At 72.9% G+C, this 46,917-nt stretch carries 51 protein-coding genes and 1 pseudogene; 21 read left to right on the forward strand and 31 right to left on the reverse strand.

Annotation, left to right across the window (positions count from 1 at the left end; translation table 11 throughout):
- Positions 1-56: 56 nt before the first annotated feature.
- The 15 genes from ABT403_RS36180 to ABT403_RS36250 all read right to left on the reverse strand — a co-directional run bounded on the left by ABT403_RS36180 (position 57) and on the right by ABT403_RS36250 (position 10,503).
- Positions 57-935 (reverse strand): NAD(P)-dependent oxidoreductase, encoded by an 879-nt coding sequence (locus ABT403_RS36180; RefSeq protein ID WP_344161057.1) that lies wholly within the window; start codon positions 933-935, stop codon positions 57-59.
- 13 nt (positions 936-948) lie between these two features.
- On the reverse strand, positions 949-1,329 hold the full coding sequence (locus ABT403_RS36185; RefSeq protein WP_344161054.1) for a SchA/CurD-like domain-containing protein: 381 nt from the start codon (positions 1,327-1,329) through the stop codon (positions 949-951).
- 56 nt (positions 1,330-1,385) lie between these two features.
- Entirely contained in the window at positions 1,386-2,123 is a 738-nt protein-coding gene (locus tag ABT403_RS36190; RefSeq protein WP_344161051.1) for an SDR family NAD(P)-dependent oxidoreductase, read from the reverse strand.
- Between the two features lie 96 nt (positions 2,124-2,219).
- The gene (locus ABT403_RS36195) at positions 2,220-2,687 is read right to left on the reverse strand and encodes an anthrone oxygenase family protein (RefSeq protein WP_344161048.1); all 468 of its coding nucleotides are present in this window, start codon (positions 2,685-2,687) and stop codon (positions 2,220-2,222) included.
- 37 nt (positions 2,688-2,724) lie between these two features.
- A complete protein-coding gene (locus ABT403_RS36200; RefSeq protein WP_344161045.1) occupies positions 2,725-3,042 on the reverse strand; it encodes an antibiotic biosynthesis monooxygenase family protein in 318 nt (105 codons plus the stop codon).
- Positions 3,039-3,365: an antibiotic biosynthesis monooxygenase family protein gene (locus ABT403_RS36205; RefSeq protein ID WP_344161042.1), complete on the reverse strand. Its 327-nt coding sequence runs from the start codon at positions 3,363-3,365 to the stop codon at positions 3,039-3,041. Before ABT403_RS36205 ends, ABT403_RS36200 begins: the two co-directional genes overlap by 4 nt.
- A 58-nt stretch (positions 3,366-3,423) precedes the next feature.
- Entirely contained in the window at positions 3,424-4,158 is a 735-nt protein-coding gene (locus tag ABT403_RS36210; RefSeq protein ID WP_344161039.1) for an SDR family NAD(P)-dependent oxidoreductase, read from the reverse strand.
- Positions 4,159-4,207: 49 nt separating this feature from the next.
- On the reverse strand, positions 4,208-4,669 hold the full coding sequence (locus tag ABT403_RS36215) for an anthrone oxygenase family protein (protein WP_344161036.1): 462 nt from the start codon (positions 4,667-4,669) through the stop codon (positions 4,208-4,210).
- Positions 4,669-5,142, reverse strand: a complete 474-nt coding sequence (locus ABT403_RS36220) for an SRPBCC family protein (protein ID WP_344161033.1) — start codon at positions 5,140-5,142, stop codon at positions 4,669-4,671. The genes ABT403_RS36215 and ABT403_RS36220 overlap by 1 nt, the downstream gene beginning before the upstream one ends.
- 2 nt (positions 5,143-5,144) lie before the next feature.
- A complete protein-coding gene (locus ABT403_RS36225) occupies positions 5,145-5,390 on the reverse strand; it encodes an actinorhodin polyketide synthase (protein WP_344161030.1) in 246 nt (81 codons plus the stop codon).
- Positions 5,391-5,422: 32 nt separating this feature from the next.
- The gene (locus ABT403_RS36230) at positions 5,423-6,700 is read right to left on the reverse strand and encodes a beta-ketoacyl synthase N-terminal-like domain-containing protein (protein ID WP_344161027.1); all 1,278 of its coding nucleotides are present in this window, start codon (positions 6,698-6,700) and stop codon (positions 5,423-5,425) included.
- On the reverse strand, positions 6,697-7,968 hold the full coding sequence (locus ABT403_RS36235; protein ID WP_344161024.1) for a beta-ketoacyl-[acyl-carrier-protein] synthase family protein: 1,272 nt from the start codon (positions 7,966-7,968) through the stop codon (positions 6,697-6,699). Before ABT403_RS36235 ends, ABT403_RS36230 begins: the two co-directional genes overlap by 4 nt.
- Entirely contained in the window at positions 7,965-8,390 is a 426-nt protein-coding gene (locus ABT403_RS36240; protein ID WP_344161021.1) for a cupin domain-containing protein, read from the reverse strand. Before ABT403_RS36240 ends, ABT403_RS36235 begins: the two co-directional genes overlap by 4 nt.
- A gap of 47 nt (positions 8,391-8,437) precedes the next feature.
- Positions 8,438-8,761 carry a TcmI family type II polyketide cyclase gene (locus ABT403_RS36245; protein WP_344161018.1) on the reverse strand — a complete coding sequence of 108 codons (324 nt, stop codon included), beginning with the start codon at positions 8,759-8,761 and terminating at the stop codon, positions 8,438-8,440.
- Between the two features lie 212 nt (positions 8,762-8,973).
- The gene (locus tag ABT403_RS36250) at positions 8,974-10,503 is read right to left on the reverse strand and encodes a peptide MFS transporter (RefSeq protein WP_344161015.1); all 1,530 of its coding nucleotides are present in this window, start codon (positions 10,501-10,503) and stop codon (positions 8,974-8,976) included.
- A gap of 196 nt (positions 10,504-10,699) precedes the next feature.
- Between ABT403_RS36250 and ABT403_RS36255 the strand changes: the two genes are divergently transcribed.
- A complete protein-coding gene (locus ABT403_RS36255; RefSeq protein WP_344161012.1) occupies positions 10,700-11,755 on the forward strand; it encodes a methyltransferase in 1,056 nt (351 codons plus the stop codon).
- Positions 11,752-13,380, forward strand: coding sequence for an FAD-dependent monooxygenase (locus tag ABT403_RS36260; RefSeq protein ID WP_344161009.1), 1,629 nt, complete (start codon positions 11,752-11,754; stop codon positions 13,378-13,380). The genes ABT403_RS36255 and ABT403_RS36260 overlap by 4 nt, the downstream gene beginning before the upstream one ends.
- A 75-nt stretch (positions 13,381-13,455) precedes the next feature.
- On the opposite strand, the gene ABT403_RS36265 is transcribed toward ABT403_RS36260, so the two are convergent.
- Both ABT403_RS36265 and ABT403_RS36270 read right to left on the reverse strand, forming a co-directional pair.
- Entirely contained in the window at positions 13,456-15,102 is a 1,647-nt protein-coding gene (locus tag ABT403_RS36265; protein WP_344161006.1) for an FAD-dependent monooxygenase, read from the reverse strand.
- Positions 15,103-15,112: 10 nt separating this feature from the next.
- The gene (locus ABT403_RS36270) at positions 15,113-16,156 is read right to left on the reverse strand and encodes a tyrosine-protein phosphatase (RefSeq protein WP_344161003.1); all 1,044 of its coding nucleotides are present in this window, start codon (positions 16,154-16,156) and stop codon (positions 15,113-15,115) included.
- 245 nt (positions 16,157-16,401) lie between these two features.
- Between ABT403_RS36270 and ABT403_RS36275 the strand changes: the two genes are divergently transcribed.
- From ABT403_RS36275 to ABT403_RS36290, 4 genes are all read left to right on the forward strand, one after another.
- Positions 16,402-17,277 carry an LLM class flavin-dependent oxidoreductase gene (locus ABT403_RS36275; protein WP_344161000.1) on the forward strand — a complete coding sequence of 292 codons (876 nt, stop codon included), beginning with the start codon at positions 16,402-16,404 and terminating at the stop codon, positions 17,275-17,277.
- Entirely contained in the window at positions 17,274-17,954 is a 681-nt protein-coding gene (locus ABT403_RS36280; protein WP_344160997.1) for an SDR family NAD(P)-dependent oxidoreductase, read from the forward strand. The genes ABT403_RS36275 and ABT403_RS36280 overlap by 4 nt, the downstream gene beginning before the upstream one ends.
- Before the next feature lie 117 nt (positions 17,955-18,071).
- On the forward strand, positions 18,072-19,292 hold the full coding sequence (locus ABT403_RS36285) for a cytochrome P450 (RefSeq protein ID WP_344160994.1): 1,221 nt from the start codon (positions 18,072-18,074) through the stop codon (positions 19,290-19,292).
- Entirely contained in the window at positions 19,289-20,266 is a 978-nt protein-coding gene (locus ABT403_RS36290) for a Gfo/Idh/MocA family protein (protein ID WP_344160991.1), read from the forward strand. The genes ABT403_RS36285 and ABT403_RS36290 overlap by 4 nt, the downstream gene beginning before the upstream one ends.
- Positions 20,267-20,329: 63 nt before the next feature.
- Here ABT403_RS36290 and ABT403_RS36295 read toward each other — a convergent pair whose 3' ends face one another.
- Complete coding sequence (locus tag ABT403_RS36295; RefSeq protein WP_344160988.1) at positions 20,330-21,067, reverse strand: class I SAM-dependent methyltransferase; 738 nt, start codon at positions 21,065-21,067, stop codon at positions 20,330-20,332.
- Positions 21,068-21,273: 206 nt separating this feature from the next.
- Positions 21,274-21,720 carry an enediyne antibiotic chromoprotein gene (locus ABT403_RS36300; protein WP_344160985.1) on the reverse strand — a complete coding sequence of 149 codons (447 nt, stop codon included), beginning with the start codon at positions 21,718-21,720 and terminating at the stop codon, positions 21,274-21,276.
- Positions 21,721-21,990: 270 nt separating this feature from the next.
- Between ABT403_RS36300 and ABT403_RS36305 the strand changes: the two genes are divergently transcribed.
- On the forward strand, positions 21,991-25,224 hold the full coding sequence (locus tag ABT403_RS36305) for an AMP-binding protein (RefSeq protein ID WP_344160982.1): 3,234 nt from the start codon (positions 21,991-21,993) through the stop codon (positions 25,222-25,224).
- A complete protein-coding gene (locus ABT403_RS36310; RefSeq protein ID WP_344160979.1) occupies positions 25,221-26,375 on the forward strand; it encodes a class I SAM-dependent methyltransferase in 1,155 nt (384 codons plus the stop codon). The genes ABT403_RS36305 and ABT403_RS36310 overlap by 4 nt, the downstream gene beginning before the upstream one ends.
- Positions 26,376-26,427: 52 nt before the next feature.
- Here ABT403_RS36310 and ABT403_RS36315 read toward each other — a convergent pair whose 3' ends face one another.
- Positions 26,428-27,189 (reverse strand): NAD-dependent epimerase/dehydratase family protein, encoded by a 762-nt coding sequence (locus ABT403_RS36315; protein ID WP_344160976.1) that lies wholly within the window; start codon positions 27,187-27,189, stop codon positions 26,428-26,430.
- A gap of 239 nt (positions 27,190-27,428) precedes the next feature.
- Between ABT403_RS36315 and ABT403_RS36320 the strand changes: the two genes are divergently transcribed.
- From ABT403_RS36320 to ABT403_RS36340, 5 genes are all read left to right on the forward strand, one after another.
- Positions 27,429-28,244, forward strand: a complete 816-nt coding sequence (locus ABT403_RS36320) for an ABC transporter ATP-binding protein (protein WP_344160973.1) — start codon at positions 27,429-27,431, stop codon at positions 28,242-28,244.
- Complete coding sequence (locus ABT403_RS36325) at positions 28,241-29,080, forward strand: ABC transporter permease (RefSeq protein WP_344160970.1); 840 nt, start codon at positions 28,241-28,243, stop codon at positions 29,078-29,080. Before ABT403_RS36320 ends, ABT403_RS36325 begins: the two co-directional genes overlap by 4 nt.
- Entirely contained in the window at positions 29,038-30,282 is a 1,245-nt protein-coding gene (locus ABT403_RS36330; RefSeq protein ID WP_344160967.1) for a sensor histidine kinase, read from the forward strand. The genes ABT403_RS36325 and ABT403_RS36330 overlap by 43 nt, the downstream gene beginning before the upstream one ends.
- Before the next feature lie 40 nt (positions 30,283-30,322).
- Entirely contained in the window at positions 30,323-30,961 is a 639-nt protein-coding gene (locus tag ABT403_RS36335; RefSeq protein WP_344160964.1) for a response regulator, read from the forward strand.
- A gap of 129 nt (positions 30,962-31,090) precedes the next feature.
- Positions 31,091-32,482 (forward strand): NDP-hexose 2,3-dehydratase family protein, encoded by a 1,392-nt coding sequence (locus ABT403_RS36340; RefSeq protein WP_344160961.1) that lies wholly within the window; start codon positions 31,091-31,093, stop codon positions 32,480-32,482.
- Between the two features lie 46 nt (positions 32,483-32,528).
- Here ABT403_RS36340 and rfbB read toward each other — a convergent pair whose 3' ends face one another.
- From rfbB to ABT403_RS36370, 6 genes are all read right to left on the reverse strand, one after another.
- Complete coding sequence (gene rfbB / locus ABT403_RS36345; protein ID WP_344160958.1) at positions 32,529-33,506, reverse strand: dTDP-glucose 4,6-dehydratase; 978 nt, start codon at positions 33,504-33,506, stop codon at positions 32,529-32,531.
- Entirely contained in the window at positions 33,503-34,570 is a 1,068-nt protein-coding gene (locus ABT403_RS36350) for a glucose-1-phosphate thymidylyltransferase (protein ID WP_344160955.1), read from the reverse strand. Before ABT403_RS36350 ends, rfbB begins: the two co-directional genes overlap by 4 nt.
- A gap of 106 nt (positions 34,571-34,676) precedes the next feature.
- On the reverse strand, positions 34,677-35,927 hold the full coding sequence (locus tag ABT403_RS36355; RefSeq protein WP_344161578.1) for an MFS transporter: 1,251 nt from the start codon (positions 35,925-35,927) through the stop codon (positions 34,677-34,679).
- 17 nt (positions 35,928-35,944) lie between these two features.
- Positions 35,945-36,484 carry an ArsR/SmtB family transcription factor gene (locus ABT403_RS36360; RefSeq protein WP_344160952.1) on the reverse strand — a complete coding sequence of 180 codons (540 nt, stop codon included), beginning with the start codon at positions 36,482-36,484 and terminating at the stop codon, positions 35,945-35,947.
- Positions 36,485-36,575: 91 nt separating this feature from the next.
- Positions 36,576-36,989: a PLL family lectin gene (locus ABT403_RS36365; RefSeq protein WP_344160949.1), complete on the reverse strand. Its 414-nt coding sequence runs from the start codon at positions 36,987-36,989 to the stop codon at positions 36,576-36,578.
- A 280-nt stretch (positions 36,990-37,269) separates the two neighbouring features.
- Positions 37,270-37,512: a hypothetical protein gene (locus ABT403_RS36370; RefSeq protein WP_344160946.1), complete on the reverse strand. Its 243-nt coding sequence runs from the start codon at positions 37,510-37,512 to the stop codon at positions 37,270-37,272.
- Between ABT403_RS36370 and ABT403_RS36375 the strand changes: the two genes are divergently transcribed.
- A complete protein-coding gene (locus ABT403_RS36375; protein WP_344160943.1) occupies positions 37,511-38,035 on the forward strand; it encodes a peptidylprolyl isomerase in 525 nt (174 codons plus the stop codon). The genes ABT403_RS36370 and ABT403_RS36375 overlap by 2 nt on opposite strands.
- A 279-nt stretch (positions 38,036-38,314) precedes the next feature.
- On the opposite strand, the gene ABT403_RS36380 is transcribed toward ABT403_RS36375, so the two are convergent.
- Positions 38,315-39,016 carry an NAD(P)-dependent oxidoreductase gene (locus ABT403_RS36380; RefSeq protein ID WP_344160940.1) on the reverse strand — a complete coding sequence of 234 codons (702 nt, stop codon included), beginning with the start codon at positions 39,014-39,016 and terminating at the stop codon, positions 38,315-38,317.
- Positions 39,017-39,130: 114 nt separating this feature from the next.
- On the opposite strand from ABT403_RS36380, the gene ABT403_RS36385 reads away from it, so the two are divergent.
- Together ABT403_RS36385 and ABT403_RS36390 are read left to right on the forward strand one after the other, a co-directional pair.
- A complete protein-coding gene (locus tag ABT403_RS36385; RefSeq protein ID WP_344160937.1) occupies positions 39,131-39,877 on the forward strand; it encodes a TetR/AcrR family transcriptional regulator in 747 nt (248 codons plus the stop codon).
- A 202-nt stretch (positions 39,878-40,079) separates the two neighbouring features.
- Entirely contained in the window at positions 40,080-40,439 is a 360-nt protein-coding gene (locus ABT403_RS36390) for a hypothetical protein (RefSeq protein ID WP_344160934.1), read from the forward strand.
- 98 nt (positions 40,440-40,537) lie between these two features.
- On the opposite strand, the gene ABT403_RS36395 is transcribed toward ABT403_RS36390, so the two are convergent.
- Positions 40,538-41,326: a hypothetical protein gene (locus tag ABT403_RS36395; protein WP_344160931.1), complete on the reverse strand. Its 789-nt coding sequence runs from the start codon at positions 41,324-41,326 to the stop codon at positions 40,538-40,540.
- Positions 41,327-41,594: 268 nt separating this feature from the next.
- Between ABT403_RS36395 and ABT403_RS36400 the strand changes: the two genes are divergently transcribed.
- Positions 41,595-41,765, forward strand: a complete 171-nt coding sequence (locus ABT403_RS36400; RefSeq protein WP_344160928.1) for a hypothetical protein — start codon at positions 41,595-41,597, stop codon at positions 41,763-41,765.
- Between the two features lie 84 nt (positions 41,766-41,849).
- Here ABT403_RS36400 and ABT403_RS36405 read toward each other — a convergent pair whose 3' ends face one another.
- Positions 41,850-42,257 (reverse strand): cupin domain-containing protein, encoded by a 408-nt coding sequence (locus ABT403_RS36405; RefSeq protein ID WP_344160925.1) that lies wholly within the window; start codon positions 42,255-42,257, stop codon positions 41,850-41,852.
- 259 nt (positions 42,258-42,516) lie between these two features.
- Positions 42,517-43,022: pseudogene (locus ABT403_RS36410) on the reverse strand (transposase); the annotation flags it as partial.
- Here ABT403_RS36410 and ABT403_RS36415 point away from each other — a divergent pair.
- From ABT403_RS36415 to ABT403_RS36430, 4 genes are all read left to right on the forward strand, one after another.
- Positions 42,994-43,653 (forward strand): hypothetical protein, encoded by a 660-nt coding sequence (locus ABT403_RS36415; RefSeq protein ID WP_344161604.1) that lies wholly within the window; start codon positions 42,994-42,996, stop codon positions 43,651-43,653. The pseudogene ABT403_RS36410 and the gene ABT403_RS36415 sit on opposite strands and share 29 nt — an antisense overlap.
- Before the next feature lie 114 nt (positions 43,654-43,767).
- Positions 43,768-44,292, forward strand: a complete 525-nt coding sequence (locus tag ABT403_RS36420; protein WP_344160922.1) for a hypothetical protein — start codon at positions 43,768-43,770, stop codon at positions 44,290-44,292.
- Between the two features lie 141 nt (positions 44,293-44,433).
- A complete protein-coding gene (locus ABT403_RS36425; protein ID WP_344160919.1) occupies positions 44,434-44,592 on the forward strand; it encodes a hypothetical protein in 159 nt (52 codons plus the stop codon).
- Between the two features lie 555 nt (positions 44,593-45,147).
- Positions 45,148-45,956, forward strand: a protein-coding gene (locus ABT403_RS36430; RefSeq protein WP_425580220.1) for an IS5 family transposase whose coding sequence is annotated in 2 segments (ribosomal slippage) — positions 45,148-45,487 and positions 45,487-45,956 — 810 coding nt in all. Because the reading frame shifts where the segments join, the coding sequence is not laid out codon by codon here.
- A gap of 163 nt (positions 45,957-46,119) precedes the next feature.
- On the opposite strand, the gene ABT403_RS36435 is transcribed toward ABT403_RS36430, so the two are convergent.
- Positions 46,120-46,524: a hypothetical protein gene (locus tag ABT403_RS36435; RefSeq protein WP_344160912.1), complete on the reverse strand. Its 405-nt coding sequence runs from the start codon at positions 46,522-46,524 to the stop codon at positions 46,120-46,122.
- Positions 46,525-46,917 lie beyond the last annotated feature (393 nt).

Here is a 46,917-nt window from a genome sequence, read left to right on the forward strand (position 1 = left end):
GGGGGGGGGGGGGGGGGGGCGGGCCCGGGGGGCCCGGCCGCCGCACACGGTGGGGGTCAGGCCCGGGCCGGCGCGGGCCCGAGGACATCGAGGACGATGGCCGCGTCCGCGTCGCCGGCGCCTGCGGCGACCACGGCGGCGAAGCTGTGCTCCGCGGCCGACAGCACCGGCGTCGCCACGCCCGAGGCCTGCGCGGCGCCCGTGCCCAGCCCCAGGTCCTTGGCCATCAGGGCCGCCTTGAAGGCCGCCGGGTGGTAGTCGCGCTCGCGCATGCGCTCGGCGCGGAAGGACAGCACCTTGGAGCTGAACCCGCTGGCGCCGATGGCGCTCAGCAGCCGGTCGCGGTCCAGGCCCGCGGCCACGCCGAAGTTCACCGCCTCGGCCAGCGCGGCGAGCTGGCCGCCGAGCAGCAGGTTGAAGACCAGCTTCGTGGTGGCCGCGTTGCCGGTCGGCCCCAGGTAGGCCACGTCGCGGCCGAGGACGCCGAGCAGGTCCGCGACGGCGTCCACGGCGGGCTTGGCACCCGCCGTGACCACGCGGAGCTCGCCCGCGCCGGCTTGCTGCGGATTGCCCAGCAGACAGGTCTCCACCCGGTGCACGCCCAGGGCGGCGAGCTCCGCCGTGACCCGGCGGGAGTGGTCGGCGGAGACGGTGGAGGTGTCCAGCAGGTACGCGTCCCGGCGCCAGGCGCCGGCGGCCTCGGCGAGGACGGCGTCGGCCGCCGCCTCGTCGCTCAGGCTCAGCAGCACCCGCCCGGCCCCGCTCACGGCCTCGGCCACCGAGGCGGCGACGGTGGCGCCGGCGTCGGCCAGGGCCCGGGCCCGGCTCGCGGTGCGGTTGTACACGGTGACCTCGTACCCGGCGGCGAGCAGCCGCGAGGCCATGCCCGCGCCCATCGCCCCGAGCCCGATCACCGTGATCTTCTTGTCGGTCATGCCGGCTCTCCCGTCAGCTCGCCGCGCCGGGCGCGGGGGCGGACAGCTGGCTGATGCAGTGCATGAGGCTGCCCGCGAAGTGCCGCTGGAAGGCCTCGGGCGTACCGGTGTCGCGGGGCGAGGCGAGGTAGGGCTTCAGCTTCTCCTCCAGGATGTGCACGCCGCGCTGCTCTGACATGTGCCGGCCCACGTCCTTGATGTCGCCCTCGTAGTGGATGACGCGCACGAGCAGCCCGTCCTTGATGAAGACGGCGGTGCCCAGGAGCCGGCCCACCTCCGCGCCCGCCTCGTCGCGCAGCACGGGGGTGTCGGCCCGCTTGAAGTGGGAGAAGATCTCGGTGATCTCGGCCTCGTGGCCGGGCTTCACGTCATAGGTGATGGCCGCGTACGGCATGGGGGTCCTTCCTTCGGTGGATGGGGAGGCGAACAGGGGGAGCGGCGGGGGAGCGCTCACATGCCGCCGTCGACGGTGAGGGTGGCGCCGCTGACGTAGCGGGCGAGGTCGCTCGCCAGGTAGAGCACGGCCCCGGCGACGTCCTCGGGGCGGCCGAGCCGGCCGAGTGCGGTCATGCCCCGGACCTGCTGAGCCAGCCGCGGCGGCACGTCGTCCCCGTCGGCGCTGATCAGGCCGGGTGCCACGGTGTTGAAGCGCAGGCCCCGCCCGGGCCCGAACTCCTTGCACAGGGAGCGGGTCAGGCCGACGACCGCGGCCTTGGCCGCGGTGTAGTGGGCGGCGCCCGCGCGGCCGCGCAGGGCGAGGGAGGCGCCGACGCTGACGACGGACGCGCCGTCGGAGAGCAGCGGCAGGCACGCCCGCGTGACCAGGAACACCGACGTCAGGTTGGTGTCCACGAGGCGCCGCCACTCGGCCTCGTCCAGCGAGGGCAGCGGCGCGTGACCGTGCGCGCCGACGTTGTTGACGAGGGCGTCGAGCCCGCCGAAGGTCTCCTCGCAGGCGCGGGCGAGATCCGCGACGGCGGCCGGGTCGGTGACGTCGGCCCGCACGAGGCGGTGGGCGGTGCCCGTCTCGCCGAGGCGGCGGGCGAGGTCGGCGGCGGCTTCGTCGTCGGCGCGGTGGGCGACGACCACGCGGGCCCCCGCCCCGGCGAGTGCCAGGGCCACCGCGCGGCCGATGCCGCGGGTGCCGCCGGTCACCAGGACGCGCTTGTCCTTGAGGCCCAGGGTCATCTGTTCTTCGTCCTTGATCGTCGGTCGTTGACGGGAGAGGGGGCAGGGGGAGAGGGGGCAGGGACAGGGGGGACGGGACAGGGGGAGGGCGACGGCTCAGTGCGCGAGGACGGCCGCGGCCGCGTTGGCCGCGAGGGCGGCGACGGCGAGGCCGGTGCGCAGCAGGTTCCAGGCGCGCCAGCGCCTGCGCGGGTCGTGCCAGTCGGCGGGCACGGGCCCCTCGGGCAGGGCCTTGACCGCCCGGTTCAGGGGCACGTTCGCCAGGTGCGAGACGCAGGAGACGCCGAGCAGCAGGGCCCCGGCGGCGCCCCACAGCACCTGCGCCGCCGCCCGTTGCCCGAGGGCGGCGAGGACGATGTCGGTCACGGCGCCGGAGAGCACCGTGAGTGGCATCGTCGGGTCGTAGTTGCGGCCGATGAGCCGGTGCACCTCGACGTAGCGGTCGGCGGGCAGCCGCAGGAAGGTGGGCACGACGCTCAGCGCGACGCAGAACAGCACCCCGGCCGTGATGCCGCCGGCCAGCAGCGCGAGGACGGTCAGGACGGCGGTCAGGACGGCGGTCATGGCGGGTCTCCGGCACGGTTCACGGGCAACGGCCGGTTCAGTAGCGGGCGCTGACGGTCAGGACGTCGAAGGGACGTCCGCGCGAGGCGTCCTGGTAGGGGCGCAGCGGGGCCGTCGTCGACCGGTGGCCGGGCCCCTGCTCCCACGCCTGGAAGGCCTCCGGGGACTCCCACTCGCTCATCACGACGAAGTTCCGCCCGTCGACGCGGGAGTGCAGGAGCTCGTTGCCGAGCAGTCCCGGGGTGCCGCGCAGGGCCTCGCTGATGCGGTGGTAGGCCGCGGACACGGCCTGCGCGCCCTCCTCCCCCTCGGGTGCGCGCGCGTGGACCAGCACCCGGACGCGGGGCGGGGTCACGCCCGCGCCGCCGCACCGGTGAAGTGGTGCACGACCCGCATCGTGGTCATGGTGCCGGCGCTGCGGAAGGGGTGCAGCCGGCCGCGGTGCTCCAGGTGTTCGGGGCTCAGCTCGTACTCCCGGAAGCGCTCCTCGTCGGTCCAGTCGCTGACGATGTGGTAGACGTCTTCCTCGTCCAGGCTCTTGGACAGCCACTGACCCAGGTTGGCGCTCTGGCCGGTGATGGTGTCCGCGCTGTCGTGCCAGACGCGCTCGAAGTCGGCGCCCTTGCCGGGGTGCACCTGCATGCGCAGCGTCACGCGGAAGACCTGCTGGTCGGACATGGTTCTTTCTCCTCGGTTCACGGGGACCCGGCCGGGATCCCTCGGGTGGGGGGGTGGGTCAGATGCCGCCGTCGACGTGGAGGGTCTCGCCGGTCATGTACGCGGAGAGGCTGCTGGCCAGGAACAGCACCGGGCCGGCGACCTCCTCGCCCTGGCCGAGGCGGCCGAGCGCGGTGAGCCGCTCGTAGCGGGCCCGGATCTCCTCGTTCAGCGGCTTGTCGGCGGTCTCGATCACGCCGGGCGCCACGACGTTGACGCGGATGCCCTGCGGGCCCAGCTCCTTGGCCAGCGAGCGCGACAGGCCGACCAGACCCGCCTTCGACGCCGTGTAGTGGGCGCGCAGCGGGATGCCGGCCTGCGCGGAGCGGGAGCCGACCAGGACGATCGAGCCACCCTCGGACAGCAGCGGCAGGGCGCGGGACACCAGCAGGTAGGCGGCGGTCAGATTGGTGTCGATCACCCGGCGCCACTCGTCGAGCGTCAGCTCGGAGAAGGGCACGTGGCTGATCGCGCCGGCGTTGCTCACCAGCACGTCGAGGCCGCCAAGACGGGTGCGGCACTCGTCGAGGAGCGTGTCGACCTGCTCCGGGGAGGAGACGTCGGCGTGCAGCACGTGGTGGTTGCCGCCGCGTCCCTCGAGCTCCTCGGCCAGGCTCCGCGCCGCCTCCCGGTCGGAGCGGCCGCAGGCCACCAGGTCGGCCCCCGCGTCGGCGAACGCCAGCGACAGGCTCCGGCCGATACCGCGGGTGCCGCCGGTGACCAGGACGCGCTTTCCGTCGAGTCGGATGCTCATTTCACTCTCTTCTCACAGCTCGAAAAAGGGGGGAGGGGATGGGGAGGGGCTACAGCAGGCTCGCCACGGCCCCGGCGTCCAGCGCCAGGGCCCCGGTCATGGCGGCGGTGCGCACCAGGTGCCAGCACCGCCACGCCGCGCGGGGATCGACCGCCGGCCAGTCGGCGGGCTCGGCCTGCGGATCCAGACCGAGCACGAACCGGTTGATCGGCACCGCCTTGGCGACCGATACGGCGATCACGCTCACGACGAGCACGGCCGCGCCCGCCAGCAGCCCCCGCGCGAGGGCGGACGGGGCCCAGACGCAGGCCACCGCACCGGCCAGCAGGGCCGTCGAGTTGATGACGGGCATGGCCGGGTCGTAGCGCGGCTGGAGGAACCGCACGGTGCTCACGTACTCGCGGTAGCTCTGCACCCGCATCAGCGGGGCGAGACCGACGGCGGTGCAGAACATGTCGCCGGCGGCCACGCCCGTGCACACCAGCAGGACGGTGATGAGCGCCGGGAACATCACACGCCCGCGAAGGCCTGCGCCCCGAGGGCGGCCTCCTCCAGCAGCCGCTTGATGCGCGCCTGCTGGTGCCGGGTGTTGCGGTTGATGCGCTCGGCCATCGCCGCGTCGCCCAGCGGGGCGGACGGCTTCATCTCGAAGTCCTGCACCCAGCGCATGCGCACGCCGTCGCCGTCCGGCAGGTACTCCCAGAACAGGTGCATGTACTTGAACGGGCCGGTCTCCACGCGGTGCGAGCGCGTGGTGCGCGTGGCCTCGTCGACCGTGCGCCGCGAGACCCAGCTCCACACCCGGCCGTCGGCGTCCGGGTGCAGGGCGAGCCGGAAGGTGACCGTGTCGCCGTCCCGCTCCAGCACGGTGGCCTCGGCGTACTCGTCGAACAGCTCGGTCCAGGAGGCGATGTCGTTGGTGCGCTCCCACACCAGCTCCAGGGGAGCCTCGATGTAGACGCTGTTGTCGGTGTGCGTGGCCATGGTCAGACCGCCGCCGGGGTGAGCGTGCCGAGGCGCTCCAGCAGCAGCCGGGGCGTGGTCAGCAGCGCCACCTCCTCCTCCAGGAGGGGCGTCCGCGCCGCGTGCTGCACGGCCGTGGTGATCTCCAGGACCGCCAGGGAGTCGTAGCCGAGCTCCTGCCATTCGAGGTCGAGGATGTCGCCGTCGAGGTCGACGCCGTCCTCCACGCCGCACTGGCGCATGATCGTCCGCAGTTCGTCGAGGTTCATGACGAGGAAGTGCCTTTCCGGTGATGGGGTGATCAGGAGGCGGCGTGCGCGCGTGTCAGCACGACCGCCGAGTTGAATCCGCCGGCCCCGCGGGCCAGGACCAGCGCGCTGCGGACGTCCGCGGCACGCGGCCCGCCCACGACGACGTCGAGCGGATGGCCGGGGGAGAGGGCGGCGGGCAGCGCGGCCGGCGGGATCACGCCGTCGCGCATCGCCAGCAGCGCGAGGGCCGTGTCCAGCGGTCCGCCGCCGGCGTTGAGCCGCCCGGTGAGCGTCTTGGGCACGGTCACCGGTACGCCCCGGGGCCCGAAGAGCGCGGTGAGCGCCGAGGCCTCGGCCGAGTCCTGGGCGGGCACGCCCGCCGCGTCCGCGAACACGACCGACACGTCGCCGGGTTCGAGCCCCGCGTCCTCCAGCGCCCCGCGCGCCGCCGCCAGCAGCCCGCCGCCGGCGGGGCCCGTCGGAGCGTCGAAGGTGGCCGCGTGGCCGGCCAGCCGGCCGTACACGCGGGCCGCGCCCCGGGCGCGGGCGGCCGCCGCGTCCTCGACGACCAGGATCGCGCCGCCCTCACCGGGTACGTAACCGCAGGCGTCGTCGTGGAAGGGCAGATAGGCGCGGGCCGGGTCGGTGGCGTGGCTGACCGTGCCCTCCGAGTCCAGGCAGGTGAGGGCGTACGGCGACAGCGGGGCCTCCATACCGCCGGTGACGACGAGGCCGGTGCCCGAGCGCAGCACGCGGCGCGCCTGGGCCAGGGCGTCCAGGCCGCCCGCCTGGTCGGCGACCAGGACCCCGCACGGGCCCTGCATACCGTGCCGGATCGAGAGCTGGCCGGTGGTCGCGGCGTAGAACCAGGCGATGGACTGGTAGACCGAGACGCGGCCCGGTCCCTCCGTCCACAGCCGGCTCAGCTCCCGCTGCCCGAACTCGTTGCCGCCGGAGGAACTCGCCGTGACGACGGCCATGTCGTACGGGTCGTACGGGCGGCGTTCGGGGTCCTCCAGCCCGGCGTCGCGCAGGGCCGCGTCGGCGGCGGCCACCGCCATCTGCGTCCAGCGGTCGGTCTGCGCCCGCAGCCGGCTGGGTACGGCGCCGCTGAAGGCCGCGTCCGGGACCTCGCCGGCGAGGCGCACCGGCCCGGTGGGCTCGAAGCGGCCGATCGGCCGGATGCCGGAGCGGGCGGCCAGGACGCTCGCCCACACCTCCTCGGTGTCCGCGCCGTTCGGGGCGAGCAGCCCGATCCCGGTGATCACGGCGTCGGTGGCGCATGCCGTCCGGGACGCGGTCGTGACGGTGGACGTCTGCGTGGTCATGCGGCGGCACTCCCCGGCTTGGACAGCACCATGGCGCTCTGGAACCCCCCGAACCCGCTGCCGACCGTCAGCACCCGCTCCAGCCGCGCCTCGCGGGCGTGCACCGGTACGTAGTCCAGGTCGCATTCGGGGTCGGCGGTGCGCAGGTTGGCGGTCGGCGGCACCACCTGGTGCTCCAGCGCGAGCAGGCAGGCGGCGATCTCCAGTGAGCCGATGGCCCCGAGCGAGTGCCCGATCATCGACTTGATGGAGCTGACGGGCACGTCGTAGGCGTGCGCGCCCAGGGCCAGCTTCAGCGCGGCGGTCTCGTGCCGGTCGTTCTGCCGGGTCCCCGAACCGTGCGCGTTGACGTAGCCGATGCCGGTGGCGTCCGCGCGGGCGCGTCCGAGCGCCACCCTGGCGGCCTCGGCCAGCTCCCGGCCGTCCGGGCGCAGACCGGTCATGTGGTAGGCGTTGCAGCGGGTGGCGAAGCCGGAGACCTCGCCGTAGACGTGCGCGCCGCGCCGCACCGCGCTGTGGTACTCCTCCAGCACGAACATGGCCGCGCCCTCGCCCAGGACGAACCCCTTGCGGTCGCGGTCGAACGGCCGGGACGCGTGCCCGGGGTCGTCGTTCTCGGGGGTGGTGGCCTTGATGCTGTCGAAGCAGGCGACGGTGATGGGGGTGATGGGCGCGTCGGTGGCCCCCGCCAGCATCACGTCGGCGGTGCCCTCCTCGATCAGCGCGGCCGCGTGCCCGACCGCGTCCAGGCCCGAGGTGCAGCCGGTGGAGACGGTCGTCACCGGGCCCTGCGCGCCGCTGCGGCGGGCCACCTGCGCGGCGAAGCCGCTGGGCACCAGGTGCGAGCGCAGCCCGGGCGTGCCGGGCGCGGAGTCCACGACCCAGTCGCGGCCCTGCCGGGAGACGCCGGTGTACGCCTCCTCCAGCGCGGTGGTCGCGCCCACGGCGCTGCCGACGCTCACCCCGAAGCGGTGCGGGCGCACGGCCCCGACGTCCAGGCCGCTGTCGGCGAGCGCCTGGGCGGCGCAGACCGCGGCGAACTGCTCCGCACGGTCCATGGTGCGCGCCTCGTCGGCCGTCAGCCCCTCGGCCCCGGCGTCGAAGTCGCACTCGGCGGCGATACGGGACCGGAAGCCGGAGGCGTCGAACAGGGAGATCGGCCGGGTGGCCGTGCGCCCCTCGGAAAGCAGCGACCAGAACGCCCCGGCCCCGATCCCGCCGGGCGCCACGACGCCCAGGCCGGTGATCACGGCCCGGCGGGCGCTCACGCCGCGCCTCCCACCTGCGGCTGCGGTGCGGCCGGGGCCGGCAGCGGCTCCGTGTCCACGTGCCCGAGCTCCGGGCTGGGGGCCAGCGGCCCGAGGTGGAAGACGGCCTCGGCCGGCTCCTCGCCGTGGTTCTCCACGCGGTGGCGCATCCCGAGGGGCACCAGCACGCCCTCACCCGCGCGCACCTCGACCGCCCGGCCGTCCAGGCGCGCGGTCACCGCGCCCCGCGTGACGTACAGGAACTCCTCGGAGTAGGGGTGGTAGTGCTCGCTGACGGACTCGCCGGGCGCGAGGGTGAGGACGCCCATGAAGCCGCTCGTCGCCCCTGCCGTCTTCGGGCCGAGGACGACGCGCACCTCGCCGCCGCGGCGGCGGTTGGGCTCCGCGTCGGCCAGGGCGACCACACGGGGGGTTGCGGACATGTCGGGTTCCTTCCTCATGAATTCGGGCGCCGACAGGACGGCGGCGCTCACTGGGCCCGCCAGCTGTAGAAACGGGTGGCCATGGCATCGGCCGGGCCCTGCCAGGACTGCGGGTCGTACGCGGTGACGAACGGTTCGAGCCGGCGGCTCACGTCCTGGAAAAGGGGGTCGGTCACCGCCTCGCCGATGCGTTCGCGCACCGGCCGGTCCGACTCGATGAGGTGGAAGTACAGCCCTTGGAAGTGGAAGAGCGAGCGCGCGGTGACACCGATTCGTCCGGGCAGTTCACCCGCGTCCGATTCGGCGAACACCTCGGAAACGGAATGCGCGTCTCGCGGATCCATCCGGGCCACGATGAGCCTGCGTTCCACCGTGATTTCCCTCCGTTGTTCAATTTCGGTCGTCCAGCGTCGATTTCATCGTCCGCGCGGGTCTTCGAGGACGGATCTAGAAACACTCCACCGGCTTTCGCTATCGGGTCCGCGCCGGTGTTCCGGCGTTAATCGAGGCCCGCCGGACATTTCCGTAGGCGGTGTTCCGCCGTATTTCCCGGGTATTCACGCGCACCGGCGGTGCGGGCCGACTACGCCGCCGACGCCGCCTGCGGCACCTGGGCCGGTGCCTGACCGGTCCGCCGCGTCCCGCCCGCGAGGCGCTCCGCCAGCCCGCGGCGGGCCAGCAGCAGGGCGACGGCCGCGGCGGCGCCGGCCAGCGCGAGGAGCAGGAAGTAGAGGGGCTGCGGCAGCACGTCCACCAGGTGCACGATCTGGCTGCCGATGCCCGCGCCGAACGCCGAGCACATCCAGTACAGGCCCATCGTGCGGCCCGCGAACGAGCTGGGCGCGATGTCCACGGAGGCGCTCAGCCCCACCGGGGCCAGGACCACCTCACCGCACGCCAGCAGGAAGAACACCGCGATCAGCCATAGCGGCGACACCAGCGCGCCGCCGCCGGCGAAGGCCGACGCCCCGCTCATCACCGCCATGGCGGCCGCCGCCAGGGCCAGCCCCAGCGCCAGCTTCCCCGGCAGCGGCACCCGGCCGCCCGACCGCGCCCACAGCCACGCGGCCACGGGGGCGACCAGCAGGATGAACAGCGGCGTCGCCGACTGGAACCAGCTCGCCGGCAGCTCGAAACCGCCCAGGTCGCGGTCGGTGGACCGCTTCGCGAACAGGCTGAGCAGCGAGCTCGCCTGGATCACGTACATCCAGAACAGGGCCGTCGCCGCCAGCACCCAGCCGAACGACGTCACCCGGGCGCGTTCCTCCGCCCCCAGGCCGGGGTCGCGGCGCAGCCCCAGGAAGCACAGGACGGGCGCGACCAGCGTCAGCAGGCCCATCGCCGCCACCACGTGCATGAGGCTGAACGCCCCGCTCGCCACGTCGGCGGCCACCAGCGCCGCGACGACCGCGACCGCCGTCGCCGCCCTGCGGCCCGCCCGGCGCGCCTCGTCCCGCGTCGCCGGCTGCCCCGGCTCACGCCCCGCGTCGCCGAAGGAGCGGCTGCCCCGGGCGAACTGGAGCACGCCCAGCGTCATCCCGGCGCCCGCGGCCCCGAAACCCAGGTGCCAGTCGACGGTCTCGCCGAGGAACCCCGTCACCAGCGGCGCGACCAGGGCGCTGAGCTGGATGCTGACGTAGAAGACCGACATGGTGGCCTCCCGCTCCGCGCTCCGCCCCGGGCCGAAGAACCGCCCCAGCAGGGCGAGCATGTTCGGCTTCAGCAGCCCCGTCCCGCACGCGATCAGCGCCAGCCCGGCATAGGTGGCCGCCGGGGCCGGCACCAGCATCGTGAAGTGGCCGAGGGCGATGACCACACCGCCGGTGAGCACGGCGCGCCGCTCGCCCAGGATCCGGTCGCCCACCCAGCCGCCGGGCATCGCCGCGATGAACACCACGCCGATGTACGCGCCGAACAGCGCCAGCGCCTGCGTCCTGGGCAGGCCGAGCCCGCCGTCCTGCGGCGCGGCCACGGCGAACAGCACGAGGATGGCGTGCATCCCGAAGAAGCTGAACCGTTCCCACATGTCCGTGAGGAACAAGGTCACGAACCACCTCGGCTGCCCCAGCACCCGCCGCGGCGTCCGCACGGCGCCGCCGTCTGCCCCACTCATCGCACTCTCTCCTGGATCCGCTCCGGTATGGCCGGGCGCCAGCCTTCCGGCGGTGCCTGGGAGCGGGTTGGAGACCGGTTGGGGGCGCGCGGCGCGGCCGCGCCGCGCGCAGACGCGTCCTGGATCCGTGCTCGAACCCCGGCTGCCAGCCTGTGCGGCGTTATCGGCGAGAAAGCCGGAAAGGGGCTTAGACCACGTGACGAGCACTCCACTGACCGCAGAACCGTCCACCCTGGACGACATCAACCGGATCGGCATCGCCTTCGCCCAGGCGAAGGTGGTCCTCAGCGCCATCGAGCTCGACCTGTTCACCGTGCTCGCCGCCGGGCCCGCGACCGAGAACGAGCTGCGCGAGCGGCTCGGCCTGCACCCGCGCGCCTCCCGGGACTTCCTGTCCGCGCTCGTGTCCTTCGGGCTGCTGCGCAAGGACGGCGACACCTACACCAACGCGCCGGGCGCCGACCGCCACCTCGACAAGGCCAAGCCGGAGTACGCCGGCGCCTTCCTCGAACGCGCCAACCGCATGATGTACCCGGCCTGGTCCGGCCTGACCGGGCTGCTGCACACCGGCGAGCCCCAGCTCGCGGGCCGCGAGGACCAGGCCGCCGCCTTCGAGCGGATGATGGCCGACCCCGGCCACCTGCGGAACTTCCTGCGGATGATGGACGCCGTCAGCGGCCCCCTCGGCCCGCACCTGGCCGCCGCCTTCGACTGGAGCGCCCACCACAGCGTCCTCGACGTCGGCGGCGCCCGCGGCAACCTGGTGGCCCAGGTCCTCGCCGCGCACCCGCACCTCACCGGCGGGGTCTTCGACCTCCCGGCCATCGCCCCCCTGTTCGACGAGCACATGGCCGGCTTCGGCCTCGGCGAGCGGGCCTCCTTCACCGGCGGCGACTTCTTCACCGACGACCTGCCCGAGGCCGACGTCGTCGTCACCGGCCACGTCCTGCACGACTGGACCCCCGCCGAACGCGCGCTCCTCGTCAAGAAGATGGCCGCCGCGGTCCGCCCCGGCGGCGCGCTCCTCATCTACGACATGCTGCTCGACGAGACCCCCGGCGACCCCTGGAACACCCTGATCAGCCTCAACATGCAGCTGATCACCAACGGCGGCTCCGAGTACACCCTCGCCGAGTGCACCGGCTGGCTCACCGACGCGGGCCTCGAACTCGCCGGGACCGTGCCGCTCGGCGACCACGACACGCTCGTGATCGCCCGCAAGCCCGCCGCCGCCGGGGAGCCGGCCGCATGACGACGGTGACCCCCTCCGCGCCCGCCGCCGGGGAAGAGATCGAGCACGTACCGGTCCTGATCGTCGGCGGCGGCCCCGTCGGCCTGTCCACGGCCCTGTTCCTCACCCGGCACGGCATCAAGCCCCTGCTGGTCGAACGCCGCGACGCCACCTCCCTGCTGCCGCGCGCCCCGGGCATCCAGGCCCGCACCCTGGAGCTGTTCCGCTCCGTCGGCCTGGAGGACGAGATCCGCGCCCTGGAGGCCGGCGACACCCGCCCGTACTTCGAGGGCGGCATCCTGCGCACCCGCACCCTCGCCGAGATCGACCGGGCGGAGGTGGTCGAGTCCCCCGCCCTCGACGGCCCCGACATCAGCCCCGTCACCATCATGGGCTGCGGCCAGGACCGGTACGAGCGGGTGCTGCTGCGCCACGCCGAGGAGGCCGGGGCCACCGCCCTCTTCCGCACCGAGCTGGTCGACTTCGAACAGGACGCCGACGGCGTCACCGCCACCCTGCGCTCCCGCGACGACGGTACGGAGCGCCGCGTGCGCGCGGACCACCTCGTCGCGGCCGACGGCGCGAGCAGCCCCGTCCGCCGCAAGCTCGGCATCGCCCAGCACGGCCGGGGCACCGTCTTCCACGCCCTGAGCATCTACTTCCGCGCCCCGCGCCTCGAAGAGGTCATGCACGACCGGAAGTTCATCCTCTGCTACGCCACCGGCGGCCCCACCGTGATGACCCTCTCGCGGCTCCACGGATGCGACCCCTGGGCGGGCGCGGCCCTCTACGACCCCGAACGGGAGTCGCCCGCCGACTTCACCGAGGAACGCTGCGTCCAGGTCGTCCGCGACGCCAGCGGCGTCCCCGACCTGGAGGTCGAGATCGTCGCCACGGTCCCGTGGGAAGGCGCCCAGCGCGTCGCCGAGACCTTCCGCGTCGGCCGCGTCTTCCTCGCGGGCGACGCCGGCCACGTGCACCCGCCCGCAGGCGGCTTCGGCGCCAACACCGGCATCCACGACGGCCACAACCTGGCCTGGAAACTGGCCGCCGTGCACCACGGCTGGGCCGGCGACGGACTGCTGGACAGCTACGACGCCGAGCGCCGCCCCTTGGGCACCGCCATGGCCGAACAGGCCATGCTGCGCAACCGCATCCGCCACGAGATCGCCGAGGAAGGCGACCGGGAGCGCATGGTCGACGACATCGTCGTGACCCTCGGCTACCGCTACACCTCCTCGGCCGTGGCCGGCCCCGCCCACGCCGCCCCGCTGCTGCCCGGCCTGGACCTCTCGGGCGCGCCCGGCACCCGCGCCCCGCACGTGTGGCTGCGCCGCGACGGCGAGCGGATCTCCGCCCTCGACCTGTTCGGCGACGCGTACACGCTGCTGACCGCCGACGCGCGTTGGCAGGAGGCGGCCGACGCCGTCGCCGCCGGGACGCCCGTCCCGCTGCGCCCCCACCGGATCGGGCCGGACGGCCCGCTCACCGAGGACGGCGCCGACTGGGCCGCCGCCTACGGGGTCTCCCGCACGGGCGCCGTCCTGGTGCGCCCCGACGGGTTCGTCGCCTGGCGGTCCGCCGCCGGCGACGAGGAGGACCCGCGTGCCACGCTCCGCGAGACGCTGGCGCGCCTGGTCGCCTGAGCGGCCGCGACGAGGAAGGGGGGCCAGGACCGTGACGGTCCTGGCCCCCCTCTCGTCATCCCCTCCCGTACGGGCTCACCCCGCGGCGCCGCACCCCGCCCGGTCGAGGACGCCGGCCAGCAGCCGCGCCGGCTCCCGCGCCGGGCCGTGGCCGCGCCAGGCCACGAAGCCGTCGGGCCGCACCAGCACCGTGCCGGCCGGCGAGATCCCGTGGGCCCCGGCCGCCCCGCCCGAAAGCCGGCGCACCGTGAGGTCGCGCCCGGGCAGCGCGGCGGCCGCACCGGCCCAGCCGGCACCGTCCGGGCCGACCAGCAGCGCGAAGCCCCGCCCGTACCAGTCGAGGGAGGAGACGGCGCCGTCGCCGGGCACGACGTGCGGCGCGCGCGTGCCGGGCTGCCCGCGCAGCTCCTCGGGAGCGAGCGCCGCCCCGCCGTCATCGCCGTCGCCGTCGCCCCCGGCCTCGCCGAGCACGGCCTGCGAGCGGTACCGGTAGCCGAACACCACCGCGTCGTACGCCACCGGATCGATCCCGGCGGGCAGCCCGATCGGCAGGGCGCCGCGCCGGTGCATCAGCAGCAGCGCCTGGCCCAGGGTGAACTCGGCCACGGGCCTCCGCTCGGCGTCGTACGTCTCCACCAGCTCGTGCCCGGCCCTGCCGCGCAGCACCGCCGCCAGCTTCCAGGCCAGGTTGTGGGCGTCCTGGATACCGGTGCCCGCCCCGAACGCCCCCGTCGGGGGCATCACGTGGGCGGCGTCCCCGGCCAGCAGGACCCGTCCCGCGCACAGCCTCTCGGCCAGGGCCGCGCCGATGCGGTAGCCGAGCACCTTCGTCCCGTCGGCGAGCTGCGGGACGAGCGCCACCGGCAGACCGGGCACACCGATCGCCTCCCGGATCACCGCCGCGCACCGCTCGTCGTCGAAGTCCTCCACCCGCTCCCCGCGCTCGGGGAACACCGGGGTGTTGAACACCCAGCGGTGCGGCACACCGTGCGGGAAGAGCACCGTGCCCTCGGCCGGGGTGCTCAGATGGCACGAGGCGATGAAACGGCCCCGCTCCGGGTCGTGGCGGCCGCGCAGCGGGCCGCTCAGATCGGCGTCGAAGACCATGCTGACGACATGGCTCAGCGTGCCGGGCCCGCGCAGGGCGACACCGGCCGCCTCGCGCACCCGGCTCGCGTGCCCGTCCGCGCCCACCACATAGGCCGCCCGCACCGTGTACGGGACGCCGTCCGCACCGCGCACCCGCGCGGTGACCCCGTCCGCGTCCTGGTCGAGGCCGAGCAGCTCGTGGCCGAAGCACACCGTCGCGCCCAGCTCCTCGGCGCGGGCGCGCAGCACCCCTTCGAGCCGGTCCTGGTCGATCATGCCCCAGGCGTCGGGGCTCACCCCCAGCCCTCCGGCCCCGGCCGGCGGCCGCTGCTCGGTCCGGCCCGTCTCCGGGCCGGCCAGGGTCTGCGCGCGCAGCATGTGCACGGACGGCAGCTGGCTCTCGTAGCCGTGCTCGCGGGAGACCGCGTCGCCGAGGCCGACCTGGCGCAGCAGCTCCGCCGTGCGCGGGTTGATGCTGCGCGCGCGGGGGTGGCGCAGCGCCGCCGGATGGCGTTCGACGACGGTGACCGCGACCCCCTGCCAGGCCAGGAACACGGCGGCCGACAGCCCCGTCGGGCCGCCGCCGACGACCAGGACCTCCGTCTCGCGCACGGCCGGCGTATCGATGCTCATACCGGCCGCCTCACGCGCGCTCGAGGAGGGCGGAGCGCAGCGCGGCCAGCGTGTCGGGCGTGACGCCGAGCCCCTGGGACAGGTAGCCCGAGAACGAGCCGTAGTCCCGCACCACCTGGTCGAAGGCGGCGTCCAGATAGGCGTCGCTCGTGTTGGGCGACAGCAGGTAGTCCTGGCGGACGACGGCGTCGGGCACGCCGAGCGCCTCCAGCAGGACGACCGACATCCAGCCGGTGCGGTGGTTGCCGCCGGTGCAGTGGAACATCAGCGGCCGCTGCGCGCCGTCGGCCGCACGCCGCAGACCGTCGGCGAACCGCGCCCGCAGATTGGGGTTGGTGACGAACAGCCGGTAGTTGTCGGCGACCGGGTCGCCCGACGGCGGGAAGGACGGCGGTACGGCCTGGTCCGGGTCGCCGACCGGGTCGGAGACGTGCGCGGTCTGCGGCGGCAGCGGGTCCAGCCCCTCGCGGCCGGCCTCGGCCGTGCTGCGCAGGTCCACGACCTCGGTGAGGCCGAGGGCGGCCAGCTGCTCCTTGCCCGTCTCGGTCGCGGGCGTCAGCCGCGCCGAGCGGAAGACGGTGCCCCACTTGGTCCGGAGCCCGTCACCCGCCGGGTAGCCGCCCAGGTCACGGGAGTTGGTGACGCCGTCCAGCGCCACGGCCCGTACCGCCGTCGTCGTCCCGGCGCCGCCGGCCGGCAGGACGGCGAAGTACCAGCGGGCCAGCGGGTCGAGCCCGCCCACCGACACGGAGCCGTCGGACGTCACGGTGACCAGCCGGCGGCCCGAGGGCCGCAGCCGGGGGTCGGTGGAGGCGTACACCCGGACGGGACGGCCCGGGAGGGAGGACGTCCAGGTCAGCCGGTAGGTGCCGTCGGCGTCCCGGACGGCCTGCACGTCGGCGACCGTCGCGCGGACCTGCGCGGCCTGGGCGGCGGCGTACGGGGCGGGGGCCGCCGAGGCCGGGGCGGCCAGGGCGAGCGGGGCCGCCAGCGCGGCGAGCGCGGCGCCGGAGGCGAGGGCGCGCCGGACGAACGGCGCGGTGCGGTTTCTCATCAGAGGACTGTTTGCCTTTCCGGGCAGGTCAGAGGGAAGCCCGCCGCAGGCGCACGGCCGTACGGCTGCGATGGCACGGCGGCGGCGGGGGCGGGCGCACAGCGCCCGGGCCAGCGTCGGAGCCCCCCTTCAAGGACCGTTCCACACCCGTTCGAGCCGCGGCCGCGATCCACCCCCCACACGCCCTCGAAGCGCACCGGCCACCATCGGCCGGAACCTCGTCCTCGAATGCCGGGAGCCTCGGTATGCACATCGGTGTCGGTCTGCCCGCGATGATCCCCGGGACCAGTCCGGAGCAACTCCTCGGCTGGGCCGTCCAGGCCGAGGAGTCGGGCTACGCCAGCCTCTCCGTCCTCGACCGGATCGTCTACGAGAACTACGAGCCCCTCGTCACGCTCGCCGCCGCGGCGGCCGTGACCCGCCGCATCGGGCTGGCCACCACCGTCCTGCTCGCCGCCACGCGCGGCACGGGCGCCGTCCTCGCCAAACAGGCCGCCTCCGTGCACCGCATCTCCGGCGGCCGCCTCACCCTCGGCGTCGCCGTCGGCGGACGCGAGGACGACTACACGGCGACCGGCACCCCCTACCGCACCCGCGGCCGCGACCTGGACACCCTCATCGGCTGCCTGCGCGACATCTGGGACGGCGGCGCCGCCCCCGGCGCCGGCCCCATCGGACCCTCGCTGCCCGGCGGCGGTCCCTCGCTGCTGATCGGCGGGCACTCCGACGCGGCCATGCGCCGCGCCGCCCGCCACGCCAGGGGCTGGATCTCCGGAAGCGGCTCCGCCGAACCCTTCGCCGCCCGCCTCGCCCGCCTGGACCGCGCCTGGGAGGACGCCGGACGCATCCGGCGCCCCCGCGTGGTCGCCCTCGCCTACTTCGCCCTCGGCGACCACGCCGAAGCCCGCGCCGAGCACTACCTCGGCGGCTGCTACGGCACGGGCCCCTACGCCCGCCGGGTCATGAGCGAAGCCCTCACCACCCCCGGGGCCGTGGCGGCGGCCGCCGACGAGTACGCCGGGGCGGGCTGCGACGAACTGGTCCTGCTGCCCTGCGACCCCGACCCGCACCAGCTCACCCTGCTGACCCGGGTGCTCGGAGACCGGCTGGGGGCCGCGTGAGCGCGCGCACCGCCCTGGTCACGGGCGCCAACCGGGGCCTCGGCCTCGCCGTCAGCCGCCACCTGCTGGCCGCCGGCCACACCGTGGTCACCGCCGCCCGCACGCACGCCGCCGCCGAGGAGACCGCCCGCCTCCTCGGCCCCGGCGCCCGCGCGGCGGTCCTCGACGTCACCGACGAGGACTCCGTACGCGCGGCCCGCCGGCACATCGGCCCCGTCGACGTCCTCGTCAACAACGCGGGCGTCCTCCTCGACGACGGCACCCCGCCCGACCGCGTCCCCGTGGACCGCCTCGCCGACACCCTCGCCGTCAATACGCTCGGGGCCCTGCGCGTCACCCAGGCCTTCCTGCCCGCCATGCTCGAACGCGGCTGGGGCCGCGTCGTCATGCTCTCCAGCGGCACCGGCGCCTTCAGCCACGGCCTGAACGCCGCCACCCCCGCCTACTCCGTCTCCAAGGCCGCCCTCAACGCGGTGACCGTCCTGCTCGCCACCGCCACCCGCGACCGCGGCGTCCTCGTCAACGCCGTCAACCCCGGCCGCGTCCGCACCCGCATGATGCCCGGCGCCACCACCACCCCCGACGAGGCCGCAGCCGACATCGCCTGGGCCGCCACCCTCCCCGACTCCGGCCCCACCGGGGCCTTCCTGCGCGCCCGGCGACCCGTCGACTGGTGAGCGGTCCTGCCACGGACGAGGGCCACAACGGCCCCCCAACGGATCCGGATCGCGGCGCCGCACGATGGGCCGGCACCGGGCCCGTCACCGGCCCACCCCCCGATCCAGGAGCGCCCCATGGCCGCAACCGGTACCGACCGGACCTTCCCCTTCCCCGTCACCACGCCCGGCGAGGCACTGGACGCCTACTCCCGGCTGCGCGCCGACGAACCCGTCGCACGCGTCCGGCTGCCCGGCGGCCACACCGCCTGGCTGCTCACCCGCTACGAGGACGTCCGCACCGCCCTGACCGACCGGCGCTTCAGCAAGCAGGCCGCCACCGCCCCCGACGCACCCCGCCTGCTGCCCATCCACCGCGGCTCCAGCTCGCTGGTGACGATGGACCCGCCCGACCACACCCGGCTGCGCCGCCTGGTCTCCGGCGAGTTCACCCAGCGCCACATGAACACCCTGCGCCCCCGCGTCCGCCAGATCGCCGACGAACTCGTCGGCGCCATGCTGGCCACCGACGGGCGCGAGGCCGACGTCCTGACCGCGCTCGCCCTGCCCCTGCCCATCCGGGTCATCTGCGAACAGCTCGGCATCCCCGCACACGAGCAGGACCTCTTCCGGCAGTGGAGCGACGGCATCCTCACCGTCGCCGGCGGCAAGCCCGCCGACGCCGCGGCCGCCGCGGCCGCCCAGGAATCGGCCCGCAACCTCATGGGCTACCTGGGTGGCCTCATCGCGGCCAAGCGCACGGCCCCCGGCGACGACCTCCTCACCCGCCTCGTGCGCGCCCAGGAGGACGAGGACGCCCTCAGCACCGAAGAGCTGCTGACCTTCGCGATGACCCTGCTGGTCGCCGGCTACCACACCACCACCGCGGCCGTCTCCCACCTGCTCCTGCACCTCCTCGACGAGCCCGGGCACTACGCGGCGCTCCTCGCCGACCCGCAGCGGATCCCCGCCGCCGTCGAGGAGGCCCTGCGTTACAGCCAGGTCGCCTCCGGCTTCGGCTCCCTGCGCATCGCCACGAGCGACGTCGACTTCGGCGAGGTGACCGTACGCGCCGGGGAAGCCGTCATCCCGCTGATGAACGCGGCCAACCGCGACGCCTCCGTCTTCCCCGACCCGGACCGCATGCGGCTCGACCGGGAGCACAACCAGCACCTGGCCTTCGGCGCGGGCATCCACTTCTGCCTCGGCGCCCCCCTCGCCCGCATCGAACTCCAGGTCCTGCTGGAGGCCCTGGTCGCGCGCGGCGCCGAACTGCGCCTCGCGCACCCGGCGAAGGAGCTCACCTGGCACCTGGCCACCGCCTTCCCCCGGCCCGAGCGCCTGGACGTGCGCTGGTGAGCGGCGAGGGACTGCGCATCGGCGTCCTCGGCTGCGCCGACATCGCCGCACGCCGCACCATCCCGGCCGTCCGCGCCGCCGGACTGCGCCTGGCCGCGGTGGCCAGCCGCACCGGCGAGAAGGCACGCGCCTTCGGCGACCGGTTCGCCGTGGAGGCCGTGACCGGCTACGAACGGCTGCTGGAACGCGAGGACGTCGACGCCGTCTACATCCCGCTGCCCATCGCCCTGCACGAGCGGTGGGCCACGGCGGCCCTGGAGGCCGGCAAGCACGTCCTCGTGGAGAAGGCGGCGACGGCGACCGCGGCGGCCGCCCGCCGCCTGACCGCCCTCGCCGCCGACCGCGGCCTGCTGCTGATGGAGAACTTCACCTTCCTGCGGCACGCCCAGCACGCCGAGGTCCGCAGGCTCGTCGCCGAAGGCGCGATCGGCCGCCCCCGCCTGTTCACCGGCGAGTTCGGCTTCCCCCTCGCCGACCGCTCCACCATCCGCCACCATCCCGAACTCGGCGGCGGATCCCTGCTCGACGCGGGCTGCTACCCCGTCAGGGCCGCGCAGCTCTTCCTCGGCGACACCGTCTCCGTACTGGGCTCCACGCTGGGCATGGACGCCGACGCCGGCGTCGACATCGCGGGCACCGCCCTGCTGGCCGACGCCGACGGCCTGGCCGCCCAGTGCTCGTTCGGCTTCGCCCACGCCTACCGCAACACCTACGCCCTGTGGGGCGAGTCCGGCCGCATCTCCCTGAGCTGGGCCTTCACCCCGCCCGCGAGCACCCGTCCCGTGCTGCGGATCGAACGCCAGGACCACGTCGAGGAGCGCACCCTCGGGGCCGACGACCAGTGGGCCAACACCCTGCGGCACTTCGCCGGCCTGACGGCGCGCCCCGCCGGGCACGCCCGTGAGCACGAGCGGATCGTCCGCCAGGCCGCCCTGCTGGAAGCCGTCGCCGGCCGGGCGCACACCACCGGGTGACCCGGCCCGTACGACGCGAGGAGGGGCGGTCCGACCGGACCGCCCCTCCTTTGCCGCACCGTGCTACGGCTTGACCACGAACGACGTGAAGTACCGGTGCACGTCGAGCTCCAGCACCTCGCCGAAGACCTCGCGCAGGATCGACGCGCCCTCCCAGCTGTTGATCAGCTGGGTGCGGTAGGCGCCGGTGCGCAGCCGGCCGTTGGAGAGGCGGATGGCGGCGGCGGTGCCGAAGAACCCGGCGGTGCGTCCGAGGTGGTTGAGCGTGCCGTAGCGCTGGCGCTCGAAGGCGTGGAAGTTGTCACCCGTCCACAGGTTGCCGACCAGCACACCGCCCGGGGCGACGAAGGTCTTCATCCGCTCCAGCACCTGGCGCACGTCGCCGAGGTGGTGGATGGCGTCCACGCACATCACCAGGTCCGCCGTCCCGACCTTGTTCTCGGCCCAGAAGTCGCCGTAGACCAGGTCGAGGCCCTCGTGGGTGACGCGCCCCCGGACGATCTCCAGGCCCTGCGCGGAGATGTCCAGTGCCGTGATGGCCTTCGCCGGGGTGTTCTCGGCGGCCAGCTTGGTGAAGTCCCCCGTGCCGCAGGCGAACTCCAGGACCCGCTCGGTCTCGGCGCCGTACTTCTTCAGGTAGCCGGCGATCGTGTCCTTCTGGGCCAGGAAGTGGTCACGCAGCAGCGGGTGCTGTTCGGCGGCCTCGCGGTCCCAGAAGCGGGCGGCCCAGTAGCGGCGGCCGTCCGGGGGCGTGTCCTTGAGCAGCGACTTACCGGACCTGGCGAGCATCTCGGCGAGCATGTTCGTCCTCGTTCTGCGAAGTGGGGTGGGCTCTTGGGCACATCCTGAGGACGGTGACTCGAAGATCCTTTGGGATTCGTTGAGTGCGGCTCCAGCGGGGCCGGGTAAACGGCGCTTCGCCGCCCTGCGGGGGTCAGGGCGGCGAAGCCGTATCGGGGGGAGGGGGAGAGGGGGAGAGAAAAGGGGGGAGGGGAGGGGGGAGGGGGTCAGCCGAAGGTGAGGGCCACGCCGGCGCCCTGGGTGCCGGGCCGGGAGGCGTCGGTGGCGCCGATGGCGCAGTGGCCCGCCGAGCAGTCGACGTCCGCCGTGGCGCCGCCGCCGGTCAGGTCGCTGCCCTTGAACCGCGCGCGCACCGTGAAGGTGGCCTTGATGTCGCCCCGGGCGTCGGCCGTCGTGGCGACCAGGCCCGGCTTGTCGCAGGCCGTGCCCTGCGGCTTGTCCGCGTCGCACTCCAGCAGCACGATCGTCGAACCGGGCGTGTAACCGCTGCCGGTGACCGTCACCTTGGCGCCGTCGGCGGCAGCCGCCCCCGGGCCCAGGGACAGGGAGGGCGCGGCGAAGGCGGACGTGCTCAGCGCCAGGGTCGCGGCGAGCCCGGCACCGGCGAGCGCGAGCCCCTTTCCTGCCGTGCGGGCCGTCTGCGGGTACTTCATGTGGGGGACTCCTCGTCCTGCCGAAGGGTTGCTTACGGGAGACGAGTCTGTCGGCGGGCCCCGGACCCGCACGAGGTTCCAAAGATCGAATCGCGGCGTCCATCGACCGGACGACGCCCCGTCCCCCGACCGGCGCCCGGCGCTCACCTCCCGCCTCCGAGACGGCACTTCGATCGGATCTTTAAGCGCCCGCCCCACCATCGGCTCAGTCAGGCCGAGGCGACGACCACCGGCACCCGTCCGAGGGCGCGCCCCACTGGAAGGAGCCAGATGCTCACCGGCAACCGACCCCTTTCGGCCGCCCACGGTCCCCGCGCCGGCTACCCCGACGGCGTCCGGGTCGAGCAGGTCGTCGAGCGACGGGCCGCCGAGCGCCCCGACGCGGTGGCGCTGCGCATGAACGGCACCGAGCTCAGCTACGCCGAACTCGTCACGGGCGCCCGCACGGCCGCGGCCCACCTGGCCGCCCGCGGGGTCCGCCCCGGCGACGTGGTGGCCGTGCGCGCCGCCCGCGGCCCGCGCACCGTCGTCGTACTGCTCGGTGTGCTGATGGCCGGCGCCGCCTACGCCTGCGTTCCCGCCGACTGGCCGGAGCGCCGCCACCGGGCGCTGCTGCGCACCACCGGCGCGGTGCTCCGCGTGCACGACGACCCGGACGACACCTGCGGCGACGTGCCGGACGTGCCCGCCGTGCGCCTGGCGGACCTGCTGCGCCCGGGCGCCCCCGCCCCCGCCCCCGCCCCCGCGCCCGCCCCCGCGCCCGCCCCCGCCCCCGTACCGGCGGACTCCGACGCCTGCTGCGTCTTCTTCACGTCCGGCACCACCGGCGAGCCCAAGGCCGTCCTCGCCCCGCACCGGGGCGTCCTGCGCACCGCGCTCGACCCGGCCCACGTCCTCGCCGGGCCCATGGTCTCCCTCCAGATCGCCTCACCGGCCTGGGACGTCTTCGCCCTCGAACTGTGGGTGCCGCTGCTGCGCGGCGGCACCTGCGTCATCCACGACGGCGGCCACCTCACCGGCGGCCTCCTGCGCGGCCACGTACGCGGGGGCGTCAACACCCTCGCCCTGCCCGCGACCCTGTTCAACGCCCTCGTCGAGGACGACCTTGACGCCTTCGACGGCCTCGGCCTGCTCCTGACCGGCGGGGCCCGCGCCTCCGCCCGCCACCTCGCCCGCTGCCGCGCCGCCCACCCCCGGCTGCGCCTGGTCAACGACTACGGGCCGGTGGAGAACACCATCAGCAGCGCGGCCTGGACGGCCGACGACACCGCCCGCGAAGACGTCCCCATCGGCACGCCCGTGGCCAACAGCAGCGTGTACGTCCTGGACGAGGAGCACCGCGTGGTCCCCCGGGGCGAGCGGGGCCAGCTCGCCGTCGCGGGCGACGGGCTGAGCCTCGGCTACCTCGGCGACGAGACCCGTACCCGGGAACGCTTCCCCCTCCTCGACCTGCCGGACGGAACGCGGCGCGTCTACCTGACCGGCGACCTCACCCGCATGGACGAGCACGGGCGGCTGTTCTTCCTCGGCCGCCGGGACCGCCAGATCAAGGTCCGCGGCCTGCGCGTCGAAGCCGAGGAGATCGAGCGCCTGACCGAGGCCGTCCCCGGCGTCGGACGCGCCTGCGCGCTCGCCCTGCCCCTGGACGCGCCCGCCAAGACCACGCTCGCCGCCTTCTACACCGGCGCGGACGGGCCCGTGCCCGCCGATGTCGTGCGCCGCGCGCTCGCCGAGAACCTGCCCGCCTCCTTCGTACCCGACCTGCTCGTCCCGCTGGACGAGCTGCCGCTGGCCGCCAACGGCAAGGTCGACGAGCGCGCCCTGGCCGCCCTCACCGCACAGGCGGCCCCCGGCGCGGCCCCCTGCGCGGCCGCCGGGCCTGCGGACGGCCCCCGCACCACGGCGCGCCTCGTCCACGACACCGTCGCCGACCTGCTCGGCCGGCCCGTCGCCCCGGACGATGACGTCTTCTGCCACGGCGCGACCTCCCTCACCGCCATCCGCCTGGCCACCCGGCTCGGCGCACGCCTGGCGCGGCGCATCGACGCCTCGGACGTCCTCACCGCCCGCAGCCCCCGGAACATCGCCGCCCTGGCCGAAGCGGCCCCGCCCGCCGAGACGCCCCCCGTACCGCCCGCACCCGCCGGGGCACCCCTGCGCGCCCCCCTGGTCCAGGCCGGGTTCTGGGCCGCGTCCCGCGACGCGGGACACCTGGCCGAGGACGTCGTCCCCATGCTCTACCGCCTGCCGGCCGGGGTGGACACGGCCGTGCTCAGCGCCGCCCTCGACGCCGTGATCGCCCGCCACGACGTGCTGCGCGCCCGCTTCAGCGACGGGCCCCGGCTGCCCGGCGTCCGCATCGTGCCCGCCGCCGAGACCGGCCAGACGCTCACCACGCACGCCGCCGCCGCGTCGGAGCGGGAGGCGCGCGAAGCCGCCCTCGCCTGGCTGCCCGAACCGTTCGACCTCACCGCCCGGGCACCCCTGCGGGCCGCCCTGTTCCCCGTGACGGGCGGGCGGCTGCTCCTGGCGATCGCCGTCCACCACATCGCCTTCGACGGATGGTCCTGCACGCTGTTCCTGCGCGACCTGGAACGGGCCCACACCGCGCTCGCCGCCGGGCGCCCCGCCTTCACCGACACCGCCCCGTCCTACTACCGGGCCGCCACCGACCAGTGGGACCGTCACCGCGCCGACTACGCGCAGGCGGTGTGGTCCTGGAGGGAACACGTCAGCGGCGCGCGCGAGATGCGCTTCCCCCTCGACGCCCCCCGGCCCTGGAGCGGACCGGCGGCGGAAGTGCCCCTGGAGATCGGCGAGGAGCTGCGCGGCCGGGCCGAACGGGCCGCGGCCCGAGCCGGTGCCACCGGCCTGGCCGTCTTCCACGCCGCCTTCGTCCGGCTGCTGCGCGAGACCACCGGAGCCGCCGAACCGGTGGTGGCCGTACCGTCCACCGGCCGCTTCACCGAGGAGAGCGCGTCCGTCGTCGGCAGCTTCGCCAGCATGCTGCCCCTGCGGACCCCGGCCGCCGCGCGGACCGGCCCCGAACTCGTCGAGAACGCGGCGCGGTCGCTGCGGCGGGCGATGCGCCCGCCGCTGGTCCCCATGGAGGCGATCATGCCGGAGCTGCCCGAAGGCTCCCGGCGCCACCCCCTGCTCCAGGCCCACCTGCTCCAGGTCGAACCGCCGCCGCCGCGCCTGGCCCTGGGCGACGAGGAGGCCGTACGCCTGCACGTGCCGCAGGAGCGCGCGCTCCCGGAACTGACCCTGGAGCTCTGGCTGCCCCCGGCCGAGGGCGACGGCGTGCTCCGCCACCGCACGGACGCCCTCACCCCCGCGCACGCCGCCGAGCTCGCCGCGCGCCTGCCCGCCGGGATCCGGCGGATCTGCGAGGAGCTGGAGGCGCACCCCACCAGCCCGTCCGGCACCGGCACAGACACCGGCACACACACCGACACGCAAACCGACACCGACACCGACACCGACCCGAAGGAGCAGCGGTGACCCCATCGCCCACCGCCGAGATCCAGCAGCTCATCGCCGCCGCCGGGGACACGCCCCGGGCCCTGCGCCAGGCCGTCGACACCGTGGGCCCCGCCCGCGCCGCCGAACTGGCCCTCGCCGAGATCCGCACGCGCCTCAACACCCCGTCCAACCCGCACCCGATCCGCGTCGGCCTGCGCATCGAGCACGACGGATACGACACCGCCACCGACACCACCCTGACCCTCACGGCCGGCCTGCCCGCCGAGTTCGCCGAGGGGCTGCACCCCGAGTGCCAGGTACGCGTCGTCTACCGGCTCAAGGACCTGGTGCGCGAGCTGTGGGGCCCCGACCTCGCCCGTACCGCCGGCACCCGGCGCATCGAGCTGGCGACCGCCCACGACACGGAGTTCCCCTCCCGCGAGCTCCAGCCCTCCATCGCCGCGGCCACCTCCACCCTGATCGACGCCCTGGACCCGCGCAGCCCCGACCTCGGGGCACTCGCGCTGCGCCACGGCTCCGACAAGTGGGGCCAGACCCACTGGTTCACCCCGCACTACGAGCGGCACTTCGCCCCCCTGCGCAACGCCCCGGTCCGCATCCTGGAGATCGGCGTCGGCGGCTACGCGGACACCGACTCCGGCGGCGGCTCGCTGAAGATGTGGCGCCGCTACTTCCACCGGGGCACCGTCTTCGGCCTCGACTGGTTCGACAAGTCCGCGCTCGACGGCCCCCGCCTGCAGATCCTGCGGGGAGACCAGAACGACCCCGCCCAGCTGGACGCGCTCGCCCGCGAGCACGGCCCGTTCGACATCATCATCGACGACGGCAGCCACGTGAACGAGCACGTGCGCACGTCGTTCACGGCGCTCTTCCCGCACCTGCGGCCCGGCGGCTTCTACGTCATCGAGGACCTGTGGACCTCGTACCTGCCCGGATACGGCGGCGACGACCAGGACCTGAACGCGCCCCACACGATGATCGGCCTGCTGAAGTCCCTCATCGACGACCTGCACCACGAGGAGCGCGACCGCGCCGAGGGCTCGGCGCCCACCCAGACGGAGGCCTTCCTGACCGGCATGCACGTCTACCACAACATCGCGTTCCTGGAGAAGGGCGTCAACGCCGAGGGCGGCATCCCCCGGTGGATGCCGCGCGCGCCGCACTGGTGAGGCGGCGCGGCGGCGGACGGGCGGGGGCGGCCGCCCGGCCGCCCCGGACGGCTCAGACGGCGGCGGGCAGGGCGAGGTAGCGGTCGATGACGCTCTCGAAGTACCGCGGGCCCAGCCCGAACTGCTCCTCGACGCCCGGCACCAGCCGCTTGAGCTTCGCGATCGACACCGGCGCGGCCGAACCCCGGCCCGCCGGTGCCACCACCTCCCGCTCCGCCCGCATCCCCAGCCGGTCCTCGATGCAGGAGACGACCTGCTCCACGGGCACCGAGCAGCCCGACGCGAGGTTGACGACCTCGTCCCTGACGCCCGCCTGGAGCAGGCTGTCCACCGCCGCGCCGGCGTGCGCGACGTCGAGCAGGTCGCGGTGGGCCCCGCTGTGCACCCGCACCCGGCCCGCGCGGACCTGGGAGACCAGGGACGGCAGCAGCTGGTGCGGGCGCTGCGCGCGGCCCACCAGGTTCGTCATCCGGCAGATCAGGTGGTCGACGCCGGAGCGGGCCACCGCCACCTCCATCGCCAGCTTGTGCCGGCCGTACGGAAGCGACGGGTACACCGGGCCGTCCTCCTCCATGGCGGCACCCTCGCAGGAGCCGTACATGGCGGCCGAGGCGGTCGACAGGAACACCAGCCGCCGCCCCTCGGCGCGGCACGCGCGGATGGTCTCGTACAGCTGGGCCGCGTCCCGGTCGAAGTCGGCCGACGAGGTCGCGGTGGTGGACGCGACGCCGGTGGCGTACACCACCGCGTCCGGGTGGCGGTGCGCGATGGCGCGAAAGTTCTGGGCGACGAAACCCCGGCCGATGATCTCCATCGATGCGCTCCTTAGTGTGGCGAAGGCGCCGCCGCGCGGGCATGCGCCGAGCCGCATCCTCGTGCGCCGCGTTCGAAGCCGCGTCCAAACCGGTTCGCAGAGCGCGCCCGCCCCGGCCCCCGCCCGGCCGTCCATCGATCGGACGACCCCGGTGCTCCTCCGACAGCACGCTGTGCCGCACACACCCCCTGACTAGGTTGATTGACGTGTTGACCGAACGAGTGATCCACGCACGAGACGTGCGGAAGAACTATGGCGAGCGCCGCGTCCTGGACGTGGCCGAACTGAACGTGTACAAGGGCGAGATCTTCGCCCTGCTCGGCCCCAACGGCGCCGGGAAGACCACGTTCACCGAGATCCTGGAGGGCCTGCGCGACCGCGACGGCGGTGAGGTCACCGTGCTCGGCGCGGACCCGGCCACCGCCGGCGCCGCCTGGCGCACCGGAGTCGGCGTCGTCCTCCAGGACTCCCAGGACTACGCCCAGCTGACGGTCCGGGAGATCCTCACCCACTTCGCCTCCCTCTACGCGGACGCCCGCGACGTCGACGACCTCCTGCACGCGGTGGGCCTGCACGAGCACCACGGCCGGCGCGCCCGCCACCTCTCCGGTGGTCAGCGCCGCCGGCTGGACGTGGCCCTCGGCCTCGTCGGCCGCCCCGAGCTGCTGTTCCTGGACGAGCCCACCACCGGCTTCGACCCCGAGGTGCGCCGCCAGTTCTGGGAGCTGATCGCGGACCTGCGCGCACAGGGCACCACCATCGTCCTCACCACCCACTACCTCGACGAGGCCGAACACCTCGCCGACCGCGTGGCGGTCCTCGCCGGCGGGCGCATCGTCGACATCGACACCCCCGCCCGCCTCGGCGGCCGCCACCTGGCCAAGGCCGTCGTCGGCTGGAGCGACGAGGAGGGCGCCCACCACCTCGAGACGGACGACCCCACCGCCGCCGTGCTCGACCTCGCCGGCCGCTACGGCGGCAGCGTCCCCGGGCTCACCGTGGTGCGGCCCAGCCTCGAAGACATCTACCTGCACATGATCGGAGAAAACGCGTGAGCGCGCCCACGGCCCCCGCAAGCGCCCCCGTCACGCGGCCCGCCGCGTCCCTGTGGAAGGTCGCGGCCGCCCGCAGCGTCCTGGAGACGAAGCAGTTCTTCCGCGAGAAGGGGCAGGTGATCTTCACCTTCGCGATGCCCCTGCTCATGCTCACGCTGCTCGCCTCGATCTTCAAACAGCGCATCGGCGACAGCGGCGTCGACGCCCAGCAGATCTACGTCACCGGCATGCTCGGCGTCGGCGTCATGTCCACCAGCTTCCAGAGCATGGTCCTCCAGGTCGTCGGCGAACGCGCCAACGGCACCCTCAAGCGCCTGCGCCTGACCCCCCTGCCCAAGACCGCCTACTTCGCCGGCAAGATCGCCGTGGTGCTGGTGTCGAGCCTCGGACAGGCCGCCGTCCTCCTGGGCCTGGGCACCGCCTTCTTCGGCCTGCACCTGCCCACCGACCCGGCCCGCTGGGCCACCTTCGCCTGGGTGTACCTCCTGGGCATCGTCAGCTGCACCCTGCTGGGCCTCGCCTACAGCAGCGTCGTGTCCCCGCAGAGCGCCGGCGCCATGGTCTTCCTGCCCGTCATCGTGCTGCAGTTCATCTCCGGCGTGTTCGTCCCCTTCAACGACCTGCCCGGCCCGCTGCGCACGGTCTCCTCGTTCTTCCCGATGAAGTGGATCTGCCAGGGAATGCGGTCGGTGTTCCTGCCCGACACGTTCCAGCCGTACGAACCGGGCCACTCCTGGGGCCACGGACAGACCGCATTGGCGCTCGGCGCCTTCGCTGTAGTGGGATTGATCGTATGTCTGAAGACCTTCCGCTGGAAAACCCGCAACGACGGCTGAGTCCCCCCGCCACCACCGCCCCCGAGGACGAGAGCGAGGACAAGGGCCAGGGCTGGCTGCTGCGCATCCTCCTGGGCTGGCACGCCTCCTTCACCATGATGGGCCTGGTCCTGGAGGTGCTCCTGTGGGCCGCCGCCGCCCCCTGGTACGCCCACCTCGTCCTCTACGGCCTCGCCGCCGCCTACGTCACCCTCGGCGGCCCCGCCCTGGCCGGCGCCAAACCGCCCCGCGCCGGCCACCTGTTCCTCGCCTGCGCCTACGCCGGAACGATCCTGCTCACCGCCGTCGACGACCGCACCCCCGTCGCCCTCTACCTCCTCCTGCCCATCACCTTCGCCCTGCTCGCCCCGATCGGCCTCGCCGTCGGCGCCTGCGCCGCGATCACCCTGCTGACCGACGCGCTCTACCTCGACCACCACGCCTTCAGCGCCCGGGCCGTCGGCGAGACCGCGCTGCAGAACGCCACCACCTGGCTGTTCGCCCTCCTGGTGGGCTACTTCGTCACCCAGCTCCTCGACGAGAACCGCCGCCGCGGCGAACTGATCCGCCAGCTGGAGGAGAGCCGCGCGCTGCTCCACTCCGCCTACCACGAAGCCGGCGTCACGGCCGAACGCCACCGCCTGGCCCAGGAGATCCACGACACCATCGGCCAGGGCCTCACCAGCACCCTCATGCTCATCAGAGCCGCCGACGCCGCCGCCCACCACGACCCCGACCGGGTCCGCGAACGCCTCGCCCTCGCCGAGAAGACCGTCAGCGAGAACCTCGCCGAAGCCCGCGCCGTCGTCACCGCCACCGGCCCCCTCCACCTGCGCAGCGCCCCCCTCGACACCGCCATCGAGAACCTCACCGCCCGCCTCGGCGACGAACTCGGCATCAGCGCCGAGGCCCACATCACCGGACGCCCCCTCCCCCTGGACGCCACCCTCCAGGTCGTCCTGCTGCGCTGCGCGCAGGAAGCCCTCGCCAACGTCCGCAAGCACGCCCGGGCCCGCAGGGTGCGCGTCCAGCTGAGCTACCATCCCCAGACGGCCCTGCTGGAGATCACCGACGACGGCAGGGGCTTCGACGCCGAGCAGGTACAAGGCTTCGGCCTGCGCGGGATGCGCTCCCGCGCCGAACAGGTCAACGGAGCGGTGAGCGTGGTCAGCCGCCCCGGAGAAGGAACCCGCGTCACCGTCGAGGTGGCATGGGAGCGCTGAGACACCCCGGCGCGAGGACGAACGTGAGGGACACCAGGCCGTGAGCATCCGACTGCTGATCGCCGACGACCACCCCGTGGTACGGGCCGGACTCGTCGGACTGCTGGCCTGCGAGAGCGGCCTGGAGGTCGTCGGCGAGGCCGACAGCGGAACCGCCGCCGTGCGCCTCGCCGCCGAACTGCGCCCCGACGTCGTCCTGATGGACCTGCGCATGCCCGGCCTCGACGGCGTCGACGCCACCGCCCGGATCGCCGCCGAGTGCCCCGGCGTACGGGTGCTGATCCTGACCACCTACGACACCGACTCCAACATCGTGCGCGCGGTCGAGGCCGGGGCCGCCGGCTACCTCCTCAAGGACGCCACCCCCGCCGCCCTCGCCGCCGCCATCCGCTCCGCCGCCGACGGGGAAACGGTTCTGCCGCCGCTGATCGCCGCGAAGCTCGTCCACCACATGCGCAACCCCGCGCCCGAGAAGCCCACCGCACGCGAACTCGACGTCCTCGCACTGGTGGCCCAGGGCCTCACCAACGCCGCCATCGGACGCCGGCTGCACATCAGCGAGACCACCGTCAAAACCCACCTCGTGCGCGTCTTCGCCAAACTCGACGTCGACGACCGCACCGCCGCCGTCACCGTGGCCATGCGCCGCCGCCTGCTCACCGACGTCTTCGGCACCTGAGGCCCGGGCCGGGCCCGGGCCCGGGCCCGGCGGCGGGGCGGCCGCCGGACGAGATCCGTTCCCCGTCGCACTTCGAACCGCACCCCCCAGGCTGAGCCTCCCAACACGATGTCGAGAGGTGCAGCAACAGTGGTTCTCTCTCCCGCGGTGCACGAACCGCCCGGCCCCCCACGCACCGCAGAGCGCTGCCTGGAGTCGGCCCGCACCCTGTCCACCCCGACCACGGGCGGCCTGCCCCAGGTGCACACGTGGCTGCGGGACCGGGCCCGCGCCAACGAATTCACCACCACCCCCGTCCCGTTCGCCGAACTCGACGGCTGGAGCTTCGCGCCGGACACCGGCGACCTCGTCCACCGCAGCGGCGGCTTCTTCCGCATCCGCGGCATGCGGGTCACCGGCGCCGCCGGCCCCGTACCGCAGTGGTCCCAGCCGGTCATCGACCAGCCCGAGATCGGCGTCCTCGGCATGCTCGCCAAGCGGATCGACGGCGTGCTGTGCCTGCTCGTCCAGGCCAAGATGGAACCCGGCAACATCAACATGCTCCAGCTGTCGCCGACCGTCCAGGCCACCCGCAGCAACTTCCTGCGCCTGCACGGCGGCGCCGCCACCCGCTACCTGGAGTACTTCACCGAACCGGGCCGCGGCCGCGTCCTCGCGGACGTCCTCCACTCGGAACAGGGCGGCAGCTTCTACCGCAAGCGCAACCGCAACATCATCGTGGAGACCGACGAGGACGTCCCCCTCCACGACGACTACCGCTGGCTGACCGTCGGACAGCTCCACGCGCTCCTGCGCGAGGACAACATGGTCAACATGGACGCCCGCACCGTGCTGGCCTGCCTGCCCTGGGACACCACCGAGGCCGGCCCCGACGACGCCGCCGCACAGGACACCACGGACGTGCAGAGCTGGCTCAACGACGCCAAGAGCCGCTCCTCCCTCGTCTCCCGCCTCGTCCCGCTCACCGAGGTCGAGCACTGGCGGCGCACCGAACGGGCCATCGGCCACGAGGACGACCGCTACTTCCAGGTCATCGGGACGGCGGTACGCGCCACCAACCGCGAGGTGGGGGCCTGGAGCCAGCCCCTCATCGCCCCCCGGGGCCGCGGCGTGGTCGCCTTCCTCGTCTCCCGCGCCCGCGGCCGCACCGAAGTCCTCGTCCAGGCCCGCGCCGAGGGCGGCACCCCCGACACCGTCGAACTCGGACCCACCGTCCAGTGCGTGCCCGCCAACTTCCACGGCCTGCCCGACCGCCACCAGCCCCGCTACCTGGACCTGGTCCGCGACGCGGCCCCCGGCCGGGTCCTGTACGACACCCTCCTGTCGGAGGAGGGCGGCCGCTTCTACCAGGCCGAGAACCGCTACCTCCTCGTCGAGGCCGACGACGAGGTCCGCGACGCCGCCACCCCGCCCGGATTCCGCTGGATCCCCCTGCGGCAGCTGCACACCCTCGTCCGCCACAGCGGCTACCTCAACGTGGAGGCCCGCAGCCTGCTGGCCTGCCTCCAGCAGAGCGCCTGAGCGGCGCGCCCGGCCCGGTCACCCGCCGGCCGGGCGCACCACCGCCTCAGCCGCGCGGCAGCAGCGGCTCCCACCAGGACCGGTTCTCCCGGTACCAGGCCACCGTCTCCGCCAGGCCCCGCGCGAAGTCGCGGCGCGGCTCGTACCCCAGCTCACGCCGGGCCTTGCCGCAGTCGACCGAGTAGCGCCGGTCGTGGCCCTTGCGGTCGGCCACGTACCGGATCCGCTCCGGCCCCGCCCCGCACGCCTCCAGCAGCAGTTCGGTCAGCTCCCGGTTCGTCAGCTCCGTACCGCCGCCGATGTTGTACACCTCGCCGGCCCGGCCGTGCTCCAGGGCCAGCAGGATCCCCCGGCAGTGGTCGTCGACGTGCAGCCAGTCGCGCACGCTCAGCCCGTCCCCGTACAGCGGGACGTCCAGCCCCCGCAGCAGGTTCGTCACGAACAGCGGGATGACCTTCTCGGGGAACTGGTACGGGCCGTAGTTGTTCGAACAGCGCGTGACCCGCACGTCGAGCCCGTGCGTCCGGTGGTACGCCAGCGCCACCAGGTCACTGGCCGCCTTGGAGGCCGCGTACGGCGAGTTCGGCTCCAGCGGATGCTCCTCCGGCCAGGAACCCGAAGCGATCGACCCGTACACCTCGTCCGTCGACACGTGCAGCACGCGCCCCACCCCGCCGCGCAGTGCCGCGTCCAGCACGGTCTGCGTCCCGAGGACATTGGTCAGCACGAAGTCCCGCGCCCCGTCGATCGACCGGTCCACGTGCGACTCCGCCGCGAAGTGGACCACCGCGTCCTGACCCGCCGCCAGCCGGTCCATCAGCGCCGCGTCCGTCACGTCCCCGCGCTCGAAGCGCAGGCCCTCGCTGTCGCGGACCGGGGCGAGGTTCTCCAGGTTCCCCGCGTACGACAGGCTGTCGACGGCGGTGACCAGATGCCGCTCTCCCGTCGCCTCCTCGTCCTGGAGGAGCATGCGCACGAAGTGGGACCCGATGAAGCCGGCCGCGCCGGTGACGAGGACCTTCACGCGCTGATCCGGGCCGTGCTGTGGTCGCCGAGGACCAGCCGGTGCGCCTGCGGCGCCTGGGGCATCGCGATCACCTGCGCGTTGCGCCCGATGAGGGAGGCCTCGACGCCGCGCACCCCCTCGATCCGGGAGTCCTTCAGCACGATCGAGTACTCGATGCCGCTGTCGATGATCTCGCAGTCGTCCGCCACCGAGGTGAACGGGCCGATCGTCGACCCGTGGACGCGGGCGCCGCTGCCGATGACGGCCGGGCCGATGATCGTCGAGTTGCGGATCTCCGCGTTCGCGCCGACGGAGACCCGCCCCACGATCAGGCTGTCCTCGTCCACGCTGCCCTCGTGCCGCGCGTGCAGCCTCTCCAGCACGATCCGGTTGACCTCCAGGAGGTCCTCGACGGTGCCCGTGTCCTTCCAGTAGCCGTCGATGAGGGTGGACCCGACGGCGAAGTCCCGCTCGATCAGCCACTGGATCGCATCGGTGATCTCCAGCTCCCCGCGCCGCGAGGGCCTGATGGCGGCCACCGCCTCGTGGATGGCGGCGGTGAACAGGTAGATCCCCACCAGCGCCAGGTCGCTCTTCGGCCGCTGGGGCTTCTCCTCCAGCCGTACGACCTTCCCGTCGCCGTCGACCTCGGCCACCCCGAACGCCGACGGATCGGCGACCCGGGTCAGCAGGATGTGCGCGTCGGGCCGGGTGGCCTCGAACTCGCCGACCAGCGAGGTGATCCCGTCGATGAGGAAGTTGTCCCCGAGGAACATGACGAAGTCGTCGTCGCCCAGCCACTCCCGGGCCGTCAGCACCGCGTGCGCCAGCCCCAGCGGCTGCTCCTGGCGCAGGTACGTCACCGAGATCCCGAACGCCGACCCGTCCCCGATCGCCGCCCGCACCTCCTGCTCGGTGTCCCCGGTCACCACACCCACCTCGGTGATACCGGCCGCCGCGATCGACTCCAGCCCGTAGAACAGCACGGGCTTGTTCGCGACGGGCACCAGCTGCTTGGCCGACGTGTGGGTGATGGGACGCAACCGGGTCCCGGCGCCCCCAGACAGGACGAGTGCCTTCACGGATACTCCTAGAGCAAAAGGGATCGGTCCGCGGCCGACGCCGGCCACGCCCCTGATGCTCTCCGCCGGGATTCGAGTCCTCCTGAAGAACGTTTGGGACGCCCCCTCACGCCACGGCGGCCGAGGCCTCCCGGGCGGGAACCTCCTCCTGGGCTGCGGCACTCAGCGCCGCCTCGATCCGGCGGTCGGTGGTCATCGTCGCGGTGACGGCCGTCATCGCCAGCAGGAGCCCGGCGGCCGCGAACAGCGGGGTCCGCACGTCGTAGGCGGTGGCCAGCCAGCCGCCGAGGAAGGCTCCGAACGGGGCCGCGCACATGGCGAGCATCCGGGAGGTGGAGGCGACCCGCCCCATCAGATGCCCGGGGACGATCGCCTGCCGCAGGGAGGGCCCGAGCACCATCGTGGCACCCATGCCCGCGCCGCAGACGGCCAGCGCGAGACCCGCGACATAAGCGTCCGGGGCGGCGGCAAGACCCGCGATGGCAAGCCCCTCGACCGCGGCCGTGCAGGTCAGAGCCGTACCGGTGCCCAGGCGCCGGCCGAGGAAGGAGGCGATCCCCGCCCCGAGCAGACCACCGGTGGCCTCGGCCGTCAGCAGCAGCCCGAAACCAAGGCCGCCCACTCCCAGCCGGTCGTGCGCGAAGAGCGCGAGGACGGTCTCCACGGCCAGGAAGGCGACGTTCCCCACCGCCGGACGCAGCGCGAGCCCGAGCAGCAGCCGGTCCCGGAACACGTACGAGGCACCGGCCCGCGCCTGCCGCAGCAGCGACTCCCGCGCCTGAGGCACCGGCCGGGGCGCGGCCGGCAGCGACCGTACGAGCAGCGCGGACAGCGCGAACGAGACCGCGTCGGCGAACAACGGCACCGCCCGCCCCAGCGCGAGCAGCGCACTGCCCGCGGGCGGCCCGGCGAAGCCGGACGCTGCGGTCTGGGTCCCGCGCAGACGGGAGTTGGCGCGCTCCAGCAGCGCGGGATCGCGGCCGAGCAGATCCGGCAGGTAGGCCGTGGCGGCCGTGTCGAAGAACAGCCCGCCCAGCCCCAGCAGGAAGGCGACGGCCGCGAGCAGCGGAACGCTCAGCACGTCGAGCACGGCCGCGCCCGCGGGCACCGCGAGCAGCACCGCACGCACCGCGTCCGTGACCCACATCGTGCGCCGCCGGTCCCAGCGGTCCACCAGCGCACCGCCGACCACCCCGAACAGCAGCCATGGCAGCGTCCCGGCGGCCGTGACCACGGCCAGCGCCAGCGGATCCCGCGTCAGGGTCAGGGCGAGCAGCGGCAGCGCCGCGTGCGTCACCCCGTCCCCGAGCGAGGACACCGTCTGCGCCGTCCACAACCGCCCGAACCCGGCGGGCATCTTCGCCTGGTCCATGCTCACTCGCCCTCCCCCTCGGCCTGCCGGCGCGATCCCGGGTGGAACAGCGCGAAGATGAGCGAGGCGTCCGGCAGCGACGGGTCGGACAGCGCCCGGTACTCGTCCGCCAGGGCCTCCAGCCGCGCCCCCAGCTCCGCGAACTGCTCGTCGGTGAGCCGCAGGTGCGCCATCCGCACGTGCCGCTCGCCGTCCGCCGGCGCGGCCTCCAGGTCCGCCACCGCGTGCCGCATCAGCACGTCGGGCCCGCCCTCGCCCGGATCCGGCAGCACGATCGACCGCGCGGCCATCGCGTAGTACCGCTCGTTGACCCCCCGCACCTTCCGCGTCCGCACCACCTTCACCAGCCCGGCCCGCTCCAGCAGCCGCACGTGATAGCTGGAACTCCCCTTCGCCAGGCCCACCCGGTCGGCGATCTGAGTGATCGTCGCGGGCTCGAAGCGGAGCACGGCCATGATCCGGTGCCGGGTGAGGTTGGAGACGGCGCGCAACTGCTCGTCCGTGGTGACGTGAAACGTCTCGGGGAGATCATCGGTAGGCATGACTCAATGGTCAACGATCCTTGACCATTGAGCAACCCCCTTTTCGCGAACGGGCGGCAGGCCGGGTGCGAGCCCGGTGGGAGACGGGACCTCAGCCGTTGAGCGGGAGGTCGTAGTGGATCCACGGAGACCAGTTGCCGTCGTGGTCGCGGTTGCGGCCCCAGTACTCGCCCGTCTCGTCGTAGTAGAAGACCCTGAAGGTCCAGCCGTCGCCGCCGTCGTAGTCATAGGCGCGCGCCGTGCTCGACGCCCTTCCGCCCATGGACATCCATCGCGTCCAGTCCCCGTCGGAGTCCGTCCAGCGGGTCCACACCGCACGGTCGGTGCCGACGACGAACTCCTGCTTCGTGCCGTTGGGGAGCTTGTAGCTGGTCACGCCGTACTCGCAGAGGTAGACGCCGCCTCCGCGCGAGCAATTGCTCGCCTCGGCGGGGGTGGCCACCACCGCGACACTCGCGACCGCGGCGGCCGCGATCACGGCTGCCTTCAACTTCCGGACCAGCATGACTCTCTCCTTCGTGCGCCCGGCCCGTTCAGGCCCTTCCCGGCCCACCGGGGGAGGCGGGCCGGGGTGCCGTGGGCAGCGCCCCTGCGGCAGGCACAGTCGATCACGGTGCACGGGTACGGCCCAGGCAGTTCCACCCGCAAAAGTACGGTCGGCGTTCTTCTGCCGCCGCACCTGCACGCTTCCCCGCCATCCGGCAACACCAGGCACGAGGACCTCCCATCCGGGCCCTACCGGCCGTCTACTCTCGCCCCTTCTCACGTCCTAGACTGCGACCGCTTCAGAACGTGGCGATCATCAGAAGGGCGTGCGAGATGAAACGAGCACTGATCAGCGCATTCGCGGCGGTGGCGTTAGTCGTGTCCGGGGGAAGTGTCGCCAGCGCTTCCGATTCCGACGCTGCTCCGCCGCGCACCACGCACGGCCCCTGCCAGTACACCCAGACCCCGGACGAGCCGCCGGCACGCTCGGTTCCGCTGCCGCCCGACCCGCGCCGCACCCCGAATCGCGGCACGGTCGACATGGCTGTTCCGACCAGCCAGGGCCCTCTCCCGCTGCACCTGGACCGGGCCAAGGCGCCGTGCACCGTCCAGAGCTTCCTGCACCTGGCACGGCACGGGTTCTACGACCGTACGGTGTGCCACCGTCTGACGGCGTACCCGACACTGAAGGTCCTTCAGTGCGGCGACCCGACCGCTACCGGTGAAGGCGGCCCCGGGTACAAGTACAAGGACGAGCTCCCGGTGGACCTGCCGCCGGCCCCGACCGACCCGACCGGCGCGCGCCGCCTCTACGGGCGCGGCCTGCTGGCGATGGCCAACGCAGGCCCGGCCACCAACGGTTCACAGTTCTTCGTCGTCTACGGCGACTCCGCGCTGCGACCGAACTACACCGTGTTCGGCACGGTCGGCCCCGAGGGCCTGACGACACTCGACAAGGTCGCCGCCGGAGGGATCACACCGACCACGGAGAACCCGGCGCCGGTCGACGGCACACCGGTCCTCCGGACCGAGCTGCTCCGCGTCCGGCCGTCCTGGCAACATTGACGCATCGGCCGGGCAACCCCGTAACCGGTCTCCCCCCATCAGCGGGAGGACGGAGACGCTCACGCCGCCCCGCCCCCTACGGCGGCGCCCGGACGCCCGGCCATGCACCCGTTGCCGGACGCGACCGCGGCCGCGTGCCACGCCGAGCTGAACCGCATGCCCGCTCAGGGATGCTCTTCGGCGCCGGAGTCAGGCTGCCTGCGACCAGCCGGGCGGCTTCGGCCCGCAACGGGCCGCCCCGGCCCACCGGGTGCAGGACACCGATCTCAGTAGCCGATCTCAGTAGCCGATGGTGAAGCGGCGCTGGACGAAGCGCGGGAGTTCGGCCTCGTCGACCAGGGCCACGGCGGCGTCCTCCATGGAGATGCGGCTGAGCCCGTCGGCGTCGAGGACCGGTTGGTCGCCGCCGACGCGGAAGCGGCCCGTGCGTTCCCCGGGGGCGATGTCCTTCGCCGGACTGAAGTAGGTCCAGAGCCTGTTGGAGGTCCGCAGGACGTTCAGGCCGTCCCTTGCTCCGCGCATCGCCGCCGCGTACTCCCTCGGCAGCCCGAGCGGGTCCAGGGTGGCGTTGATGTGCTCCTGCGAATCAGCCATGACCAGGCCGGGTTCGACCTCCAGGCTGCCGGCGCCCCCGATGACGATCAGCCGGGTCCGGGGGTGGCTCTCCAGCGCCTTCAGCAGCGAGCGCGCGGCAACGGCGTGGATACCGGGATCGGCGATCGAGCGCTCCACGGTGTCCGCGAAGTCCTTCGAGGCGTTGCCCGGCTGGAATCCGCTGATCAGCACGTCCAGCCCTGGAAGGGCGGCGGCGACGCGGCCGGGGTCGAGTACGTCGATGTCCTTCCAGGTGATGTTCGCGCGCTCGTCCCTGATCCCGGTGACGTCACGGCTGAAGGCCGTGACGTGGTGTCCCCGGCCGAGGGCTTCGGTGACGACCCGGCTGCCTATGCCGCCTGTGGCCCCGATGACTCCGATGTGCATGGCTCTCCCCTGTTCGCGACACTCGACACGGGCGCAGCTAAACGCCGTGCGAAAACTATACGCCGTGAAGTTTTCGCGCGGCAATCAGGAAAGTTGACGCTGTAAGGTAGGGCCGTGGCACAGTCAGGGACGAAGACGAGTACGGGCGGCGGCACCATGGGGCGGCGCGAGCGGCTGCGGGCCCAGACGAGCGCCGAGATCAAGAGCGTCGCGCTCGCGTTGATGGCCTCGGGCGGACCCGACGCCATCACCCTGCGCGCCATCGCCCGCGAGATGGGCATGACCGCCAACGCCATCTACGGCTACTTCGCCACCCGCGACGACCTGGTGACCACCCTCATCAACGACGTGTACACCTCACTCGCCGACGCGGTCGACGCCGCCTGGGAGACGGCCCCCGCCACGCGTCCGGCGGACCGCATCAAGGCCTGGGCACACGCCCTGCGCGACTGGGCCCTCGCCAACCCCGAAGGCTTCCGCCTGGTGTACGGCGACCCCGTGCCCGGCTACCAGGCTCCCCCCGTCGGCGCGGCCCCCGACGCCGGACGCCGGGTCTGCGCCGGGCTCACCGCACTGGCCGCCGCCGCCTGGCCCTACGCCGGCCCCCACTACGCCCACAGCGAGTTCCAGTGGTCGGACTTCGACCCAGCGCTCCTCGACAAACTGCGCCCGGCCTTCCCCGACCTGCCGCCCGCCGCGGTGGCGCTCGCGATGCGGATCTGGGGGCGGCTGCACGGCCTGGTGACCCTGGAGGTCTACGGGCACCTGCGCACCCTGACCCCCAGCCCCGCCAAGCTCTACCGCGAGGAACTCGCCGACCTCATCCGCATGCTGGGCGTCCCGGACGAACCGGACTCCTGACCTGTGGCGTGCGGTGTCACATTTTGCGAGGTTGTTCGGTCTGAGTGGGTGTACTGACGGACGCGCGGCCCGGTACCCCGGACCGCGCCCCTCGTGGAGGTGGGCACTCGTGAAGGAATCCGGGACGGATCTGGCGGATCTGGTGGTCAGGGGCGGCACGCGGACCCGTGGATGGCTCCGCGCCGGGCAGGCCTTTCTGGCTGTGGCTCAGCTCGGTGTCGGATGCTGGGCGCTGTTGTTCCCGCACTCGTTCTTCGCCGTTCCCTGGGTCGGCATGGGAATGGCGTACAACGTCCACCTGGTGACGGACTACGGCGCGATGAGCCTGGCCACCGCCGTAGCCCTCGGCGCCGGAGCCCTCACGATGGAACGGACGGCGATCCGCACCGGCCTCGTGGTGTACCTGGTCTTCGCCGTACCCCATCTGGCGATCCACATCAGGCTGGTGCACCACCTGGCTCCGGGAGACCGCGCACCGCTCCTGGCTGCCTTGACGGTGGCGGTCCTGATCCCGACGGTGCTCCTGTGGCTGCTCAGCCCGCCTGCTCGCGTACGGCGATGAGGCCGAGGACGTCAACGTGTGCAGGCGCGCCTGACCACGCCCGAGGGCGGGAAGCACCTCGGGGCGGGGGCCAGGTCGTCAGGTGTGCCGGTGCCGGTTCAGCAGGCGAGAGGGGCCCAGGAGTGGCCGGGGAAGGTTCGCGAGCCCGCTTGGCCGCTTGCCAGCACGTCGAGTTCGGCGCCGGTGGTCGGAGCGAGGATCACGAACGACAGCGTGGCCTTGCCGTCGGCGTCGAAGACGCCGGACGCTCCCGAGGTGTAGGCCTTCTGACCGACGATCCAGTAGTCGGCCCAGACGGAGCGGCCGGCGTACGGAGAGGGCCCGTAGGACGGACCGTGCGCGACGTTCACCGTCACGATGTCCTCGGGGATGTAGACGTGCCTGCCGCCGACGCCGACGTCGACGGTCTCGCAGCGCTGGGAGACACCGGTCACGGTCACGTAGTCGCTCCACGTCGAGGCATCCACGTAGGCGGGGTTGTCCCAGGAGCAGGGCGCCAGCGGAACTCTCACGAAGTTGCTGTAGTAGACGCCGTGCACCCACACCTGGTAGGTGACGGTCAGCGTCGCGCCCGGCGGCGGTTTGGCCACCGAGAAATTGAACGTGGCGTTCTTCCTGGCGGCGTCGAACGTGCCGTTGGCGGTGCCGGTCCTGGTGCTGCCGCTGATGGTGAAGGAGGCGGTGATGGTGGAGTCGCTCGGGGGGTAGCCGACGGTCTCGAGGTTGAGGGTGATCCGGTCGACGGGTATCACGGTCGTCATGGGACCGCTGCCACTGTTCTGCATGGCACAGTGCTGGTCCACGTTGGGCGCGAACGGTCCGCCCGGGTCAGCGGCGGCGGGTGACGCCCCGGCGGCGGTCAGGCAGATCAGGATGACGAGAGCCATGGTCACCCCTCTCCAGGATCTCCGGATCTTCCAGGTTCCTCGGCTCTTTCGGGCCATCACGGTTGCCCCCCAGATCGTTGGTGCCGGATGTTGCTCTCCACTCGCGGCGGCAGAGACGCCCGCACACCCCCTGTGGTTCCTGCCCCGGTCCACGGTGGAGATCAGCCACTCTGGCGCTTCCTACACGATTGCCTCCAGGCCGGGCCCCGGTCCTGGGAGGCAAAGCCGGAAGGACCCCGGTAGACGGGGGAGCGCAGCGGAGGCAGGGATGAAGGGGATCACGTTCCGTGCCTGGCGCGGAAAGCACTACGTGACCCTGGCCGAGCTGCTGGTTCGCCTCAGCAGCTTCGGCTTGGACCTGACCTGGCGCGTCGAGTTCGACGAGATCGTCGATCCTCGCTGTGCCGAGATGGGCGCGGGTGCGGATAGGGATACTTGAAAACGGTTCTGACCGATTCCGTGAACGATGTCGCTCGGCAGACCTCTGCCGCGCTGAGTGGGGGGCAGGGTGCCGTCCCGACGACTACTGGTCGGTTGCTTTTTCTGTAAGCCCACCGAAGAACGCAGTTTCGACGCTCGAAGGCCAGATGCAAAGCAGCCGTCCGCCTTCTGGACCGGCTCGGAACCCGTGTACGGCGCCAGGCGGAATGAAGACGAAGGTGCCTGGTCCGACTCCTTCTGCCGGAGCGGAGTCGGTATAGAAGGTATACGTGCCTTCAAGGACATAGAAGGCTTCTGCTTCATCGTGGGTGTGCGGGGGGTTGTCGAACCCAGGGTCCTGCCATGCCTCCCCGATCGCCCAATGCCCACCAGTCTCGGTTCGGGATGCTTTGCGCGTGATGTGCGCCTGTCGTCCACCCATTGGCAGGATGATGCTGTCTCCTTCGGCAGGCCCGCGCAGCATCACCTTCGGTCCCTCTTTTCCAGGCATTCCCGGCCTCCTATCACCGGTGGGTAGCGAGTCACCCGCGTATCCTCTTGGTCCCTGTAAACCTGAATACCCCAATCGACGCCCAAGCGCATGCCCGGTCACGGACGGCATTACTCCAACCCCAGCGCCCCCTACTGGCCGGCCCCGCCGTAGCACCTGCCGGAGACCTTGACCCACACCAAAGCCCTAGTGATCACCGGTTCACGGAACTCCGGCAGAGCCTCAAATCTCCCCATCGAGGATCTCTGAGCGGCCCACTTCACTTCGGAGCCAAGTTCTTGAGTCGGTTGATGGTCCGCTCGACTTCGTTGCGGCGGCGGTAGATCGCCTTGTCGAACCCAGCGGGTCGGCCTCCTTGGCTGCCGCGGCGCCGGCGGTCGGCCCGCTGGTCTCTCGGTTCGGGGATCGTGTCCTTGATCTGACGTCTGCGCAGGTGACGCCGATTGCGGCGTGACGAGTAAGCCTCATCGCCCCCGACATGGTTGGGCCAGGTACGTGGTCGTCCACCAGCCTGCCGGGGCACACGAATCTCTTCCAGAACGGGAATCATCTGCGGCGCGTCCCCCCACTGGCGGGCAGCGCCCACCTTCTTTGGGGGTGGATCTTGCTTGTGAGCCCGCCTCGCGAGCGTCCCAGGGCCTCATCGGGACGGTGAACGCGTCGGGCTCCTGCGCCGACCCGGGCTCTCGGGACATGAGTGGAGGCGTCGGCTGCGTGCTGATGTGAGCGGCAGGTCGTGGAATCGACGCTGACCACGCTCCAGTCAATTCGGCGTTGTCGGGGTGGGTGGCGGTGTTTCTTCCAGGCGATCTTGCTCATGTTGATTAGCTGGTTGCTGAGCGGCTCGACCCTCACCCTCGACGAGCAGCGTGTCCTCTACCGCCGCTGGAGCGCCGGCGAAGGTGTCCTGCCGCACGAGGCGTTGATCGGCCTGGCGGCTCTTCTGCACGCTGCCACCCCCACCGAATTCCGCCATCTCACCCTCATGGACATCGCCACTGCCTCCCGAACAATCCGCTTTCCCGGGCGCAGCATCAATCTCGCTCTCGATGACGCCACATGGCGAGCCCTGGAGCCTGCCTCACCCATCGCCGCGCCCTGCACACCGACAACCCGCACGTACTTGTCACCCGGCTTACCAGAGTCGCCATCGACCCAGCCGGCGCAGCCCCCATCCGAGACCCTCGCACCAGTCGGCTACCTCCCGCGGATCCTGCGCTCCACACGGCTGCTCACCCGTACTGACGAACTCGACATCAAGCAGCTCATCGTGGCCCTGGGCATGTCCTACGGTGGGCCCACTACCGATAGCGTTCACGTCGTTTGGGATGCAGGTGTCGACGCCAGGTGTGGGTGCCCCGTTCAGATTCCCGAGTTCATCCGGCCTCTAGATTGAATCACCGGGACGCCCTGGGCTTTCTTCTTCCCCCAACTGTCGGCGGTCTGTGACGGTGTGGTGGGCTGGGATCGATCACTGCAACAAGGCCGGCCTGGCTGTTGGGGGAGAACGGTGGCTTGGGAAGTCAAGCGGGATGAGGATCGTGGCGAGTGGGTGTATGAGCCGTTGGTCGGTGTTGGGCGGCTGGAGTTCGGGATGCCGCTGATCGAAGCAGCGGCTTTGCTGAGTGGCCGTCCCGCGGAGCCGGCCAGGCCTGGTGACTGGATCGTGGATACCGAGCAATCGTTCCCGGAGCTTGGTGTGACGCTCTACGGGACGGATACGGGCAGGCTTGCGGCGGTGGTTGTGGATGCGTTGAGGGGTCCGCAGGTGAAGGTAGCTGGGATGCCGTTTGTGGGTCGGGTTCCTTCCCTGGTTGAGCAGTGGCTGTGGGACTACAACGAGGAACACGGCTTCGAGCACAGGTACTCCTCTGACGGGGGTGTGGTGTCAGCGGAGCTAGGGGTGTTTGTTCGGGTGCAGAGGGCGGGTGACGTCCTTCTGACTCGTCCGGTCTTCCTTGCCAGGGAGTGGACCGGGGATGTGTGGGACTGCATGCATCCGAGTGAATGGGGCAACGGCCAGCACCGCTCTTGATCTGCTGCCAGCCAGGGCCGCGAAGCGGGCCAAAGGTCTGGAGGCGGAGCCGGAAGGCCGGGACGGCACCCCAACGGGGCCGAAGAGGCCTGTGCCGGACGAGACTTGTCGTGAGCGGGATCGTCTGTGGAAGGGGTGGGCATGGGCAAGGGAGCTGGGCAGCGGGAGATCGAGCAGGCGTTGCGCCAGAAGGCGACCGGAGGGGCGTCGAGGCTGGAGATGCTCACCTGGCTGAAAGGTGATCTGGAGAGCCGCATCACCGATCCGGTCGACCGGACAGGGGGATCTCCTTCTGCATGATCGTGACGTTCGGAGCAGTCTTCGACCTCGGGCTCACACCTCGACGGTCGATCGCCAGCTGGGACCGGTTCGGGGTCACCTGACGACGAGGAACTGGTGCGGAGACTGGGCCCGCTGACCTGGCACCGGATGTGGAACCCCAACCCTGCGCGTGCGGGTGCAGCGGGTACGGGGCCTTGGAGGAAGCCCGGTGTGGGGTGGCGGGGTTGGTCCTGGTAGGCCTGTAGCTGGCCCTTTTTCCCCGGCCGCCGGTTAGGCCGTGGCCGCCCCCGTGCAGTTCCGGGAGGTTACTGCCGTTTGGTTTTCGGTGCTGGATGCCTCGGTGCCGAACCCCGCCAGCGGCACCCTAGCCGGGCCCACTGACACGGCTGCCGGCTGCCCGCGGAGCGGGCTGATCCTGGAGGCGGGCCGGAAGGACCCGGGCGGGGGAGCGGAGCGGACCCGCCCAACGGGCCGCAGGCCCGAGCCCCGTGAAACAGGGTCACTTACTGATCGTTTCAGAATGAGTTGATCTGTGGTATTGCGCTCGGCGATCTCGGCCGACAGGGTGTCCGGATGCGTGCTGATCTTGTTCCAGATGACCTGTGGGAGCGGGTGGCGCCGCTGCTGCCGCCCCCTCCCGAACGGCGCCCCCGCCACCCCGGGCGACTGCGCGTCCCTGACAGGGCGGCCCTCGCCGGCATCATGTACGTGCTGAGGACCGGTGTGGCCTGGCGCGACGTGCCCGCCGAGACCCTGGGCTGCTCCGGGGTTACGGCATGGCGCCGGCTGCGGGACTGGACCGAGGCAGGCGTCTGGCCCCGCCTTCACACCGCCCTGCTGACCGAACTGCGTCGAGCCGACCTGTTGGACCTGGACGACTGCGCTGTGGACGGCTCGCACGTCCGAGCCCTCAAAGGGGGGATCACGTCGGCCCCTCGCCCGTCGACCGTGCCCGCCCCGGCTCCAAGCACCACCTGATCGTCGACCGTCACGGAACCCCGCTCGCCGTCACGCTCACCGGTGGCAATCGCCACGACGTCACCCAACTGCTCCCGCTGCTGAACGCCGTTCCGCCGCTACGGGGGCTGCGCGGACGCCCCCGCCGCAAGCCCCGGCGTCTGTACGCCGACCGCGGCTACGACTTCGACAAGTACCGCCGCCTGCTGTGGAAGCGCGGCATCAAACCGCTGATCGCCCGGCGCGGCGTTGCCCACGGTTCCGGGCTGGGGAAGGTGCGCTGGGTGGTAGAGCGCGCATTTGCCTGGCTGCACCAGTTCAAACGGCTACGCACCCGGTATGAACGGCGCGCTGACCTTCATCAGGGCCTGCTTGAACTCGCCTGCGGCATCATCTGCCTCCGGCGACTCCGTGCGGCAACCTGAAACGATCGCCCATGCTGTGCTGCGGAGCGCGCCAGGCGACGCGCTCGGCTGGAAGCCCAGCCGAGCGCCCGTGCGAACTCGTTGTGTCCTGGATGGCCGACCACGTGCTTATGGACACCCCGGAGACCGTGTCGGCGTCGCGGGTTGTTCGCGGGGTGCTATGTCACAGCGGGAGCCGGAACTTGGCGGACCGGAACTTGATGATGTCCGGCATTTGGGGGCTGTCCGGGAGAAGCAGGGTGGGCACGCCCGTGCAGTCCCTGTTCGGGAACACCTCGGCGATGGCGTTGGTGAGGTTGTGCGGGGCGTATGCCTGCCTGGTGTAGTCCACGGCAAAGATGTTGTGGCACACACCGAGTTCCGGATCTTCCAGAGCGCCGTTGTACGTGAGTCCGTCCTCCTTGTAGTAGTACGTGAGGCTGCCTTGGGCGTCTGCCGTTGGGGCGGCGTGCACGGGGGCGGAGACACAGAGGGCCAGAGCGGCGGCACTCACAAGAGTGGCCACAGCGGCACGCTTACGCATGAGGTTTCCCTTCGTCGAGAGCCCTGATCGGGCCATTGCCGCCATGATCACGGCTCCGCCCTCCGGGTTCCCGGCCGCATGGCCGTCCGGCCGAATTGTTTCCACCCTCGCGGGTGAAGGGGGCAAGGACTGTGGCCACGACGCGCGACCGTGAACACCATTCTGAAACGATCTATTAAGCCTGTGAAGCAGGACATTCGGGGGAGCGAAGCGAAACTCCGAACCAGTCCGGAGCGAAGCGCAGGACACCGGCCCGAAGGGCCGGCCCTGGCTCGGCGAAGCCGAGCCCCGCGCAGCGCCCAGGTACCCGGAGCGAAGCGGAGGGTACCCCGGCCGAAGGCCGGCTCTGGGCGGCGAAGCCGCCCTCCGCCGAGCGCAGCGAGGCGGGTCCCTTTCCAGGCGCGCAGCGCCTGGAATCCCGCGGAGCGGGATTCCAGG

Source organism: Streptomyces sp. NPDC000075 (assembly GCF_040301925.1).
Taxonomy (GTDB): domain Bacteria; phylum Actinomycetota; class Actinomycetes; order Streptomycetales; family Streptomycetaceae; genus Streptomyces; species Streptomyces polychromogenes.

Coding starts and splice junctions, on each gene's coding strand:
- ABT403_RS36220 (WP_344161033.1), bottom strand. CDS start 5,142: ATGGCCACGCACACCGACAACAGCGTCTACATCGAGGCTCCCCTGGAG.
- ABT403_RS36330 (WP_344160967.1), top strand. CDS start 29,038: ATGTCTGAAGACCTTCCGCTGGAAAACCCGCAACGACGGCTGAGTCCC.
- ABT403_RS36285 (WP_344160994.1), top strand. CDS start 18,072: ATGGCCGCAACCGGTACCGACCGGACCTTCCCCTTCCCCGTCACCACG.
- ABT403_RS36295 (WP_344160988.1), bottom strand. CDS start 21,067: ATGCTCGCCGAGATGCTCGCCAGGTCCGGTAAGTCGCTGCTCAAGGAC.
- ABT403_RS36270 (WP_344161003.1), bottom strand. CDS start 16,156: ATGAGAAACCGCACCGCGCCGTTCGTCCGGCGCGCCCTCGCCTCCGGC.
- ABT403_RS36260 (WP_344161009.1), top strand. CDS start 11,752: ATGACGACGGTGACCCCCTCCGCGCCCGCCGCCGGGGAAGAGATCGAG.
- ABT403_RS36355 (WP_344161578.1), bottom strand. CDS start 35,927: ATGCCCGCCGGGTTCGGGCGGTTGTGGACGGCGCAGACGGTGTCCTCG.
- ABT403_RS36185 (WP_344161054.1), bottom strand. CDS start 1,329: ATGCCGTACGCGGCCATCACCTATGACGTGAAGCCCGGCCACGAGGCC.
- ABT403_RS36425 (WP_344160919.1), top strand. CDS start 44,434: ATGGGCAAGGGAGCTGGGCAGCGGGAGATCGAGCAGGCGTTGCGCCAG.
- ABT403_RS36250 (WP_344161015.1), bottom strand. CDS start 10,503: ATGAGTGGGGCAGACGGCGGCGCCGTGCGGACGCCGCGGCGGGTGCTG.
- ABT403_RS36265 (WP_344161006.1), bottom strand. CDS start 15,102: ATGAGCATCGATACGCCGGCCGTGCGCGAGACGGAGGTCCTGGTCGTC.
- ABT403_RS36315 (WP_344160976.1), bottom strand. CDS start 27,189: ATGGAGATCATCGGCCGGGGTTTCGTCGCCCAGAACTTTCGCGCCATC.
- ABT403_RS36195 (WP_344161048.1), bottom strand. CDS start 2,687: ATGACCGCCGTCCTGACCGCCGTCCTGACCGTCCTCGCGCTGCTGGCC.
- ABT403_RS36360 (WP_344160952.1), bottom strand. CDS start 36,484: ATGCCTACCGATGATCTCCCCGAGACGTTTCACGTCACCACGGACGAG.
- ABT403_RS36180 (WP_344161057.1), bottom strand. CDS start 935: ATGACCGACAAGAAGATCACGGTGATCGGGCTCGGGGCGATGGGCGCG.
- ABT403_RS36300 (WP_344160985.1), bottom strand. CDS start 21,720: ATGAAGTACCCGCAGACGGCCCGCACGGCAGGAAAGGGGCTCGCGCTC.
- ABT403_RS36215 (WP_344161036.1), bottom strand. CDS start 4,669: ATGTTCCCGGCGCTCATCACCGTCCTGCTGGTGTGCACGGGCGTGGCC.
- ABT403_RS36205 (WP_344161042.1), bottom strand. CDS start 3,365: ATGTCCGACCAGCAGGTCTTCCGCGTGACGCTGCGCATGCAGGTGCAC.
- ABT403_RS36210 (WP_344161039.1), bottom strand. CDS start 4,158: ATGAGCATCCGACTCGACGGAAAGCGCGTCCTGGTCACCGGCGGCACC.
- ABT403_RS36395 (WP_344160931.1), bottom strand. CDS start 41,326: ATGGCTCTCGTCATCCTGATCTGCCTGACCGCCGCCGGGGCGTCACCC.
- ABT403_RS36275 (WP_344161000.1), top strand. CDS start 16,402: ATGCACATCGGTGTCGGTCTGCCCGCGATGATCCCCGGGACCAGTCCG.
- ABT403_RS36380 (WP_344160940.1), bottom strand. CDS start 39,016: ATGCACATCGGAGTCATCGGGGCCACAGGCGGCATAGGCAGCCGGGTC.
- ABT403_RS36435 (WP_344160912.1), bottom strand. CDS start 46,524: ATGGCGGCAATGGCCCGATCAGGGCTCTCGACGAAGGGAAACCTCATG.
- ABT403_RS36400 (WP_344160928.1), top strand. CDS start 41,595: ATGAAGGGGATCACGTTCCGTGCCTGGCGCGGAAAGCACTACGTGACC.
- ABT403_RS36225 (WP_344161030.1), bottom strand. CDS start 5,390: ATGAACCTCGACGAACTGCGGACGATCATGCGCCAGTGCGGCGTGGAG.
- ABT403_RS36230 (WP_344161027.1), bottom strand. CDS start 6,700: ATGACCACGCAGACGTCCACCGTCACGACCGCGTCCCGGACGGCATGC.
- ABT403_RS36240 (WP_344161021.1), bottom strand. CDS start 8,390: ATGTCCGCAACCCCCCGTGTGGTCGCCCTGGCCGACGCGGAGCCCAAC.
- ABT403_RS36405 (WP_344160925.1), bottom strand. CDS start 42,257: ATGCCTGGAAAAGAGGGACCGAAGGTGATGCTGCGCGGGCCTGCCGAA.
- ABT403_RS36305 (WP_344160982.1), top strand. CDS start 21,991: ATGCTCACCGGCAACCGACCCCTTTCGGCCGCCCACGGTCCCCGCGCC.
- ABT403_RS36370 (WP_344160946.1), bottom strand. CDS start 37,512: ATGTCGACCGTGCCGCGATTCGGGGTGCGGCGCGGGTCGGGCGGCAGC.
- ABT403_RS36375 (WP_344160943.1), top strand. CDS start 37,511: ATGGCTGTTCCGACCAGCCAGGGCCCTCTCCCGCTGCACCTGGACCGG.
- ABT403_RS36190 (WP_344161051.1), bottom strand. CDS start 2,123: ATGACCCTGGGCCTCAAGGACAAGCGCGTCCTGGTGACCGGCGGCACC.
- ABT403_RS36365 (WP_344160949.1), bottom strand. CDS start 36,989: ATGCTGGTCCGGAAGTTGAAGGCAGCCGTGATCGCGGCCGCCGCGGTC.